The organism is Streptomyces sp. NBC_01384, assembly GCF_045040035.1.
Classification (GTDB): Bacteria; Actinomycetota; Actinomycetes; order Streptomycetales; family Streptomycetaceae; genus Streptomyces.
In genome coordinates this window covers 2,633,300-2,687,947 of the sequence record NZ_CP109559.1, presented here as the reverse complement: position 1 = coordinate 2,687,947, position 54,648 = coordinate 2,633,300, and the positions used below count along the sequence as shown (strand labels likewise).

The following is a 54,648-nucleotide window of genomic DNA, read 5'->3' as shown; positions in this document are numbered from 1 at the left end:
CCGCTCCACGTGCTGGGAGAGCACGAGCACCGGCAGCCCCGGCCGCTCCCGACGGGCCCGGAGCGCGCACTGCAGCCCCTCGTCCGTGTACGAGGGCGGCAGCCGTACGTCGACCACGGCGACGTCCGGCGTCAACTCGGCCAGCGCCCGGCTGAGTTCGGGCCCGCTCTCGACGGCGGCGGCGATCTCGAAGCCGTACGCCTCAAGCATCCGGACCAGTCCGTCGCGCAGCAGGAACAGGTCTTCGGCTAGGACAACGCGCAAGGGATCTCCATGGTCACCATGGTGGGACCGCCCGCGGGGCTGCTGACGGCCAGGACGCCGTCGAATGTACCGAGCCGCCGCTCGACCCCGGCCAGCCCCGAGCCCGCGCCGATCCGCGCGCCGCCCTTCCCGTCGTCGGTGACCGTGATGCGGAGCATTCCGTCCGCGTGCTGGAGGTCGGCCCAGAGGCGCTCGGCACCGGAGTGCTTGACCACGTTGGTCAGCACCTCACTGACGGCGAAGTACGCGGCGGATTCGACGGGCGCGTCGGCACGGCCGTTCATGCTGACGTCCACCTCGCAGGCGAGGGGCAGCCGCAGCGCCAACGCCCTTACGGCGTCGCCGAGTCCCGGGGGTCTGGGGGCGAAGCCCCAGGGCAAGGAGGGGATGGGGCGGGTAGCGGCGGCGGGGGCGAAGGGCCCTGGGCTTCACAGGGCGAGTAGCTTCGCCTCCAGGTCCGGGGGCAGGCCCACCGGGGGGCGGCCAGGTCGTTGGGGAGCCACCCCGCCGATGCTCCGGAGCCAGGCCCAGGTGTCCGCGACCGTTTCGGAGACGGGGCGGCAGAGCAGGCCGGCGGCGACCGCACGCGAGACATCGGCACCGTGCAGTGCGTCATGCATGTCACTCCCGGCCGGCACCCACACCGGCAACTGCGTCCACGGCTGAATCCCGGCGCCGAGAATCACGGAGGGCTCGGTCCAGCGGAGCTCCGCCCGAGCCCCCGTGACCTGGACACACGCATCGAGCAGCTCGCCCATCGTCGTATGCCCCTGGGGACTCATCAGGTTGTACGCCCCGCTCGCCTGCCGTTCCGCCGCCCCGAGGATCCAGTCCGCGAGGTCACGGACATCGACGTACTGGAGCGGCAGAGACCGGGGTCCGGGCGCCGGCACGGGACCGCCCCGCGCGAGACGGGTCAGCCACCACGGCAGCCGCCCGATGTTCTCGTACGGCCCGAGGATCAGCCCGGACCGTACGAGAACCGACCGCTCCGCGCCGAAGGCGGAGACGGCGGCCAGCTCGCCGCCCAGTTTGTCGCGCGCGTAGTCGGTCTGTTCGGCGTCCTCGGACGCCCCTGCCACGAGGGGCGCGTCCTCGGCGTACCCGGCGGGCGGGGCCCAGGCGTAGACCGAGCAGCTCGACACATACACATACCGCCCGGCCCGGCCGGCCAGCAGCCGCGCCGTGTCGCGGACGGCCCGCGGCGCCGCCGACCAGGTGTCGACGACGACATCCCACTCACCCTCGGTGGAGGCGTCGGCGAGCGCCGCGAGCCCGTCGGGAGCGGTGCGGTCACCCAGCAACGACCGCACCCCGGCGGGAGGTTCGCGGCGCCCCCGGTGGAAGATGGTCACCTCCCAGCCACGGCCGACCGCCGCCTCCACCACGGCGCGCCCCGCGAAGTCCGTACCGCCCAGCATCAGCAGTTTCAAAGGCGTCATGTTCAAAGACTTCATACGGACGACTCTGCCCGGACGGCCCGCCGGACGGAACGGGAATCTGCTGACAGAAGATCCGCGGATCCTGTTCAGCGGTGCAGGTCAACGACCCGTCGGGGGCGCGTACTTGTACCCGACCCGCCGTACCGTCTGGATCGCCTGCCGGTGCTGCGCGCCGAGCTTGCGCCGCAGTCGCGCGACGTGGACGTCGACGGTCCGCCCGTCGCCCACGTGCCCATAGCCCCACACCGTGCTGACCAACTGGTCGCGGGTGTGCACCCGGTGCGGATGCGCGACGAGGTGCGCGAGCAGCTCGAACTCCAGGTAGGTGAGGTCGAGCGGCCGTCCGTCGACCTCGGCGGTGCGCTGTACGGAGTCGATGCGGACGAGCGGGTCGCCTCCGGCGGCGGACTCCGCCTCCGCGTCCGGCGCCGACGGCCGGTCCTGGACGGCGACCGGCAGCGGCAGCAGGGGCTGCTGGTCGGCCGGTACGAGGAGCAGGTAGCCGATCATCGGCGGCCGGCCCGGCAGTACGGGCAGGGTGTGCGCGGGCGCGGGCAGCCAGGTGGCGCCCGGCGGCAGGAAGTCCGTGACGTCGACGATCTCGTCCCGGTCGACGGCACGCAGTCGGTGGCGCCCGGAGCCGGTTGCGGGCGTCGTCGGGGTGGGGGAGGCCGCGGCGGAGGAGAAGGTACGGGTGTTCGCCATGAGAGGTCAGCTCTTTCGCGCGAGAGGTTCGTCGGGAAGGTCGACGACCGCGAGTTCGTGGTCGGGGCCGTCGAGGACGTACGTCGTGCGCGCTGGCCGAAGGCCGGGGTGTACGGCTTTAGAGGGCCGGCGCGTTCATCGCGCGGCAACACACCCGGTCGAAGTCGTGATGCTGACGGGAAGGCCAGAAGGGCTCCAGGTCGGGACGACCCGTCGCGGTGTACTTCTGGAAGCTGGCCATACCCCCATTGAAGCAGAAGCCGGCGCCGGGCAGGAGTCTCCTCTCACAGGTCGGACGCGTCCTTGGCGGGAACTTGACGTGGTGTACGGCAACGCGAAGGGGCGCCCACCGAAAAGGTGGACGCCCCTCGCAGGAGTTTCCCAGGCGTCCCGCGGGAGTGCGGGACGGTGCGGTCCCGTGCGGGACGGTCGGATCAGACCTGGCCGGTCTTCTCCAGGGCGGTGCAGCAGGTGTCGACGATCAGGCGCGTCACGACGTACGGGTCGACGTTCGCGTTCGGACGGCGGTCCTCGATGTAGCCCTTGCCGTCCTTCTCGACCTGCCACGGGATACGGACCGAGGCGCCGCGGTTGGAGACGCCGTAGGAGTACTCGTTCCACGGGGCGGTCTCGTGCAGTCCGGTCAGGCGGTCGTCGATGCCGGCGCCGTAGTTCTTGACGTGGTCGAGCGGCTTCGAGCCCTCGCCCAGCGACTCGCACGCGGTGATGATCGCGTCGTAGCCCTCGCGCATCGCCTTGGTGGAGAAGTTGGTGTGCGCGCCGGCGCCGTTCCAGTCGCCCTTGACCGGCTTGGGGTCGAGGGTGGCGGAGATGTTGAAGTCCTCGGCGGTGCGGTAGAGCAGCCAGCGGGCCACCCACAGCTGGTCGGAGACCTCGAGCGGAGACAGCGGGCCGACCTGGAACTCCCACTGGCCGGGCATGACCTCGGCGTTGATGCCGGAGATGCCCAGACCCGCCTTGAGGCAGTTCTCCAGGTGCGCCTCGACGACGTCACGGCCGAAGATCTCGTCCGCGCCGACACCGCAGTAGTAGCCGCCCTGCGGGGCCGGGAAGCCGCCGACGGGGAAGCCGAGCGGGCGCTCCCCGTCGAAGAAGGTGTACTCCTGCTCGATGCCGAAGATCGACTCCTGCGCGGCGAACTTCTCCGCGACCTCGGCCAGCGCGGCACGGGTGTTGGACTCGTGCGGCGTCATGTCGATGTTCAGGACCTCGCACATGACGAGGACGTGGTCGCCGCCGCGGATCGGGTCCGGGAAGGTGGCAACGGGCTTGAGTACGCGGTCGGAGGCGTGCCCCTCGGCCTGGTTCGTGGAAGACCCGTCGAAGCCCCAGATCGGCAGCTCGGCACCCTTGGCGTCGTCGCTCAGTATCTTCGTCTTGGAACGGAGCTTGGCCGTCGGCTCGGTGCCGTCGATCCAGATGTACTCAGCCTTGAAGGTCACGGGCCACATCCTTCGGGGGTGGGTCTCTAGGCGCACTGCGGGTGCTGCGGCGCTGCGACACTGGGGCGCTGCGGTGATGCCCGGCAGCCTGTCAACAGGCGATTTCCCGAACATTGCTCGAATGTGAACCCCGTGTTACCTGGTGCCTCTGTGCTGCGACTCACTCGCTGAGAGCGATTCGCGACCGCTATCAGCGGCCCGCTCCCGCGATCCGTGAGCACCGGCGTCCGCCCACCGTGATCCTCCCGGCCCGGGGGCGGCGGCTCGTATGCGATGGGTTTGCGGGCGCGCACCGGGTTCCGTCGAAGGGCCGCTGGGCAGTCGCGTGACGCCTTGGGACGGCTCATGACGCCTTAGGACGGCTCGGGACGGCTCAGCGTGGCCATGGAGGGCGGCCATGGATGGCTATGGGGTGCCGGACGCCGCGTCCCGCACGCCCGCGAGGAAGCCGCGCACTGCTGCCAGCTCCCGCTCGTCGTACCCCCGCAGCAGCTCCACGCTCCGGCCGATCAGCGGGCCGAAGTGGGACCACCCCAGCTCGACCGCCGACTCGTCGACCTCGATGAGCACCCGCCGCCGGTCACGCTCGTCCCTGACGCGCCGTACGTGCCCGAGCCGTTCCAGACGGTCGACCAGGGCCGTGGTCCCGGCCGAGTTGAGGTTGAGCAGGGTGCCGAGGCGCCCCGCCGTCATCTCCGTACCGGATCTGGACGCGTCCATGAGGAGGATCAGCGCGCGTACGTCCGTGGGGTGCATCCCGTTCTGGTGTGCGAACCGGGCGCTGTGCAGCCCGAGTTCGACGACCGCCGCGCGCAGCAGATGGACGATCTCCATCTCGGGCCCCTGGTCTTCCCTGTCCATCTCTGCCGCCTCTGTGTCCGTTGTCTCGCTCGGCTATTATCTCGCCCAACGAGATATTACGACGGAAGGGAAGACGGCATGCCCATCCAGGTGAGTGATTCCCCGAGTGATTCTTCGGGCGACTTCTTCGCGGCGTACGACAAGGTCATGGCCAAGTGGCCCGCCGACACCGAACCGCGCACGGTGCCCACCCCCTTCGGTGCCACCCACGTCCACACCTGCGGCCCCGAGGACCGCCCCCCGCTCGTCCTCCTCCCGGGCGGCGGCGCGAGCTCGGCCTCCTGGTTCGCCGACGCGGCCGTCCTCGCCCGCACCCACCGGGTCCACGCCGTCGACCTGATCGGCGACCCCGGCCGCAGCGCCCCGGACCCCGGCCGCCCGATCCGGACCGTCACCGACGTGACAGGCTGGCTGGACGCGCTGCTCGACGGCCTCGGCATCGATTTGACGGCCCTGGCCGGTCATTCGTACGGCGGCTGGATCGCCCTCCAGTACGCCCTGCACGCACCTCACCGGGTGCGGGGTCTCGCCCTCCTCGACCCGACCGGCTGCTTCGCCGGATACCGGGCCGGATACCTCCTCCGTGCCCTCCCGATGCTGCTGCGCCCGGCCGCGCACCGGACCCGCGCCTTCCTGAAGTGGGAGACGGGCGGTGTCCCGCTCGATGCCGACTGGCTCCGGCTCCAAGAGGCGGCGGCCGGCTTCCGCACGGTCAAGCCGGTCACGGGCCCGCGCCCGGACGCCGGGGTGCTGCGCGCGCTCGACGTGCCGGTCGTGCTGCTCGTGGCCGCGAACAGCAGGACGCACGACCCCCGCCGGGTGGCGGCCCGGGCGGCTGCGCTGCTGCCACGCGTGGAGACGGCCGTACTCCCGGACGTCTCCCATCACGCGCTGCCGCACGCGGCCCCGGCCGGAACCACCGCCCGGCTGGCGGAGTTCCTCAGTCGTCAGTCGTCGCCTCTTACCCCACCTTCTCGATCCGAGCCCTGCGGATCAGGAACTTGCCCGGCTCCCGGACCTGCTCGAACGCCGCGTTGTTCAGCAGGACACAGCTGCCGGAGACCGACGTGACCTGCACGGTCGTGGACTTGTTGTTGTCCAGGTTCGTGACCTTGAGCTTCGTCCCGGCCGGGAACTGGTTGCTGGACGCGGCCGGGGCGCCGGCCTCACCGGAGAGGGTGACGGTCGAGCCGGTGCAGACCTGCTGGCCGGTGGCGGCGCCACCACCACCCGTCCCCTGCGCGGGTGCGGTGGTCTGCTTCTGTGCGGGCGCGGTCGTCCCCGACTTGGCGGGTTGCGTGGTCTGGGAGCCCTGAGCCGACTCCCCAACCGCACACCCGGACGCCTTCTGCTGCACCTTGATCTGCGCGATGACCGCCTCGCGGTTGGCGATCCGCGCCGCCGACTGCGCGTCGGGATTGGCCCGTTGGCCGTCGATGAACTTCTGGTTGTTGCCGAGGGCGGTGGTGAGCCCCTGGCAGACCGTCGAGTTAGCGGCGGACAGGGTCTGGGCGTTCTGGTTCTGTGCGGCGTTCGATGTGCTCGACATGGCGAAGGCCCCGCCTCCCACCACCGCCGCGGCGCTGACCAGCAGCGCGAGCTTCTTCTTGGGACTGAGAGTTCCCTTACGCGACATGCGCGCCTCCTGTCCCCGGCCACCTCCGTCGGCGGCCGGATGTGATCCGTATGCCGCTATGTACGAGATGCCGAACGGGGTTACTCAATGGTTCACACGAGTCATCGAAGTGGCGTGGGTCACATGGGGAGTTGGTCGGGGGTGCGGGGGAGTTCGCGAGGGCCGCCCGGGAACTGGTGGCTACCGGGACAAGGCGTCCCGTACCGCCTCATCGGTGCGTGCCACGACGGCCGTTCCGTCGTCCGCGGTGATGATCGGCCGCTGGATGAGCTTCGGATGCTCGGCCAGCGCCTCGATCCACCGCCCGCGCGAGCCGTCGTCCCGCGCCCACGACTTCACCCCGAGCTCCTTGGCGACGGCTTCCTGGGTCCGCGTGATGTCCCACGGTTCGAGCCCCAGCCGGTCCAGTACGTCGCGGATCTCGTCCTCGGTCGGTACGTCCTCCAGATAGCGGCGGACGGTGTAGTCCGCGCCCTCCGCGTCGAGCAGACCGAGGGCGCTGCGGCACTTCGAACAGGCCGGATTGATCCAGATCTCCATGCCGCACACGTTACGGGAGACACCTTCCTTCGCGGCTGTCCCGCCACTCCCAAAGGCCTTGTGGCCAGGGACTTTTGTCAGTGCCCGGCGGTAGAATAGAAGCAGTGTTCGAGGGTGTCGCCGGGCGGTCCGGACGGCGCCCTGACCGCGACAGGAGGATGCCTGTGCCCGCTGCCGCACTGAAGCCGCTGCCCACCCAGTCCACGTCCAAGAGGGCGGTCCTGATGGACCTGCCGTACGAGCCCGTGGCGAAGCGTCCGCTGCCGCCGGGGCGGCCCCGCGAGTGGTATGTCACGCACAACCGCCGGCTCAAGGCGATGCGCCTCGCGATCGCTCTGCTCGACTCCGGTGTCTATGTCCCCAACCAGGCCCGCAACGAGAAGATCCGCAGCACCGCGGAACTCATCGGTGTCCATCCGCCGTCGGACACCACGTGCCACATGGTGCGGGCCCTGATGCGCTACGCACGCTGAGCGCCGGGGGAGGTGGGGGGGCGGGTCTCCTCGCCCCCCCACCTCCCCTACGCCGAAGACGCGTGCAGCGCCCCAACAACACACCCGGGGTCTGGGGCGGCGGAGCAAACCCGTTCCGGCCACTGCGATGTGCCGCCGCTCCTCGCCCACACCGCCTCCACCTCGTAGCTGCCGTCTCCCTCCGCATCCTCTCGCGCCTCACCCGATCGGCGCCCCCGGCATGCGTAAGCCCTGCTCACGGCCTTGACTGAAACGGGAATCCGCAGCGGAGCGTCGGGAGACGAGATGGCGAGGAACGGGATACGACGGTCGGGCGTACGAGGGACGGTCCCGGGGACGGCGGTCGTCGTCCTCCTTCTGGCCGCCGCGTCCCTCACCCTGGCCGCCGCGTCCCTCACCGGCTGCTCCAACAACAACACCAGCCCCTCCGACATCGCCTCCGCCGCCTCCTCCCTCGCCTCCGAGGCCGGCGGCGCCCTGGCCTCCGCGACCGCCGAGGCCGGCCGGAGGTTCGACGAGTTCAAGAGCGGCCTGAACGCCAAGGGCGAAGTGAAGCTCGGTGACCAGGTGACCACCGACTCCGACGGGCGGTCCACGGTCAAGGTCACCGCCACCAACCCGACCCCCTCCTCGAAGACGTACGCCGTCCAGGTCGACTTCCGCGACAACGGCGGCAACCTCCTCGACACGGTCGTCGTCACGCTGAACGACGTCCCGGCGGGCGCCGCCAAGGACGCCACGGCCCGCAGCACCCACACCCTCTCCGGCGATGTCACCGCCGACGTCGCCAGAGCAGTAAGGACCTGACGGCCATGGACCGCAGTGGCGGTACGAACCTGACGGCCATGGACCGCAGGGGCAGTACGGCCACCCCCGCCGACCGGGCCGCCCGCGGCAAGGCCGCCCGCAAACGCGCCTCCCGCACCGCGCACGCCCTCTGGATACCCGCCGTCGACCGGCCCGACCCCGTCGCCGCCCTGGAACGGCAGGGCAAGGACCGGCTGCAGGAACTGCTGCCGATCCGCTACGGGCGGATGACCGCCTCGCCGTTCGCGTTCCTGCGCGGCGCCGCCGCCGTCATGGCCGCCGACCTCGCCACCCAGCCGCACACCGGCCTCACCGTCCAGCTGTGCGGGGACGCCCACCTCCTCAACTTCGGCCTCTTCGCCTCCCCGGAACGCGCCGCCCTGCACTTCGACCTCAACGACTTCGACGAGACCTATCCGGGCCCCTTCGAGTGGGACGTCAAACGGCTCGCGGCCAGCGTCGCCGTGGCCGCCCGCGAGAACGGGCACAGCGACATACGGGTGCGCCGCGCCGCGCAGGCCGCGGCGGCCGAGTACCGCAAGGGTGTACGACGGCTCGCGCGCCAGGGCGAACTGGCCGTCTGGTACGAGGCCATAGACGCCGACCGGCTGCTCCCGCTCGTCCGCTCCGCCCACCGGCGCAGGCGCGTCGACTCCAGCCTCAGCCACGCCCGCCGCCGCACCAGCCTGCACGCGCTCGGCAAACTCACCGAGACCGTCGACGGGCGGCGGCGCCTCGTGCACGACCCGCCGCTGCTGGAGCCGGCCGGAGTCTCCGACATGGCGGCCCTGCGCAAGATCTTCTTCGACTACCGCTCCACGCTCACCGAGGAGCGCCGCCTCCTCCTCGACCGCTACCGCTTCGCGGACGCCGCCCGCAAGGTCGTCGGCGTCGGTAGCGTCGGCACCCGCTGCTTCGTCGTGCTGCTCACCGGCCGCGACGCGGACGACCCGCTGTTCCTGCAGATCAAGGAGGCGACGAAGTCCGTACTCGAGGACCACCTGCCAGGCGGCCCGTACATCCACCCCGGCCACCGGGTCGTGGTGGGGCAGCGGCTGATGCAGGCGGCCAGTGACATCTTCCTCGGCTGGATGACCGGGCCGCAGGGGCGTGCCTTCTACTGGCGGCAGCTGCGCGAGACGAAGGGCTCCGCGGACGTCGCCGGCATGAGCCCGGACGAGCTGCTGGAGTACGCCCGTCTGTGCGGCACCGCGCTGGCCCGCGCGCACGCACGCTCCGGCGACCGCGTCGCCATCGCCGCGTACCTGGGCGGCGCCGACACCTTCGAACGCGCCGTCGCCGACTTCGCCCTGCACTACGCGGCCCAGAACGCCAAGGACCACGCGACGCTGAGCACGGCGGTGGCGGCGGGTGTCGTCGCGGCGGCCCCGGACGTCTGAGGCCCCCCGGAGGCCGGTGTCCGGGGTCTGGTGTCCGGTGTTCGGGGGCTGGCGTTCGGTGTCCTCGGCCGTACAGTTTCGGCAGCCCGGCCCCCGGTACGCCGTCAGCCGTACAGCTCGAACAGCCCCGTCACATAAGCCGTCAGCCGTTCGCCCAGCACCTCGGGGGTCAGATCCGTGCGCCCCAGGTCCCGCCACGGCACCGCGAGCTTCTCGGCGTCGGGGGAGTAGGCCAGCGCGTCCAGCAGCCGCCAGTACAAGTGGTCCTCGCCGTCGGCCAGTCGACGTCCACCGTGAGCCTCGTACCGCGCGCGGAACCCCAGCCCGTACGCCTCCCCGTGCAGCAGTGCCAGGGCCGTGGAGCAGTGGGCGACGTCCAGGTCGGCGGGCCCCCACGAGGTCTCCACCCAGTCGACCACCCCGCTGACCCGCAGGGTGTCGCCCGCGCCGCTGAACAGCACGTTCCCGGGGTGGAAGTCCCGGTGCAGAAAGCCCCCTTCGTACGCGGGCGGTTCGCGGCGGATCACGTCCACGGCCCGTTCCCACAGCGCACCGGCGGGCGCGTGGACCCGCTCGGGCGAGGTCCACGCCTGGTAGGGGCGCGGACGGTCCTCCGGAACCACCATGTGAATGCGGACGAGTTGACGTGCCAGCAGGTCGACCCGCCGCTCCAGATCCTCCTCCTCGACCCGCACCGAGCCCGGCAGCAACGACATCAGCAGCGAGGGGTGGTCGCAGTGTTCGGCGCCGGCGTCGACGGCGTACAGCTCGGGCGCGGGCACGTCGTCGTACGGGGCGAGCAGGGTGAGGACGGACGCCTCGCGGGCCAGCAGCCCCGGAGCATGCCGCCGGAAGAAGGGCTTCACGAACGACCGCAGCACCAGACCCGTACGGTCGTCGAGGGTGAGCCGGCGCATCTGGGAGCTCCAGCCGCCGCGCAGGGCCGTGGACTCCCGTACGCTCCTGCCGTCCGGAAGCTGTTTGGCCACCCAGCCCCGGGTCGCGGTCCAGCCCCGCTCGCCCAGCCCCACGAGCACGGCGTCCACGAACCGTTCCCGGTCGGCGGCATGCTCGCGCAGCCACAGGCCCAGCATGTGGTCGGCATCGGGGAGTTCGAGCCGGGTGAACTGCGCACGGGTGGCGAGCGCGTCCGTCACGGCCTCGGTGACGGCGGGCGGGATCACGGCGTCCGTACCGGGTACGGCGAGGACCGCACGGCCGTCGTACGCGCGCAGCACATCGAGCGCGGGCGCCTGCCGCCAGCTGTCCGGCGTACGGATGATCCGGCTGAAGCGTCCTCCCCCACCTTCGCCGAACGGAAGCGGCCATGCCGCGGCGCCGTACACCGCGGGCGCGCACAGCCCCAGCGCCACCACGCGCTGCCCGTAGTGCCCCGCGAGATCGGCCACCGTCTGGCCGCTCATACTGAACCCGACGAGGATCAGCGACCCGTCCGCCGGGACCGTCGCGTCGATCACGGCGACGGCCTGCTCGAAACGTCGGCGCAGGCTCAACTCCCGCAGTTCGCCCGAGCTTTCGCCGTGCCCGGAGAAGTCGAGGGCGAGACCTCGGCAGCCGCGCGCGATGAACTCCTCGAGCAGCGGGAGCAGTCGCTCCTTGCTGCCGTTGCCCGCGCCGTGCAGCAGGACGACGGTGGCCGCGCGGCCCTCACCGCCACCGCTGACACAGCTCAGTCGTTCACCGTCGTGATCGTGCGTGAAGGAGGAGAGCATCCCCCCATTTACGCACGCTCGTCAGGCCGTTCAAGGCGCGGGCGTGCCGTTCTCGGCCTTCGTCTCATGAGGGTCTCCAACGCTGGAGGCCCGCCGCCAGGAACGCCGCACGTAGCCGTCCGACACGTACGTCAGAGACCCGGGGCGCCCCAGATGGGGAACCACCGGCTGAGGTCCTGCTCGATCCGCAGATCGTCCGCGAGCGCGGCCTTGATCTGAAGCTCCAGCGCGTTGTCGCGCCGCTGGCCCTCGCCGGCCAGCGGCGCGAAGGGGTAGAAGGTCCCTCGCTTGTAGAGGTAGACGAGCCCGAGCCGTCGCTGTCCGTCGTCCTGGAAGCCGGCCACGGAACAGAGCAGCTGCGGTCCGAAGCCGCTGCCCTCCAGTGCGCTGTTGACCGCGTGCAGATCACCGACCAGCGCGGGCAGATCGTCCGGCGCACGCCGCGAGATCAGCCACGAGTACCCGTACTCGTCCCGGCTGATCTCCACCGGCGGACCCGTGCGTTCGGCATCCGCGTCGAGCAGCTCCTGCACCTCCCGGTGTGCCTGGGCGAAGGCCCCGCCCTCGACGCTCGCGAAGCACACCGCGCCCGTCCCGGTCGGAGTGAACCCGGCGGCGGCCTCTAGGGTCACGGCCGCCGACGGCAGCCCGAAGAGCTGGTCGAGATCGGGCGCGACGGCCTTGGTGCGCCCGAGCAGGATGTCCAGGAACCCCATGCAGGTGGCTGCCTTTCCGGAAGGGAGCTTGCTCAGGTGGTGCTGTCGGGAGTCGCCGCCTCACCCAGCTCGGCCGAGATGCGCCCCAGCTGTTCGAGCCGCTGCTCCAGGCTCGGATGGGTGGAGAACAGTTTCGCGATACCCGGCTCGGCACCGAAGGCGGGCGTGAAGTAGAACGCGTTGAACGCCTGCGCCGTCCGCAGGTCCTTGGTCGGTATCCGGGCGATGTCCCCGGAGACCTTGGTCAGCGCGGACGCCAGCGCCGAGGGCCGGCCGGTGAGCAGGGCCGCGGCGCGGTCGGCGGCCAGCTCGCGGTACCGGGACAGAGCCCGGATGAGCACGAAACTGATCGCGTACACGGCCGCGGAGACGGCCATCACCGCCATGAAGATCGCCACGGTGTTCTGGTCCTTGCGCCCACGCCCGCCGAAGAGCTGCGAGTAGAACGCGAACCGCACGATCAGCCCGGCGATCACCCCGAGGAACGAGGCCACGGTGATCACGGCGACGTCCTTGTGCGCCACGTGCGACAGCTCGTGGGCGAGCACGCCCTCCAGTTCGTCGGGCTCCAGCCGGCGCAGCAGTCCGGTCGTCACGCACAGCACCGCGTGATCGGCGTTCCGCCCGGTCGCGAACGCGTTCGGCATGTCCACATCGGAGACGGCGACGAGCGGCTTCGGCATGTCGGCGACGGCACACAGCCGGTCGACGACCCCGTGCAACTGCGGATACTCCTCCCGCTCCACGATCCGGCCGTGCATCGCGTAGAGCGCGATCCGGTCCGAGAACCAGTACTGGGCGCCGAGCACCGCGGCCGCGACGACCACGACCAGCACCCAGGACTTCAGCAGCACGATCAACGCGGCGACGAAGGCCACGTACAGCAACCCGAGCAGGAACAGCGTGACCGTCATACGCGCGGTCAACTGCGGATCGCTCCGGAACCGGCTCTTCATCTGCATCACCCCCGCACTAAGGCACTCGTCCCGATGTCCAGTGTGCACCTGCGGACGCCCATGAAGCGGTTCCGAACAGCCCTAGGAGGTGCAAAGGCAACCTGTGGGACTTCCAAGATGCTGAGTGGTCGAGTCGCGATTAGCCTTTTAGTCGCGACCAGCTCTTATTGAAGAGAGCCGCGATCGGGGTACGCCCGCCGCACGCTTCGGCGGTTCGAACGTACTCCTTGTACTCGGGCGAGCACCGCGCCGGACCAATCCGCTGCGGTCGTGGCCATCTGCCATCTGTCTCGTGCCTCGGAAAGGCCGCACGAGAGGGTGGAAGGAGGATTCATCCATGAAGGCACAACGCGCCAGGCGCTTCCTCGCGGTATCCGCCATCGGCGTTCTGATGGCCGGCGGCGCCGCGATCGGCGCAGCAGGTACAGCCTCGGCAGCTGCCCCGGCCCAAGCCCCGACCCAAGTGTCCACCAACGGCTGCGGGAACTTCGGTGGCCGTGGCTTCGGGAACAACTGCGGTTTCGGTTTCAACAACGGCTTCAACCGTGGCGGTTTCGGCTTCAACAACGGCTTCAACCGTGGCGGTTTCGGTTTCAACAACGGCTTCAACCGTGGCGGTTTCGGCTTCAACAACGGCTTCAACCGTGGCGGCTTCGGTTTCAACAACGGCTTCAACAACGGCTTCGGCTTCGGTGGTGGAGTCGTAGTCGTTGTGGTGCCCTAGGGACCACGGCCGAGGGCCGCCACCTGTGCTCACAGGTGGCGGCCCTCAGTGGTGCGTCGGAGTTCTCGAACGTCGTGATCTCCAGACGTCGTGATCTTTAGACGTCGTAGTAATGCGCACCGAGCACTCTGACCTGCGCTTTCTGGCTTTCCCGGAGATCATCTTGCACAGACGTTGCACACCGGGTCAGGCGGGACTGCTCGTAGATGTTCCGCAGGGCGGCGCCCAGCTTGGCGCCGGCGTTGGGTACCCGGTGTACGTACTTACGCAGAGTGAAGGCCGGGTCGGAGTGGCCGAGGCGGTCGGCAAGCGTGCAGATGTCCACGCCGTGGCCGAGCGCCATCGAGGCGAACAGGTGGCGAAGCGCGTTTGGGAACATCCCCGCGGGCGCGGGGAGCAAGACCAGCCGTCCATCGACAGCAGCGGCATCCCGGGAACATTCCCGCGCGTACGGGGTGCAGACCGACGGCAACTTCGTCCTCTACAACAACACCGCCACCCCGATCTGGGCCTCCGGCACCTGGGACCACTCCGGCTCGACCGCCACGTTCCAGACCGACGGCAACCTCGTCGTCTACGCGCCGGAAGGCGGCCCGGCGCTGTGGGCCTCGGGCACCTGGGGTAACCCGGGCTCGACCTTCGCGTTCCAGCAGGACGGCAACCTCGTCATCTACAGCTCCGGCCACCAGGTGCTGTGGGCCAGTGGCACGAACGGCCGCTGAGCCTGGAGCATGACCGGCAGCTGAGCCGACCTCGGGCTCCGCGCCGCTGCTCAGCGGCGGTGCGGCCACGGCCGGTCGCGCAGGCGGCGCGGGCCGGAGGCGAGCCCGAGGACGCCTCCGCCTGGTCGCCGTCCTCAGCCTGCTACTCAAGGGCAACCTGATGACGCCCGTCATCGAGAAGGCCCTGAAGGATCTTGGACTTCACTGAAGATCCACCATCTTGAAGTCGCTGGTCATGGGGGCTGGTGTGAGTCGTTGGTCGTGTCCTCGTGCTGGTCGCGGATGGTTGTCCGGCATGAGGATCGTCCGTCAGCGGGTGACTTCGAGGTTCGTCAGGACGAGCAGGGCGCGCAGGAGCGTGGTGGCGTGGCGCACGTCCAGGCGGAGTTTGGTGAGAACGCGCCAGACACCTCACGTTGCCAACGCGTCAAGCGGCGGTGGCGAGTTCGGTGGGGAAAGCGGTGCGTTCGTCGAACAACTCGCGCCGCTGACGACAGTGATAGAGCTGTCCAAGCATTCGATTGAACAGGTTCCGCAGGGCGGCCGCGCGCCGGTCTCCGTGTTCGTCGCGGCGCCGACGGTAGTGGGCCTTGGCCCCGGGTGATCCGTTCGGAGCGGCGAAGGCCCAGAGGTATCCGGCGTGGTTGAGTCGGTCGTTCTTCACCCACCGCCGCGTGGTGCTCGACTTCTTGCCGGTGGTGCGGGTGATGGGCGAGGAGCCCGCGTAGGCCTTCAGTCCCCGGGCGTCGGCGAAGCGGGCGCGGTCGTCACCGATCTCGGCCGGGATCCGGGCGGCGAGCTGGATGCCGAGCCCGGGGAAGCTCAGCAGGATCTCAGCGTCCGGATGCTGAGGGAACGCGTCCTCCACCGCCTCGGCGAGCTGGTGGGCGGCGGTGCAGGCGGCGTCGAGCTGCATGAGGAGGGCGAGCAACTGTTTGCCGAGGGCGTCCTCGACAAGCGACGGCTGGTGGGCCCACTCGGCGCGGAAGATGTCGCGGATTCGGTCGGCTTCGGCTGCGATGCTGCGCTTGCGGCCAGCCCGCTTGAGGGCGGCCTGGAGCTGGGTGCGGGTCAGGCGTGCCGCCCGCGGCGGGGTCGGGGCGGTCTTGAGGAGTTCACGTGCCTCGGGCCGGCACAGGCCGTTGGTCCAGGCGGCGAAGGCGTCCAGAGCGGCCGGGTAGTACTCGCGCAGCAGGGAGCGGAGCTGGTTCGGGTGTGAGTGGTTGGAGTACAGGAAATCCCGGTGAGATTGATCTTGGTCGACTGGGCGTGTACCGGAAGTAGGTCTTGGACATGACGTGATGATCGTGGCGCGTGGGGACCTCGCGGATAGACAGTGGGCGAGGCGCCGCCCGTCGGCTCCCGCACCCGGCACTGCTATGTCGAGCGAACTTCCAGGCACTCCCACCTGAGGGGCGGTGGCCAGCGCATGCCTAGAGAGGGCAGCGACTCCGACCGCTTCGGCATCAACGACTATGATGCGCGGGCTTACATCTGGACGGCAGGGGGACGATGCAGCAGACACTGACGCTGAGGTACGTCCCCGAGATCGACGACCTCCTCGAGTTGCTGGCCGGCTCCCCCGAACGGCGGCGTCTGCGGAACCAGGCGGTACGCAACGCGGTCGCCATTCTCTTGTTGCTGTGCCTCGTGGTGTGGGTGGGCACCGTCGAACCGACGTCGGACACATTGCTGCCTGCGCTGTTCCTCGCGGTATTGTTCGGGAACTACGCGTTGAGAGCGGTTGCCTTCTCCTCCCGCTGGGGTCTTCGCCGTAAGGCACGCGCGATCTGGCAGCGCTCGCCGAAGCTGCAGCAGGGACACGAGGAAGAGATCGGACCGGAAGCTTTGACACTCCGCACGGAGGGGCTGTCGTGCACCCACGCATGGTCGCAGTTCGGCGAGTTCCGGGAGTCCAGCCGGCAGTTCGTCCTCCTGGACCGCTCGGGCAAACCCTCCGTCGTCGTGCCCAAGCGGGGCCTGTCCGACACGGCACTCGTCCCGGTCTGCCGCACCCTACTCACCGAGTACCTCGCAGGCGCTTCACCCTCCGGCTCTGCCACCGCGCCCACCGACGGCCCACCCGCGTCCGTAAGCGAACCCGGGTCGCAACGGGGCAGGAGTACCTGAACAGCGCCCGGTAGGCAGTGAGCCGAGCTCGCTCGCCTAGGGCTGGCTCGAATGGTGCTGGTCACAGCCACTCGTTGATGGCGGCGATGAGAACGGTCGCCTCGTAGCGGACCGCGAGCTTGTCATACCTTGTGGCCACGGCGCGGTGCCTTTTGAGGCGATTGATGCCGCACTCGACCGCGTGTCGAGCCTTGTAGTCCTCCGGGTCGAACTTGGGCGGCCTGCCGCCCCCGGGATGGTGCAGCGGATCCCGCGCCGACGCAGGTAGGCGCGGTTCTTGCGGGAGGCGTACGTACGAGAAAACTCACCATTTGCCGGTCGGTCTTAGTCAAACGCATCTGATCAACGTACCGACACGCGCGGAGCGATATCCATGCTGTGACCCGCGGCTACCGTCACTTCGTCAGTCCACGCAACTCACGGTGATCAACGGTGGCCGCCCCCAACCCCGCACCGCGACCACCAGCAGGATCACGATCTGCAGCTGGAGTATGAGGGCGAGCGTGCCCCTACCGTGGCGGGCAGGCTGGCGGGCGGCTTCGATGGGTGAGACCCGGGGCGGCCGTCACTGCTGGGGGGGCGCTCGCCATGCGGCAAGGGCATCAGGGGGAACGTCCCGTCGTTCTCAGCTGAAGGTGACGGTCCGGTTGGCGGCATCCGGTGCAAGGAAGGCGAGAAGTGGCTCGGTCTCGTCCAGCACCGCCGCGGTGTCTGCCTGCGACAGTGGCCGGAACGGGGTGATGAGAAGTGTGGAGCCCGTCATCGACCATGTGCCGCGTACGAATCCGTCAACCAGGAAGGTGGGCCGCACCATCGCCTGACCCGGCATCACCTGCTTGCGGTCCGCCTCGCTGATCACTCGGGTGCGGTCCGCGTGCCCGAGGAGGAGGTTGTCGAAGGCGGGGAGAAAACGCACCGGGACAGGTCGGTCCGGGTCGGCGAGCGGCGCGTCGGGCAGGTCGAAGAGCTCCGTGCCCCGCTCGTCGCGGAAGACGCGTAGCTGCGGTCGCAGCTCGTCGAGAGTCTCGCGCAGGCGGGTCAGCCCCGACCATGCCTGGATGTCCTTCACACCGGCCGGGCCGAACGCCGCCAGGTAGCGGCGGATCAGCCTCTCGACCTGCGGCGCCGCCATCGGTCGGCCGATCCACTGCTCCGCGAGGGTGATGGCGATGCCGGCACGGGTGCCCCAGGCTCCCCACGTGCCGGTGGCCGGGGCGTGCACCATCGGTACCCGCAGTTCTACCGCCCCCGCGAGTACGCGGCCGTCGCGGCCGGGGAAGCACTCGGCGAGCGACGAGGCGAGTTCGTGCCGCTGCAGGGTCCGACCAGCCATCAACTCCATCCCGGTGACAGCGATTTTGTCGAGGTCCAGCCCAACGGTCTGCGTGGCGAAGTACTGCGCCCGCGTGGTGCGGTCCAGGACGGGCTGGAGGACCGGCCGCAGCCAGCGGAAGTCGTCGCTGCTGGTCAGGTGCTGGGTGCTGCGCAGGACTGCGGAGCGCACCACGCGCCGGTCGCGGAGCAGTGCCGTCAGTTCGTCGTGCCGGAAGTCGGCCTGCCGCGTCCACAGGCCCACATAGGGCCAGTTGGGCTCCTGTCCCTGCAGAGCGACCAGGTGTTCGACGACGTCGAGCGCTGGGCGGGAGGTTCGGGCTGCCAGGAACTGACGCTGGAGCAGTGTCCGGTTCAGGGTGCGGGTGGAGAGCACGGGGACGTCGGTCATGTGGTGCCGGATCTCCTTGGATGTGGTGGGGACGCCGCAGGGAGCAAGCCGCCCGTCAGCCTGTGACAGGCGGCTCGCGTCGAGCCTCAGCCGGCGACCTTCACGGAGACGTTGCCCTTGTAGTTGCCCTGCAGCAGGGAGACGAGCGCCTCAGGAGCGGCCGTGACGCCGCCTTCCACGATCGTGTGGGGGAAAACGAAGCGGTCTTCGCCCAACCAGGTGCTGAAGTGCTCGGTCCACGCCGCGACCTGCTCGGGCGTGTGGTAGGTGGAGAACGGCAGGACCTCGATCTTCTTGGCGGTCGCCGCGGTGAGGTCCGGCTCGGGGAACCGGTTCTCGTGGTCGCCGATCTGGGTGGCCAGCGCACCGCAGAGCGCGAACCGGGCACCGGGCGCAGCCGCCTCGACGGCCGCCTCGAACTGTTCTCCGCCGACGTTGTCGAAGTAGACGGTGATGCCCTCGGGCGCCAGTTCCCGCAGATGATCGAGGACGGGGCCGTCGTGGTAGTTGAACGCGGCGTCGAAGCCGAGCTCGTTGACGAGGTAGTCGATCTTCGCTTGGCTTCCCGCGCTGCCGATCACCTTCGCGGCGCCCCGGCACCTGGCGATCTGCCCGGCCAGCGACCCGACGCCGCCCGCCGCACCGGAGACGAAGACAACATCGTCGGCTCCGACCTTGGCGATCTCGGCCATCCCGTAGTACGCGGTGGGCCCCTGGCTGAGGTAGTGCACCGGGCTCGGGAACAACTCCGGGTCCAGTTTGGGGTACTGGTCGGCAGGCCCGGCCGAGTACTCGCACCAGCCGGCCATGGTGCGGACCAGGTCGCCGACGGCCAGGTCCGCGCTGTTGGAGCGCACGACCGTGCCCAGGGCGCCGCCGCCGATGCGCTGGCCGACCTGCCACGGCGGGATCGGCAGATGGGAGTCGGCGCGCATCATCTCCAGATAGGCGACCGACAGGCCCAGGTAGTCCGTGCGGACCAGGACCTCTCCGGTGCCCGGCTCGGGCGTCTGCACCTGCACGAGGTCGAAGTTGTCGAGCCCGAGGTCTCCCTTCAGGTGCTTGGCCAGCCGCACTTCCCACGCCGTGTGGGTGATCGTCGACATCGTGCTGTCGGTCATCGGTCTCCTTGTTTTGATCAGTCGGCGCACCCGGCCCCGGGCCTGTGCCGTCCTCGTGAAACCCACGCTACGAGCTATAGCGGTCACTTTCTGACCTCAATTGCCGTCATCCTGAGGACATGGCGAACACAAGCTCTCGGACTCTGCGGCTGCTGTCCCTGCTCCAGACCCACCGGCACTGGCCGGGCGGCGAGCTGGCCGACAGGCTCGGAGTTTCTGCGCGTACCCTGCGGCGCGACGTCGACCGGCTGCGCGAGTTGGGCTACCCGGTCGAGGCCAGTCGCGGCGTCGAAGGCGGCTACCAGCTCACGGCAGGCGCTGCCCTGCCGCCGTTGGTACTCGACGACGAGGAGGCGGTCGCGCTCGCCATCGGGTTGCGTGCAGCTGCCCAGGGCGCGGTCACCGGAATTGAGGAGTCCTCGATCCGCGCGTTCACCAAGGTCGTGCAGGTCATGCCGGCGCGACTGCGCCGACGAGTCGACGCCCTGCGGGTGGTAACCGTGCCCTCGGTCGAGGGTGGTGGGGGGAGTGTCGAGGCCGGCGTGCTGACCGCCATCGCGCAGGCCTGCCGGGACGAGGAACGGCTTCGCTTCTCCTACACCGCCCGCGGTGGCGCTCGCAGCGCCCGCCATGTCGAGCCGCACGGGCTGGTCTCGCTCGGGTACCGCTGGTACCTGGTCGCCTACGACCTGACCCGGCAGGACTGGCGCAGCTTCCGCCTCGACCGCCTCGACGATCCGAGCAGCACCGGAGAGCGGTTTCGCCCGCGCGAGCTACCCGCCGACGACGCCGCGGCGTTCGTCCGTTCACGGGGCGCCGGTGTCCCCGCGCTGCATAGCGTCGAAGTGCTCGTGTACGCCCCCGCGGCGGTGGTCCGCACGCGCGTCGGCCCGTGGGCGACGGTCGAGGAGGTCGACGAACAGCGGTGCCGAGTACGGATGACCTCGCAGACGCTGGACTGGCCGACTCAGGCACTGGGCAATGTGGGTGCGGAGTTCAAGGTGCTCGGCCCTCCCGAGTTCATCGACTTCATCCGCGAGTGGGCCGCCCGCTTCACCCGTGCCACCGGCTCGTGATGTCCCGCTGCGGAAGTTCACCGCTCGCAGGCCCAGTGATCGAGATCTTCAGTAAGCCATCGTTAATCGGAGATCGCCGGGCAGGCCATCAGAAGGTCCTCAGAGCCTTCTATAACTCCTTCAACAACCTAGGCCGAGCACCACTACGGCCAGGGCATCGACGTCGAACAGCGCTACGGCCTGGCGTCGCTCTGCCGCCGCGGATGCCGGGCTTCTTGCGGTTGCGGATCTGGTCGGTCCTCTCCGGGATGGTGCAGCGGATACTGTGTCTGCGCAGGTAGGCGCGGTTCGCCCGGGAGCCGTAGGCCTTGTCTGCTCGGACCTGCGGGGCTTGGTGCGGGGGCGTCGCGGACCATTGCGCGGGACGCTGACGAGGTCGAGGACAGTCTGGAACTGCGGGCTGTCATGGCGGTTGCGGCGGCGATGGCCAGGGACAACGGCTTCTGCCCCTGCTCGACCGTGAGGTGGAGTTTCGTCGTCAAGCCGCCCCGGGAGCGTCCGAGTCCATGGTCGGCCAGCTCGATGTCGACACCGCCGGGTGGTTCTCGCTGGAGATCCCCTCTTTGCGGGCGCCGGCGGCGTGCTGGTGAGCGCGGGAGATGGTGGAGTCGACGCCGACGTCCCAGGTGATCAGCCCGTCGGCGTCGGCCTGGGCCTGGAGCTGCTTGAGGATTCGCTTCCAGGTCCCATCGCGCTGCCGGCGCCGGCCCGTGGACGGTCTCCCACTCGCCGTACCCGAGCGGTACGTCACGCCACGGCGCGCCGGTCCGTGTCCGCCAGCGTATGCCGTCTGTCAGCTGCCGCTTGGACCAGACCGGAGGTCGTGCCGGCTTCTTGCCCACCGGCAGCGACGGCTCCAGCCTGGCCCACTGTGCGCTCGTCAGATCCCCACGTCCCACGTGGGGATCACGCAGAGCTTGATCGACTTCTGACACGCACCCTAGTTTCGGTTCCACATGCTGGTGAGGGAGGCCAGGCAACTGTTCGTGTTCGGGCCGGCGACCCCGTCGACGCCCTGGCTGCATGCGTGGTCGTGTTGGAACGTCAGGACCCAGTTGTAGGTGTGGGGCCCGAAGTCCCCGTCGACGGCGAGCGGGGTGTTGGAGTTGGGGTTGCCGTAGAGCTGGTCGATGGCGTACTGGAGGTTGGCCACGCAGTAGTCGCCGTAGTCGCCCTGGGCGAGGGTGTGGTCCGGGACCTTCTGGATCTCGCTGACCATCGAGTTGGAGTACAGCTGGGTGGTGCACTCGTTCATCGAGAGTGCCTGGGCGGTCGGTGCGGTAGCGATGGCGCCGCCGAGGAGGGCGGTGGTGGCTAGAGCGAGAGAGAGGCGCCTGCGTCCCTTGATGGCGGTGGTCCTTTCGACTTGATAGACGATCCGGGGAGCGCGGTCGCCCGGACCGCGCGCATGGAGGAGCGCTGAGCCATGTGCTTCGGCGAGTGGCTGGACGGTTCCCCGCGCCCGGAGACGGCGATGGGGATGAGCGTCGCCGGTTGCACCGTGCATCGTCCGGGCCGCGAACGCCGTTGTTTGGGTTTGCACGGCGGTTTGTGCTGTGGGGGGCCTTTCGGGGCCCTTGATGGTGGGGTCCCGGGAGGCCTCGAAGGGTGTTAGACGCCCTGGTGGTTGCCGGTGGCCCAGTCGAGGCAGCTGAAGGTGTTGGGCCCGACGATGCCGTCGACGCCACCGGCGCAGTGGAAGTCGCCCTGGAACCGGTTGACCCAGTTCAGAGTCTGCCGACCAAAGTAGCCGTCCGTCGCGAGGCCTGCCCCGTAGGCCTGGTTCAACTCCTGCTGCAGGACGATGACGCAGTCGTCCTCGTTGCTGGGGTCGTAGGAGAGGTTATGGTTGGGGACCCAGTAGGTGTGAGGGGCGAGGTCCGAGTTGGCGTACCAGTAGCCGAAGCAGTTGTTGGCCGCTGAGGCGTTCGTGGCGGTGGCTACGGTGGTGAGGCCCGCGAGCATGGCTGCAGTGACGGCAGCGCCGGCGATCTTCTTGAGGTCCATCCTGGGGTCCTTTTCGTGTTCGTTGCGTGCGCGCGGGTGGCCTGGGGGGATACCCCCGGACTGTTGATCGGTGGGCCAGGGCCGTCCGGCTGCGCCGGATGGAGGAAATCGGGCGTCTCAAGACGGGGTGAGACCCTGGAGGTTGTTCCAGGCCGTACCAATCGCCCAATTCCCGGGCTCGGCCTCCATGGGAGCGTATGCAACAACTGCTGTGCAGTTGTGTGCAGGCCATGCAGTCTTCCTCGACGTTGCGTGCAGCAGTCGTCCTCCTTCGAAGATCGAGCCAGGTACTTCGCCCGTCTCAGACACTTCTGCCTGGGTATGTCTCAAAGTGCCTGTCAGGGCCGTGAGACGGGGTTCCGTGAGGCGGGAGCCATTCCCTGGTGGCGCCGGTATCGCGCGTTGCAACAGACTGATGATCTCGGCAGGTGCCATGGCGCCTGCTGGACCGAGAAGCACGACACGGGGGATTTCTGACGATGTGGCAGGGTGGTTCCGCGACGGCGGTGGCGGCGTCGGAGAGGTTCGACTGGTTCACCGATGTGGTCGCCAACGCGCTGATGCCGACGGCGCTTCGAGCTGACGACACGGCCGGGTTCCATGCCGAGGGCTCTGTGCTGGCCCTTGGAAATGTCCAGGTGTCGAGGTTCTCGTACTCCCCGCTGCGGTCACGGCGCACACCGAAGCTGATCCGGAGGGGCGACCCGGAGCAATACCAACTGGGCCTGGTGACCAAGGGCTCGATGTGGATCTCGCAGCGTGGTGGTGAGTCGGGGCTGCTTTCAGGCGACATGGTGCTGTGGGACACCTCTCGTCCCTCCGAAGCGGGCTCGGGAGTCGAGGGCCGAATGGTCGAGGCATTCGTCCTGCAGATACCCAAATCCGAGGTATCGCTCCGTGCCAACCAGGTCGATCAGCTCCTTGCCCGGCGCATCCCAGCGGGTACCGGCATGGGGGCGATCCTGGCCCAGTTCCTGACCGCGCTCCCAGGCAACGGACCCGACTGCCGACCGCAGGATCTGAGCCGGCTCGGGGCCACGGCCGTGGATCTCGCCGTGGCCTGCCTGGCGCACCATCTCGGTGCGCCGCAGCACGTGCCGACCGAGGCCCGCGTTCACGCCATGTTCCGTCGGATCGACGACTTCATCGACTGCAACCTGGACGACCCGGAGCTGACTCCCTCCGTGATCGCCGACCGTCATCACATCTCACTGCGCAGCCTGTATGCGCTGTTCGAGGGCCGGCCAGAGAGCGTCGCCGCGTCGATTCGGCAGCGCCGACTCGAACGATGCCGTGCCGACCTCGCCGACCCCGAACTGCGCAAAGAGTCCGTTCAAGCCGTCGCCGCCCGCTGGGGCTTCACCAGCGCCACCGTGTTCAGCCGTACGTTCCGCGCTGCCTACGGAACCACCCCGACCCAATACCGGCACGAGTTCCTGGACTGTCTCTGACGGATGAAGCTGTCGCTATGGCTCTAATAAGGAGGGCACGGGACCATCCCTGCGGGTGCAGGGAGAAGCTGCCGCCACCGTTCTTCACGTGCAGGAAGATGGGGCCATCCCCGCAGGGCGGGGAGCAGATCGTTCCGGTGGATCCGCAGCGCAAGGACCCGGGACCGTCCCCGCGGGTGCGGGGGAGCAGCAGGTCAGGGCGACCGGCGGCGACCTGGGCGAGGGACCAACCCCGCGCGTGCGGGGAGCAGGATGTCGGTGACGTGTAGAAGTGGATGCCGAAGGGACCATCCCCGCGCCCGCGGGAATGTTCCCACGGCGACCAGCGCGAGGAGTATCGCCGCGGTCTGCTCCCGGTCCCCGACGTTCGCGGCGGTCACTGCGACGACCAGCAGCAGACCGAGGCAGTCGGTCACGATGTGCCGCTTGCGGCCGCCTGGCTTTTTCCCGCCGTCGTAGCCGCGCGAGACGGACGGCGCCGAGGCCGCGGCCTTCACCGAGTGCGCATCGATGCGACAGGCACCGTCAATATGTGTCGATCCGCTACAGCGAACGGCTGACGGACGTGGGCGCCGCAGCCTCGGTCGGCTCCGTCGCGGACTCGTATGACGCCATGACCGAGGCCCTGAACGGCTCTTTCGAGGCCGAGCTCATCCAAGCACCACGGGCCCTGGCGGGACGCTGACCAGGTCGAACGCGCCGTCGTTCAGTGGGTCGGCTGGTACAACAGCGAGCGGCTCAACTTAGCCCTCGGCTACTTGCCACCCGAGGAGTTCGAGGCCGAGCACCACCGTTTCCAGGCCGTACCGACCGCTGCCTGAAAACACACAAACCGGCCGCTACGAAACCCGGGGCAGCACACTTCGACCGGGTGACGTGGTTCGACGCCGACGAGCGGAAGATTGCCGGGGATCGCTACACGTGCGGCTTCGGCCAGACCAAGGACCACTGGACCCAGTTCGAGGTCTACCGGAAGGACCCCGAGACCGCCCCCGTCCCCGGCGGCTACACCGCCCCCTTCTACAAGGCCGACCGCCAGCGCGAAATGCGTGAAGCCCACTCCTGCTGATGACGTTAACCGCGAGCCTGCCGCAGGCGGTCTTCTGATACTTGACGCCTATGCCAGAGTGGGTTCGCGTCAGAACGATCGGGTGCGGGGCAGCGTTCTCTCGCTATCGGCCCAACGGATCCGTCATCACCGTATGTGACGGCTGCGCGAGATCCAGCATGACTGACGCTATGTCAGACTTTCAAGATCATCTTGCACCTGCGTTGCACAAGACGCCGAAAACCATCGATGGTCGGGGGTGGATGGTGAAGCGACGAATCCGCAGGTCACAGCGGATTTTAGGCGGTGTGCCCCCTGAGAGCAGGGGGCACACCGTCCGTGCGGATCACACGTCGTAGTACAGCTCGAACTCGTGCGGGTGCGGACGCAGCTGCAGCGGCGCGATCTCGTTCGTGCGCTTGTAGTCGATCCACGTCTCGATCAGGTCGGACGTGAAGACGTCGCCCGCGAGCAGGAACTCGTGGTCGGCCTCGAGGCGGTCGAGAACGGCCGGGAGAGAGGTCGGGACCTGGGCGACGCCCGCGTGCTCCTCGGGGGCGAGCTCGTAGAGGTCCTTGTCGATCGGCTCGGCCGGCTCGACCTTGTTCTTGATGCCGTCGAGGCCCGCGAGCAGCAGCGCCGAGAAGGCGAGGTACGGGTTGCCGGAGGAGTCGGGCGCACGGAACTCGACGCGCTTGGCCTTCGGGTTCGAACCGGTGATCGGGATACGCATGGCCGCGGAGCGGTTGCGCTGCGAGTACACCAGGTTGACCGGGGCCTCGAAGCCGGGGACCAGACGGTGGTACGAGTTCACCGTCGGGTTAGTGAAGGCGAGCAGCGACGGGGCGTGCTTGAGGATGCCGCCGATGTAGTAGCGGGCGGTGTCCGAGAGGCCCGCGTAACCGGCCTCGTCGTAGAACAGCGGGTCGCCGTTGCTCCACAGCGACTGGTGGACGTGCATGCCCGAGCCGTTGTCGCCGAAGATCGGCTTCGGCATGAAGGTCGCGGTCTTGCCGTTGCGCCAGGCGACGTTCTTCACGATGTACTTGAAGAGCTGGAGGTCGTCGGCCGCGGCGAGCAGCGTGTTGAACTTGTAGTTGATCTCGGCCTGGCCGGCGGTGCCCACCTCGTGGTGCTGGCGCTCGACCTGGAGGCCGGAAGCGGCCAGCTCCAGGGAGATCTCCGCACGCAGGTCGGCGAAGTGGTCGACCGGCGGGGTCGGGAAGTAACCGCCCTTGTAGCGGACCTTGTAACCACGGTTGTCCTCGAGGGCACCGGTGTTCCAGGCGCCGGCCTCGGAGTCGATGTGGTAGAAGGCCTCGTTCGACTTGGTGTCGAAGCGCACGCTGTCGAAGACGTAGAACTCGGCCTCGGGGCCGAAGTACGCGGTGTCGGCGATGCCGGTCGACGCGAGGTAGGCCTCGGCCTTCTTCGCCACGTTGCGCGGGTCACGGGAGTACTGCTCGCCCGTGATCGGGTCGTGGATGAAGAAGTTGATGTTGACCGTCTTGTCGCGGCGGAAGGGGTCGACGCGCGCGGTGGACAGGTCGGCGCGGAGCGCCATGTCGGACTCGTGGATGGCCTGGAAGCCGCGGATCGAGGAGCCGTCGAAGGCCAGTTCCTCGTCCGGGTCGAAGGCCGCCGCCGGCAGCGTGAAGTGCTGCATCACACCCGGCAGATCGCAGAAGCGGACGTCGACGAACTTGACGTCCTCGTCCGCGATGAACTTCTTGGCCTCGTCGGCGTTCTGGAACATCCAGCTCCTCCTACTCCCGCCCACAGTGGACCGGGGTGGTAGTTCGTTCGTGCGGCCAGTGCGGTGGCACACGCTGCAGCCGACCATAGGGACGGGGGATTTCTCCAGCGTGACCCATTTGTTTCGCCCAAGTTAACCGACTTGGACCGGGCGAGCCCCTCCTGTCCGCATGTAAAAACGGGCGCAGTACCGTGGACGGGTGGACAACAGGCAAGCAATCGGATCGTGGCTCTCCGGACCCCGCGCGGCCATGGAGGACGCGGGCGCCGACCTCGGATACCGGGGCGAGCAGCTCGGTCTGCCGGAGCACGGCCCCGGCTCCATCGCCCGTCCGGGCCGGCGTCTCGGCGCCCTCGCCGTCGACTGGGCCCTGTGCCTGTTGATCGCATACGGACTGCTCACTCACGGCTACAAGCCTGGGGCGACGGGCAACTGGGCCCTGCTCGTCTTCTTCGTCCTGGGCGTCCTGACCGTCGGCACGGTCGGCTTCACCCCGGGCAAGCGCCTCTTCGGCCTGCGGATCGTCCCCGAGGGCGGCGGCCGCCTCAACCCGCTGCGCGCCCTGCTGCGCACCGCCCTGCTGTGTGTCGCCGTCCCCGCCCTGATCTGGGACCGCGACGGCCGGGGCCTGCACGACCGCCTGGCCCGCACGATCGAGGTCCGGGTCTAGGGGTCCAGGGCCACTGGAGCTTGGTGGGCACTTGGTTTCGGCAGCATGATCTGGCCGTACCGGTCCTCACGGACGATGCCTGGCTCGCCCTCGCGCCCAAGGCGACGGTTCGCGGCGCGGTGTCGGCGCGCACGATCCTGGAAGCACTGCTGCACAAGGCAGCGACGGGAATGTCCTGGTCCGCACTGGACGAGCGGTTCGGTGGGTCCTTCCACCAGTACTGGAAGCGCTGGAATCGCAACGGACTGTGGCGGGAACTGGTGGACGGACTCGCAGGATGCGTCACGGTTCCGGTTCATCAAACAGAGATGCTCCCCGTCATGCGGATGACGGGGAGCATCGGAACAAGAAATTTCAGCGCGTCTTGCCTCGCGGCATCCGCATCCCCTTGGGCATCGGGCCCTTTGGCAGGGGGAGGTTCGACATGATGTCGCCCATCGCCCGCAGCCGGTCGTTGGTGGCGGTCACCTGCGGACCGGTCAGGACGCGGGGGTACTTCAGCATCGTGGTGCGGAGCTTCTTCAGCCCCACCTGCCCCTCGCCGGTGCCCACCAGCACGTCGTGCACGGGCACATCCGCGACGATCCGCGCCATCTTCTTCTTCTCGGCGGCCAGCAGGCTCTTCACCCGGTTCGGGTTGCCCTCGGCCACCAGCACGATGCCGGCCTTGCCGACCGCGCGGTGCACCACGTCCTGGCTGCGGTTCATCGCCACCGCTGGAGTCGTGGTCCAGCCCCGGCCGATGTTGTCCAGCACGGCCGCGGCTGCGCCCGGCTGGCCCTCCATCTGCCCGAAGGCGGCTCGCTCGGCCCTGCGCCCGAAGACGATCGCCGTCGCGAGGAAGGCGAGCAGAAGGCCGAAAATGCCGAGATAGACCGGGTGGCCGATCAAGAAGCCGATCGCGAGGAAGACACCGAGGGTGACGATTCCGACAGCCGCGAGTACAAGACCGATCTTGGAGTCGGCCTTGCGAGTCATCTTGTAGGTCAGGGCGATCTGCTTGAGTCGCCCGGGGTTCGCAGCGTCCGCTGCAGTTTCCTTCCTCGCCATGCCACGAAGTCTACGTGGCCCGACAAGCGCCGACGACGCCAGTGTCCGGGTGGGCGGATGCAGCCGCCCGCACGGGAGCGCGCGAGCGCTACGAACGCGTCGCCACGGACTCCAGTACGCGCTGCGCCTCGACCCTGTCCTTGGCGCGGCGGCGGTCCTCCAGGACGGAGGTCCAGGCATTGCGACGGGCGGTGCGCTGACCGCTGCTCATGAGCAGCGACTCGACGGCACGGAGTGCATCGGTGAACGACGGGATGGCGGTGGCGCGTACGGGCGCGGCCTGCATGATGGAGGTCCCCCCTAGGGATGGCGGCTCTGGATGGGGTTGTACGTGGCGTAAGACCAGGGTCACTGATTGGTGTTACCAGGGCGTGACCGACCGGTCAAACACCAATGAAACCTTGATGCATCGGGCCTTTGTTCCGACGCCGTCCTGACGCGGGTCCCCATCTGCGCGGACGGGTGTCACCGCGTCGAACAAGCCACTGTTGAGGGGGAGTTGCTTGTGCGCCGATTCACACGTGAGCGGTGGCACTCAGTGCCACCGCTCGGGTCGTACGGCGTTCCGCACAAGTTTTGCGCGACTGCTCCGTACGGGTGTTCAGACGGCCTGCGAGGCGATGTAGGCGCCCCGCTTCTCGATGGCCATCTGGTACAGACGGCCGGCCCGGTACGAGGAGCGGACCAGCGGGCCCGACATGACGCCGGAGAAGCCGATCTGCTCGGCCTCCTCCTTGAGCTCCACGAACTCGTGCGGCTTGACCCAGCGCTCCACGGGGTGGTGGCGCACGGAAGGACGCAGGTACTGCGTGATGGTCACCAGCTCGCAGCCCGCCTCGTGCAGCTGCCGGAGGGCCTCGCTGACCTCCTCGCGGGTCTCGCCCATGCCGAGGATGAGGTTCGACTTCGTGACCAGACCGTAGTCACGGGCCTCGGTGATGACCTTCAGCGAGCGCTCGTAGCGGAAGCCCGGGCGGATGCGCTTGAAGATCCGGGGGACCGTCTCGACGTTGTGCGCGAAGACCTCGGGGCGGGAGGAGAAGACCTCGGCGAGCTGGGCGGGCTCGGCGTTGAAGTCGGGGGCGAGGAGCTCGACCTTGGTGCGGCCGGCCGCACGGTCGGCGGTCTGCTGGTGAATCTGCCGGACCGTCTCGGCGTACAGCCACGCCCCGCCGTCCTCCAGGTCGTCGCGTGCGACGCCGGTGATGGTGGCGTAGTTCAGGTCCATGGTGACCACGGACTCGCCCACGCGACGGGGCTCGTCGCGGTCGAGCGCCTCCGGCTTGCCCGTGTCGATCTGGCAGAAGTCGCAGCGCCGGGTGCACTGGTCGCCACCGATCAGGAACGTGGCCTCGCGGTCCTCCCAGCATTCGTAGATGTTGGGACAGCCCGCCTCCTGGCAGACCGTGTGCAGACCCTCGCTCTTCACGAGGTTCTGCATCTTCGTGTACTCGGGACCCATTTTCGCCCGGGTCTTGATCCACTCGGGCTTGCGCTCGATGGGGGTCTGGGCGTTCCGGACCTCCAGGCGCAGCATCTTGCGTCCGTCGGGTGCGACTGCGGACACATCGGCTCCCTGTAGCTTCGATTCTTCGGCGTACACCAGGGTACGCCCGTGCGGTACTCGGTCCCCGGGGTGGGCAACCTTGCGGACCGTGGGTGCATTCCCGGGCGTTTCCTCGCCTCCGCCGCCCCGCGGGGGCTGCCGCCCATGCCCCCCGCCTCGGCCTGAACGGCCTCGTCCTCGAACGCCGGACGGGCTGAACGATGCGGGCCCGCGCCCCGCCTCGGGGGCTCGGGGCTGTGACAGGGTGCGGCTCCGCCGCGTGGGCGGGCCCAGCCCCCACGGGCCGGCAGCCAAGCGATTCGGGGCGGGCGGGGGATCGGGGCGCCGCCCCGCCCTCGGAGCGCGGGGCTGCGACATCGTGCGGCTCCGCCGCGTGGGCGCGAGCGGCCCCACCGGTCCGCAGCCGACGAACACACCCGGGGTCTGGGGCGGAGCCCCAGGGGCGGGATGGCGGGGTCCCCCGCTGACCCGCTACGCCGACGTCCGTTCCACCTCGCGCGGCCTCAGGTCGGCGTTCTCCAGGACGTCACGGAGATGCCTCTCGGCGACCGGCAGCACCTCCGCGATGGTGACCTCGCGACCGAGCTCGTACGCCAGCGACGTCACCCCCGCGTCCCGGATCCCGCACGGGATGATCTTGTCGAACGATGACGTGTCCGGATTCACGTTCAGGGCGAAGCCGTGCATCGTGACGCCCTTGGCGACCCGGATGCCCATCGCGCAGATCTTGCGGTCCTCGCGCCGCTGCCCGGCGTTGGAGGGCGCGTACTCGGGCCCGTTCAGACGGGGGTCGAACTCCTCGTCCGTCAGCCGCGGGTCGAAGTCGAGGGAGAGGCCGCCGAGGGAGGGGCGCGATGCGACCGGGTCACCCAGGACCCAGACACCCGCCCGGCCCTCCACCCGGCTCGTCCGGACGCCGAACTCCGCGCAGACCCGGATCATGGCCTCTTCGAGGCGACGCAGGTGGGCCACCACGTCCACCGGGCGCGGGAGCTTCTGGATCGGGTAGCCCACGAGCTGTCCGGGCCCGTGCCAGGTGATCTTGCCGCCGCGGTCCACGTCCACGACGGGCGTCCCGTCGAGGGGGCGCTCGCTGTCCGCCGTACGCCGGCCCGCCGTGTACACCGGCGGGTGCTCCAGGAGCAGACAGGTGTCGGGGACCTCGTCCAGGAAGCGGGCGGCATGCACACGGCGCTGCTCGTCCCAGGCCTCCTGGTACTCCACGGCCTCGGCACCGAATCCCTTGCGGACGAACCGCAACTCACTCACGGCAAGTGCCTCCCTAGAAGCCTTGAAATCTTGGTACGGCAACCGATGGGCCCGTTGTCCGGTACGCGAAAGAACCTTTCGTCAGGTACGTAACGCGCCCACGCCACTGTACGTCCGGGCCGCCCTCGTCAGCCCAGCGGTCAATCCTCACACGATCGGATGAATCGGTGCCGAAGACTGCGACGACGCGCTCACTCTCCGCTACATTCGCGCCGTTCATGAGGCCATAAGGGCTGCTCACAGGCAATCCGGGCACCCAGTGATGTTCGGAAGGCAGGAGACCGCACCGCAGATGACGGAACGACCCGCGCAGCGCACTCCCAACCGCCAGCTCGCCGCGCTCATCGCAGAAGCGGGGTTCTCCAACGCAGGTCTCGCCCGTCGGGTGGACCAGCTCGGCCTCGAACACGGACTCGATCTGAGATATGACAAGACATCGGTCACCCGGTGGCTGCGCGGGCAGCAGCCCAGGGGCACCACTCCGGCCCTCATCGCCGAGGTGTTCACCCGCCGCCTCGGCCGTCGGCTCACCGCGCAGGACCTCGGGCTCGACGCCTGCGCACCCGTCTACGCGGGCCTCGAGTTCGCCGCGAGCCCCGAGGAGGCCGTCGACATCGTCAGTGGGCTCTGGCGCAAGGACTCCGGCAGCCATGCCGAGCTCCGCAAGATCGCCTTCACCCCGGCGGGACTCGTCGTCCCCAGCCGGGACTGGCTGATCGGCCGGGCCGACGACCGGGTGAGCCGCGGCGAACCGGCCGCCACGCGCATCCCCGCCCAAGGGCGGCCCGCCTCCCCCACGTTCCCGGCTCCGCTCGAACAGGGGGCACCCCCGTCCCGTCGGCGCAGCCAGACCGAGCGCGGCCCCGGCCAGAAGGTCACCGGCGGTGACATCGCCGCCCTGCGCTCGGTCGGCGAACTGTTCCGCGCCCTCGACCACGCCTACGGCGGCGGCCACGCCCGCCAGGCCCTGGTCCGCTACCTGGAACACGAGGCCGAGCCGATGCTGCGCGGCACGTACGGCGAGCAGACCGGACGGCGCCTGTTCGCGGCCGCCGCCGACCTCACCCGGCTGGCCGGCTGGACCTCGTACGACATCGCCGCGCACGGACTCGCGCAGCGCTACTTCGTGCAGGCGCTGCGGCTGTCACAGGCGGCCGGGGACCGGGCGTACGGCAGTTACGTCCTGGTCACCATGAGCCGGCAGGCGGTCTACCTCAGCCACGGGCGCGAGGCCGTGCAGTTGGCCCGAGTCGCCCAGCAGGGCGTCGGCTCGTCCGCGCCACCCGTCGTCCAGGCGCTGCTGCACTCCGCCGAGGCGCGCGGGCACGGCGTGCTGGGGGAGGTGCGGGCCTGCACGGCATCGCTGGTGCGCGCCGAACGCGCCCTGGAATCCGCCCGTCCCGGCGACGAGGCCCCGTACTGGGCGCGGTTCTTCGACGAGGCACAGCTCGCCGACGAGTTCGGGCACTGCCACCGGGATCTGCAGCAGTTCCGGGCCGCGGCACAGCACGCCGAGCGCTCGCTGCAGTTGCGGGCGCCCGGGTTCGCGCGCAGCCGGCTGTTCTGCCGGGTGGTGCTCGCCTCAGCACGGCTCGGGCTCGGGGAACTCGACCAGGCCTGCCAGCTGGGTGCGGAGGCCGCGGGGCAGGCGGCCGAGATGCGGTCGGTCCGGGCCGTCGAGTACGTACGGGACTTCGAGCGGCGGCTCGAGCCGTACCGGGACGCGGCGCCCGTACGGGGCTACCGGGACCGGGTGGCGGCCCTGGGCTGACCGAGCTGAGCCGACCCGACCGATCCGACCGACCCGACTCAGGCCGCCGCCTCCAGGTGGTCGTCCAGCGCGGCCGGACGGGCGCCCAGGTCCATCAGCAGGGCGTGGGCGGCCCGGCGGCCCGAATGGAGGGCGCCCTGGACCGTGCTGGTGTCCCGGTGGTCCCCGCAGACGTACAGGCCCGCCAGGAGGCGTACCGGGCGGCGCAGGTCGTGCGGCGGGGGCATCGCGGGGACCGCGTCGCGGGTGTGGTGGACCGCGAGGAGTTCCCAGCGGGCCGTCGACGTGCCGTAGAGGCGGGCCAGCTGGGCGCGGACCGCCGTGTCCAGGTGGCCGGCGGCCGGGGGAGTGCCCAGCACGGTCGAGGAGACGAGGGCCCGGCCGGCCGGGGCGCGGGACGGGTCGACCTGGCTGATGACCGCCGTGTGCGCCACCGGGCCGCTCCGGTCGGCGTCCAGCAGCAGGGCCGGGTCGGTGAGCGGGGGCTCGTCCGTGGTGTGGTGCAGGACCGTCATCGGGTGGAAGGCCGGGACATGCAGACCGGGCAGCAGCCGGGCGGCGGCGCGGGCTCCGGTGGCGAGCAGGATGGCCCGGCAGGTGAGTTCGCCGTGTTCCTTCGTCGTCACGGTGGTCGTGGCGACCGAGGTGACCTCGACGCCTGTGTGGACGGTGCCCGGGGGGAGGGAGGCCGCGAGGAGCTCCGGCAGGGTGTCCGCGCCGCCCTCCGGCAGACACAGCCGGCCCGACGCGAACGAATGCAGGGCCAGGTCCGCGGCGCGGCTGGAGGTGGTGAGGTCCGGGTCGCACAGCAGCGCGGCGAGCAGGGGGCGCAGAAAGCCTTCGGCCGGGCGGGGCGGCAGGCCGCGGAGGGTCAGCGCCCGGGTGGTGGGGAGGTCCGGGCGGGTCAGGAGACGTGCGGGTGGGGTGGCGGCGAGGCGGGCGAGGGCGGTGGCCAGGCGGGTCTGGTCGAGGTGGCCGCCGAGGGGGCCGGGGCGGGAGGCCTGGCTCCGGGGGAGACGGGGGGCGCTTGCGAGGGCGCGTGCGGCGGTGAGTGCGCCCCTTGCGCTCCGGGGGATGGCGGGGGCGGCGGCGCGGTGGTGACGGCCGTCGCTGTGCAGCAGCACGCCCGGGGAGAAGGGGCGCAGGGCCAGGGTGTTCAGGCCCGGGGTGCGCTGCAGTTCGGGGTACGAGGTGGACAGGAGCCGGCCGATGCGGTCGAGCCGGAAGCCGTCCACCTTCTCCGTCGTCATGCGGCCGCCCACGGTGGGGGCGGCCTCCAGAACCTTCGTCGTGAGGCCCGCCCTGGTCAGGTGCTGGGCGGCCGCGAGTCCCGCGGCTCCGGCCCCGACGATGACGACGTCCACGTCCGCCTTGCTTACGGGCTCTAGCACGTGCCCCTCCTCGAGGTTGCGCGGCCGGTGGGGAGGTCATGCCCCCGACGGGCCCTGGGAATACCCGAGTTCGGGTCGAGGGTAGGTGCGTGGGTGAGCGGGTGCAGTCGCGCGTCGGGCGTGCACAGTCGCATGGGGGCGCAATCTTTTGACGCGGGGTCAGTGCAAGGCCGCCCTCAACGCTCCCTCGATCGACGGGAAGGCGAACGTGAAGCCGGAGTCCAGGAGGCGGGTGGGGAGGACGCGTTGGCTGCCCAGGATGTCGCCGGACATCTCGCCGAGGGCGAGGCGCAGGAGCGGGGCCGGGGTGGCGAAGACGGTGGGCCGGTGCAGGACGCGGCCCATCGCCTCGGTGATCTCACGGTTGGTGAGGGGGGCCGGGGCGGTGAGGTTCACCGGCCCGGACAGCGACTCCGTGTCGATGAGGTGCCGGATCGCGGCCACCTCGTCATGCACGGAGATGAAACTCCAGTACTGGCGGCCGTCCCCCATGCGCCCACCGAGCCCCGCCTTGAAGAGAGGGAACAGTTTCCCCCAGGCCCCGCCCTCACGGGCCACCACCAGCCCCGTACGGGCGAACACGGTACGGATCCCCGCCTCTTGGGCCGCGGCCGTCGCCCCCTCCCACGCCACACACACTGACGGCAGGAAACCCTCCCCGGCCGGCGCCGACTCGTCCACCGCCCGGTCGCCCGTCTCGCCGTAGAACCCGATGGCACTGCCGTTGACGAAGACCCGCGGCCGCTCGTCGAGCGACGCCACCGCCTCGGCCAGCGTGGCCGTCCCCCGCACTCGGCTGTCGCGAATCGTCCGCTTGTACGCGTCCGTCCAGCGCCGCGAAGCCACCCCCGCCCCCGCGAGGTTGACCACCGCCGCGCACCCGGCGAGCCCCCCGGCGTCGATCCGCTGCCCGTCCGGGTCCCACCGCAGCTCGTCCTTCCCGCGGGGTGCCTGGCGGACGAGGCGGACCACCTCGTACCCGTCGGCGGTCAGGGAGCGCGTCAGCGCCGAACCGATCAGGCCGGACGCACCGGCGATCGCGATGCGGGACCTACGGGAATCCGGTGCAAGCGGTGAGTCGTTCATGTGTCCATCCTGCCGCGTGACCCGGGGAAAGACGGGACGGGGCCCGGTACGGCCGCCGTACAGTGACCCTCATGCCGGTACCGCACATACGCCTCGCGACCCTTGACGACGAGGACGCGCTCGGCCGTCTCGACCGCGCCACCTGGTCCACGCTGCACGCCGTCCAGCCGCGCCCCCAGCCGCCGTACGAGCCCTTCTATGACGAGCGGTTCGGGCCGCGGGACCATCTCGTCGCCGACCTCGACGGCACCCTCGTCGGCTACATCCGGCTGGGCTATCCGACGTCCCTCGCCTGCAACTCCCATGTCCGGCAGATCCAGGGACTCGTCGTCGCCGAGGAGGCACGCGGCGCCGGCCTCGGGCGGGCGCTGCTGCGGGCCGCACAGGACGAGGCCCGGCGCCACGGCGCCCGGCGGATCTCGCTGCGCGTCCTCGGGCACAACACCCCGGCGCGGAAGCTGTACGAGTCCGAGGGGTTCGTGGTGGAGGGCGTTCTGCCCGAGGAGTTCCTGCTCGCCGGCGAGTACGTCGACGACGTACTCATGGGCCGTTGTCTCTGACCGGCTCAGCCCGGAGGCCGACAGCCCGGAGGCCGGCGGTCATGAGGGCGGCGGTTACGAGGTGACCAGGTCGCCCGTGTCCACCGGTGCCGTCGCGGTGGCCGCGCGCCGGCCGTCGCCCGTGACCTCGTCCGCCGTCAGGACGTACCCCGTCTCGTTGTCCGAGGTGGAGCGGGCGAAGACGACGCCGTACACCCGGCCGTCGGTGGTGAGGAGGGGGCCGCCGGAGTTGCCGGGACGGACGGTGGAGCGGATCGAGTAGATCTCCCGGGTGACCATGCTCGTGTTGTAGATGTTCTGGCCCCGCGCGTTGATCCGGTTCGCGACCGTGGCCGCCTGGAGGTCGAGGCCGCCGTCCTGCGGATAGCCCGCGACGACCGCGGAGTCGCCGCGCTTGGCGCTGTCGTCGAAGCGCAGGAGGGGAACCCGCAGGTCCGGTACGTACAGCACCGCGACGTCCTTTTGCGGGTCGAAGAGCACCACCCGCGCCGCGTACACCCGGCCCACGCCGCCCACCCGCACGGTCGGGCTGTCGATGCCCGCCACCACATGGGCGTTGGTCATCACATGCTGCGCCGCGTACGCGAACCCGCTGCCCTCCCGGCCCTGGTTGCCCGCGGCGCCCTCGATCTTCACCGTGCTCAGCTTGGCGGCGTTCGTCGCGGACTCGGTCACGCTGTCCCCGGAGGGCTTCGCCACGCCCGCCGTCGGCTCGTTCTCGAACGGGTTGAAGACCTGTGGGAAGCCCGCCTCGGTGAGCGCCGAGGTCGCCCGCGAGAACCAGGTCGGCGTGGTGTCCGGCATCGCGTTCTGCACGGTGCCCAGCAGCGCCGAGTTGCGGATCGACTGGGTGATGAGGGTGGAGGAGGAGGCGCCCAGGACGCTCGCGGCCACCCAGGCCACCAGCAGCACGGCGACCGTGTTGGCCGCGGCACCGCCGACCCCGTCGGCCACCCGCAGCGGCCCCTGGTCCAGTTCGCGGCGCAGCTTCAGCGCCAGCCGGCCCGCCAGCTCGTGGCCCACCACGGCGGGCACCAGCACCGTCAGCACCGCCGTCAGCGTCGCCGCCGACGTTCCCGCCGTCACCAGGTCCATCATCCACGGCAGCACCCATACGCCGATGACGGCACCGCCCACGAAACCGGCCAGCGAGACACAGCCGGCGACCAGCCCGCGCCGGTAGCCGGACGCCGCGTAAGCCAGGATCACCAGCAACAGGAGGATGTCGAGCAGGTCCACGGAGCCGCCTTTCTCTTGGGCCCCCTAGTACGTGCGGGGCGGGCCCAGTGATCAGGCACGCGCGCGTGGCCCCGGGAAACGGGCACGCGTGCGTGGATCTGTAAAAACGTCCCGGACCAGGAAGATGGTTCCACCGGGTGGCACAGCACACATCGCGAAGGGCACGGAACCGGGTCAGGGTGGCTCCATGCGTGTCTTCCGAATGGTGCGGGGAGCATGGACGCGGCCCGCCTGGGAGGCGCGGGCGAGGCGTTCCGTCCGGATCGTGCTCGCGTGCGTGCCCGGTCTGGTCGCCGTGCTCGCGCTGTCGCTGTGCGCGGTCGGTGTGAACCGTACGGCGGTGCGCCCCGAGCGGGGTCCGGTCGCCGCCCGGCCCGCCGTCACGCACGCCGCGGTCCGGCCGGTCATCGTGCCGCGGTCGCGCTGGCTGGACGCCAAGAGCGCGCACTCCCAGCCGCCCGCCCGCTACGACGACCGGGTCGTCGCGGTCTTCGTCCACCACACCGACTCGCCGAACGGCTACGACTGCGCCGACGTGCCCCGCATCATCCGCTACCTCTACGCCGGTCAGATCGGCGTCCGGCAGTGGGACGACATCGGCTACAACTTTCTCGTCGACCGTTGCGGAACGATCTACGAGGGGCGCGCGGGCGGGGTCGACCGGCCCGTCACCGGTGCGCACACCCAGGGGTTCAACCATCGCACCGCCGGGATCGCCGCCATCGGCACGTTCACGGCGGGGACGCCGGTGCCGCGGGCCATGACCGAGGCGATCGCCGCGATCGCCGCGTGGAAGCTGGGCCTCGCGGACGTCGACCCCCGCGCGGACGTCCGCCTCGTCTCCAGCAACAACCTCAGCCGTTTCCGTGTCGGGACCACGGCGGTCCTTCCCACCCTGTCCGGTCACGACGCCGGCTTCATGACCAGCTGCCCCGGCGCCGCGCTGACGGCCCGCCTGCCGGAAATCCGGGAACAGGCCGCCCGCCTGCAGGGCCGCTGACCACGGGGCGGAACACCACCCACAGATGGACCACAGGCGAGTCAAGGGTCCCTCAGATCACCGCCTCCTAGCCTCTTTCTCGTAACGCCGACTGGAGGTGGGGAAGATGAACAGCAGTCGCACCAGGAACGTGAACGCAACGGGCCGTTGGACCAAGGCGCTGAGGAACTCGTGGACCGTGGCCGGTGCCATGGTGACCGTCCTCGTGGGCCCGGCCGCGGCCACGGCGTCGGCGCTCGACCGCGCCAACGCCGCACCCCCGTACCACGCCCACGAGACACACCCCCCGTACGCGACTCCGTACGCCACCCTCCCTCAGCCCCTGAAGCGCTCCCACAACTTGGGATAGCGCTCGGCGAGGACGGACTCGTTCTCGAAGTCGAGCGGCGTGCCCTCGGGCTCGGGCGACGCCGGCGGAATGCCCAGGTCGGGCGCGACGACACCGGTGAGCTGCTCGTACGCCTCGTCCGCGGCGTAGCCGAGCGCTTCGCCGTCGCCGTCGAGGTCCTCGTCGAAGTCGTCCAGGACGTCGGCGAGCGAGTCGGGGTCGTGCACCGCGCCCTCGAACACCTCCCGGCCCTGGCCGATCAGCCAGCACCGGAAGAAGTCGAAGGCGTCGTCGCTCGCCCCGTCGAGCAGAACCCACGCCGCGCCCCACAGATCCCAGCGGTAGGCGCGGTTGTAGCGGGCCTCGAAGTGACGGGCGAAGTCCAGTACGTCGTCCGGGTCCAGCTGGACGAGCCGTTCGACGAGCAGGTCGGCGTGGTCCTCGGGGTCGCCCTCGACGGCCTCGCGGGTCGTGTCCACCAACTCCCAGAACTCCGTCTCGTCCATCACGGGTCAAGCATCGGGCCTGAAGGGAAGTGACGCACGCGGAGTGCCGCAGATTGTTATGTGTGCACATGCCGACGGTAAAACCGGCAGGTACGGGGGATGTCCGGCGTCAGCGGTAGAGCGCCGCCAGCCGCGCCGTGTCCCGGGCGAAACGTTCGCGCAGCGCCGCCGGAGACAGCACCTCCACCTCCGGCCCGAGCCCCGTCAGCTGCGTGTGGGCGACCTCCTCGGACTCGACGGGGAGCGTGACGGTCACCCGGCCCCGCCCGTCGGGGGCGCCCGCTCCTCCCAGCGCCTCTCGCGCGGACGCGGGGCCGACGACGTACGGAAGTCTCCGGGCGCCCTCCGCGGAGAGCCGGACGACGGCCTCGGCCCGCAGCAGGGACCGCGCGAACTGCTCGGCCCGCCCCACCGACAGCGAAGGGGCCCGGCAGTCGCCGCGCCCCTTCGTCCGATACCGGCCTTACAGCCCGTAGCGCTCCCGCGCTTCCTTCACCGCCGAGGCTTTGACCTCGCCCCGTCGCGCCAGCTGCGCCAGCGCCGCGACGACGATCGACTGCGCGTCGACGCCGAAGTGGCGACGCGCCGCCTCACGGGTGTCGGAGAGGCCGAAGCCGTCGGCACCGAGCGAGGAGTAGTCCTGCTCGACCCACTGCGCGATCTGGTCCGGGACCTGGCGCATGTAGTCGGAGACCGCGAGGACCGGGCCCTCGGCGCCCTGCAGCGCCTGGCGGACGAACGGCACCCGCTCCTCGCCGCGCAGCAGGGCCGCGTCGGCCTCCAGCGCGTCGCGCCGCAGCTCCGTCCAGGACGTCGCGGACCACACGTCCGCCGCCACACCCCACTCCTCGGCGAGCAGCCGCTGCGCCTGGAGGGTCCAGTGGATCGCCGTGCCGGAGCCGAGCAGCTGGATGCGCGGAGCGTTCGCCGCGGCCACGTTCAGACCCGCCGACTCGGCCGTGTTGAAGCGGTACAGGCCCTTGACGATGCCCTCGTCGATACCGAGGCCGGCCGGCTTGGCGGGCTGCGGCATCGGCTCGTTGTAGACCGTCAGGTAGTAGAAGACGTTCGGGTCCTCGCCCGGGGCCGCCTCGCCGTACATCCGGCGCAGACCGTCCTTGACGATCGTCGCGATCTCGTACGCGAACGCCGGGTCGTAGGACAGGGCGGCCGGGTTGGTCGCCGCGATGACCGGGGAGTGGCCGTCGGCGTGCTGGAGGCCCTCGCCCGTCAGCGTCGTACGGCCGGCCGTGGCGCCGACCAGGAAGCCGCGGCCGAGCTGGTCGCCGAGCTGCCACATCTGGTCGGCCGTGCGCTGCCAGCCGAACATCGAGTAGAAGATGTAGAAGGGGATCATCGCTTCGCCGTGGGTGGCGTACGCGGTGGACGCGGCGATGAAGTCCGCCATGGAGCCGGCCTCGGTGATCCCCTCGTTGAGGATCTGGCCGTCCTTGGCCTCCTTGTAGTACATCAGCTGGTCGCGGTCGACCGGCTCGTACGTCTGGCCCTTGGGCGAGTAGATGCCGAGGGACGGGAAGAGGCTCTCCATGCCGAAGGTGCGCGCCTCGTCGGGGACGATCGGCACCCAGCGCCTGCCGGTCTGCTTGTCGCGGACCAGGTCCTTGACCAGGCGGACGAAGGCCATCGTCGTCGCCACATTCTGCGAGCCGGAGCCCTTGTCGAAGGACGCGAACGCCTTGTCGGCGGGGGCGGGCAGCGGGGCGAGGGCGTGCGTACGGCGGGCCGGGGCCGGGCCGCCGAGGGCCGCGCGGCGCTCCTGGAGGTAACGGACCTCGGGGGAGTCGGCGCCCGGGTGGCCGTAGGGAACCTGGCCGTCGACGAACTGGCTGTCGGAGATGGGCAGTTCGAGCAGGTCACGCATCTGCTTGAACTCGTCCGTCGACAGCTTCTTCATCTGGTGGTTGGCGTTCTTGGACGCGAAGCCCGTGCCGAGCGTGAAGCCCTTGACCGTCTGGGCCAGGATCACCGTCGGCGCGCCCTTGTGGGCCAGGGCGGCGCGGTAGGCCGCGTACACCTTGCGCGACTCGTGGCCACCGCGGGAGAGGTGGAAGCACTCGGTGATCTTGTCGTCGCTGAGCAGCTTCGCCATCTCGACGAGCGCCGGGTCGGCGCCGAAGAAGTCCTGGCGGATGTAGGCGGCGTCGCGGGTCTGGTACGTCTGCACCTGCGCGTCGGGTACCTGGCGCAGGCGGCGTACGAGCGCGCCCGTGGTGTCGAGCTGGAACAGCTCGTCCCAGGCCGAGCCCCACAGCGACTTCACGACGTTCCAGCCGGCGCCGCGGAACTGGGCCTCCAGCTCCTGCACGATCTTGAAGTTGGCGCGGACCGGGCCGTCGAGACGCTGCAGGTTGCAGTTGATGACGAAGGTCAGGTTGTCCAGGCCCTCGCGGGAGGCGAGTGCGAGTGCGGCCGTCGACTCCGGCTCGTCCATCTCGCCGTCGCCGAGGAACGCCCACACGTGGGACTGCGAGACGTCCTTGATGCCGCGGCTGGTCAGATAGCGGTTGAAACGCGCCTGGTAGATCGCCGACAGCGGGCCGAGGCCCATCGAGACGGTCGGGAACTCCCAGAGCCAGGGCAGCCGGCGCGGGTGCGGGTAGGACGGCAGACCGTTGCCACCCGCCTCCTGGCGGAAGTTGTCGAGGTGCTGCTCGGTCAGCCGGCCGTCGAGGAAGGCGCGGGCGTAGATGCCGGGGGAGGCGTGGCCCTGGATGTAGAGCTGGTCGCCGGAGCCGGGAGCCTCCTGGGACTCCTTGCCCTTGAAGAAGTGGTTGAAGCCCGTCTCGTAGAGCCAGGCCGCGGAGGCGAAGGTGGCGATGTGGCCGCCGACGCCGTGCTTCGCGCCCCGGGTCACCATCGCGGCCGCGTTCCAGCGGTTCCACGCGGTGATCCGGGCCTCCATCGCCTCGTCGCCGTCCACGACGGGCTCGGCGGCGGTGGGGATGGTGTTGACGTAGTCGGTCTCAAGCAGCTTGGGCAGCGCGAGACCGTTGCCCTCGGCGCGTTCCAGTGTGCGGCGCATCAGGTACGCGGCACGGTGCGGCCCGGCCGCCTGGGTGACGGCGTCCAGGGAGGCCTGCCATTCGGCGGTCTCCTCGGGGTCGCGGTCCGGGAGCTGGTCGAGCTCGCTCGGCTGGATTGCGGTGGGGTCGGTCATTGCGCCGCCTTCCGGATGCGGAGGGGGGTTCCCTCATCGGCAAGGGGTTTTCGGGGGTGCCCTTTGTCTTTGGCAGGACAGGGCGGCGGGCTCTGGTGGAAGCCCGTCGGTGACTGTAACCCCCTGATCGATGATCGATCAAAGAGGGGAAGGGTAAAACCTCTCCAGATCGAGAAAGTCGGCACGGGGTGCCTTCATGGCAGGCACCGGGTGCCTTGGATTCCCAGGGTTTTCCCAGGTGAGCAAGGGTGTGCTCGGCTGTGTCAAGGGCGCGGCGCGCAGCCCAGTACGTGTGCCTTCACCAGGTCGGCGATCAGTGGATCCCGGCGCCGGAATGCGTCCACGAGCGCCTCGTGCTCCTCGGCGTACGACTGCTGGACCGTGCCCAGCCAGCGGATCGACAGGGCGGTGAAGACCTCGATGCCCAGGCCCTCCCAGGTGTGCAGGAGGACGGAGTTGTCCGCGGCGCGCACGAGTTCGCGGTGGAAGGCGACGGTGTGACGGACCTGGCCGGTGCCGTCCGCCAGCCGGTCGGCCTCGTACAGCGCCGCGACGTGCGGCTCCAGGGCCGAGCAGTCCTGGGCGAGCCGCTCGGCCGCCAGCTCGGCCGCGATGGCCTCCAGACCGGCCCGTACGGGGTAGCTCTCCTCCAGGTCGGCGGCGGTCAGGTTCCGCACGCGGACGCCCTTGTTGGGCGCCGACTCGATCAGCCGCAGCGACTCCAGCTCGCGCAGCGCCTCCCGCACCGGCGTCTGGCTGACCTCCAGCTCGGTCGCGATCCGCCGCTCCACGATCCGCTCGCCCGGCTTCCAGCGCCCGCTGACGATCCCCTCCACGATGTGCTCGCGGATCTGTTCGCGCAGCGAGTGGACGACGGGCGCGGTCATGAAGGCTCCTTCGGGAGGGGCTTTGAATTAAGTGCTTCGGCCCGGAGGGCCTCGTTGAGGGGTGGTGGTCGGGCGACGGGCGGGACCTGAGGGCGTTTGACGTTTAGACAATAAGGCCGCATCCCTCTCGGAGAGAGGCGCACGGGGGCGCTTTTATGCAGGTGAGACGAGACTTACACGCCCCCAGGGGGGCCGCCTTTGTAAAGACCCGTACCGGGTGGGGCCCGGAGGCGTCACGTCCGTGTCACCCGCGAAACCCGCGGGCCCCGCACGGTGTGTGGGTCGGCACAAGGGTTTCGGCGCAGGGGTTCCCGCAGGGTTCCCACGGGGCGCTCCCATGAAGGCCAGGGGGATGGCATGGGGGATGGCATGGGCGGATGGGGACGGAAGCGGGGAATCCGCTGGGGGATCGCGGTCGCGGCGGCCGGGATGGTGGTGGGCCTGACGGGATGCCGGCCCACGGACACGGAGGCGGCCGCGCAGCCGAGCGTGACGCGGTCGCACGGCACCTCGGGCGCATCCGCCGGGCAGCCGGCCGGTCCCGGCGGGGCCTGTGTCTTCGTCAAGCCGGACGGCGCGCAGAAGTTCGGGCACACCGGCTGGGGCTTCCGGATCACGGGCACGGACCGCTGGGTGTACGGCGCGGTGGAGAACCCGACGAACGCGCTCTACATCGCGCCCGGCCACGACATCGGCGCCTGGCACGCCGAGGGCACCTACGCCCGGATGCTCGGCGACATGTCCCGGGACGCGCACTTCCCTGGCAGGTCCACCCATCCGTACAGCCGCTACCGCTGCACGTCCTCGTCGACGAGTGACGTGACCGCCGCCCGCGCCATGATCCGTACGGTCGAGGGGCGCGGCTTCCTCGTCGGCGTCGACCCGGAGACGGGTGACCTCGGCTCGCGCGACTGCCTGGACGCCACGTACGACGTCCTCAGGGCGTACCGGACGCGGCACCTGACACCCGCGTACCAGACGGAGATCCCGAACATGTGGGTGGAGACGCTGGTGCTGTGGTCGGACCACACCCTCACGCCGCGGTGATTCACGCCGCGGTCACTCACTGGGGGATGAAACGCGAAGCCCCCGTCCGGAACGTTCCGGACGGGGGCAGCGCACAAGCGGGACTCGCGGCGATTACAGGCCGAGCTCGACCTCGAACTCGCCCGCCTCCAGGATCGCCTTGACCGCGGTCAGGTAACGGGCGGCGTCGGCGCCGTCCACCAGACGGTGGTCGTAGGACAGCGTCAGGTAGGTCATGTCGCGGACGCCGATGACCGTACCCTCCTCCGTCTCGATGACGGCCGGACGCTTGACCGTGGCACCGATGCCCAGGATCGCGACCTGGTTCGGCGGCACGATGATCGTGTCGAAGAGCGCGCCGCGCGAGCCGGTGTTGGAGATGGTGAAGGTCGCGCCGGACAGCTCGTCCGGGGTGATCTTGTTGGCCCGGACCTTGCCCGCCAGTTCGGCGGTGGCCTTGGCGATGCCGGCGATGTTGAGGTCGCCCGCGTGCTTGATGACCGGGGTCATCAGGCCCTTCTCCGAGTCCACCGCGATACCGATGTTCTCGGTGTCGAAGTAGGTGATCGTGCCGTCGGCCTCGTTGATCCGGGCGTTGACGACCGGGTGGGCCTTCAGAGCCTGGGCCGCCGCCTTCACGAAGAACGGCATCGGGGAGAGCTTGACGCCCTCGCGGGCCGCGAAGGAGTCCTTCGCCTGCGCGCGGAGCTTCATCAGACGGGTGATGTCGACCTCGACGACCGAGGACAGCTGGGCCTGCTCGTGCAGGGCCTTCACCATGTTGTCGCCGATGACCTTGCGGATGCGGGTCATCTTGACGGTCTGGCCGCGGAGGGGGGAGACCTCCAGGACCGGAGCCTTCTTGGCGGCCGGAGCTGCTGCGGCGGCCGGAGCCGGGGCAGCGGCGGCGGCCTTCGCGGCCTCGGCGGCGGCGATGACGTCCTGCTTGCGGATACGGCCGCCGACGCCGGTGCCCTTGACGGCGGCCAGGTCGACGCCGTTCTCGGCGGCGAGCTTGCGCACCAGCGGGGTGACGTAGGCGCCCTCGTCGGTGGCCTGTGCGGCGGCGGGTACCGGGGCCGGGGTGACGGGGGCGGGCGCGGCGACCGGCGCCGGGGCCGGAGCGGGCGCGGCGGGTGCGACCGGGGCAGCGGCCTGGACCGGAGCCGGGGGCGCCACCGGGGCGGCCGGAGCAGCGGGGGCCGGAGCCGGAGCGGGCACCGGAGCCGCGGGGGCGGCCGGGGCCGGGGCGGCAGCGGCGGGGGCCGGAGCGGCGGCCGGAACCGCGCCCGGGGCGCCGATGACGGCGAGCTTCGCGCCGACCTCGGCGGTCTCGTCCTCGCCGACCACGATCTCCAGCAGCACACCGGCGACCGGCGCGGGGATCTCGGTGTCGACCTTGTCCGTGGAGACCTCGAGCAGCGGCTCGTCCTCCGCGACCTCCTCGCCGACCTCCTTCAGCCAGCGGGTGACGGTGCCCTCAGTGACCGACTCGCCCAGGGCGGGCAGCACGACGTCGGTACCGGTGGCGCCGCCGACTGCAGGGGCAGCAGGCGCGGCAGGGGCGGCGGGAGCGGCCGGGGCCGGGGCCGCGGGGGCCTCGGCGACGGGGGCCGGAGCGGCCGGAGCAGCCGGAGCGGCCACGGGCTCGGCGGCGGGGGCCGGGGCGGCGGCGGGCGCGCCCGTGCCGTCGTCGATGACGGCCAGCTCGGCGCCGACCTCGACCGTCTCGTCCTCGGCGACCTTGATGGAGGAGAGCACACCGGAGACGGGGGAGGGGATCTCGGTGTCGACCTTGTCCGTCGACACCTCCAGCAGCGGCTCGTCGGCCTCGACGCGCTCGCCCTCGGCCTTCAGCCAGCGAGTGACAGTGCCCTCGGTGACGCTCTCACCGAGCGCCGGAAGGGTTACGGAAACCGCCATGGTTTCTGTTGCTCCTTACGAATGGTGCGGAAGTCTGTGGTCGTCGTCGCGCCCAGGGGCGACGCGGTGACTGGGTACGGCCGGTGGCTGAGGGGTCAGCCGGTGGCTGATCAGTCGTGCGCGTGCAGCGGCTTGCCCGCGAGGGCCAGGTGGGCCTCGCCGAGCGCCTCGTTCTGCGTCGGGTGGGCGTGGATGAGCTGGGCGACCTCGGCGGGCAGCGCCTCCCAGTTGTAGATCAGCTGGGCCTCGCCGACCTGCTCGCCCATGCGGTCGCCGACCATGTGGACGCCGACCACGGCACCGTCCTTCACCTGGACGAGCTTGATCTCGCCCGCGGTGTTCAGGATCTTGCTCTTGCCGTTGCCCGCGAGGTTGTACTTCAGTGCGACGACCTTGTCCGCGCCGTAGATCTCCTTGGCCTTGGCCTCGGTGATGCCCACGGAGGCGACCTCGGGGTGGCAGTACGTCACCCGGGGCACGCCGTCGTAGTCGATCGGAACGGCCTTCAGACCGGCCAGACGCTCCGCCACCAGGATGCCCTCGGCGAAGCCGACGTGCGCGAGCTGGAGCGTGGGGACCAGGTCACCGACGGCGGAGATGGTCGGGACGTTCGTCCGCATGTACTCGTCGACCAGGACATAGCCGCGGTCCATGGCGACACCCTGCTCCTCGTAACCGAGACCGGCCGAGACCGGGCCGCGGCCGACGGCGACGAGCAGAATCTCGGCCTCGAACTCCTTGCCGTCGGCGAGGGTGACCTTGACACCGTTCTGGGTGTACTCGGCCTTCGAGAAGAAGGTGCCCAGGTTGAACTTGATGCCGCGCTTGCGGAACGCGCGCTCAAGAAGCTTGGAGGAGTTCTCGTCCTCGACCGGGACGAGGTGCTTGAGGCCCTCGATGACCGTGACGTCCGAGCCGAAGGACTTCCACGCGGAGGCGAACTCGACGCCGATGACACCGCCGCCCAGGATGATCGCGGACTGCGGCACGCGGTCCAGGACGAGGGCGTGGTCCGAGGAGATGATCCGGTTGCCGTCGATCTCCAGGCCCGGCAGCGACTTCGGCACGGAGCCGGTCGCGAGCAGCACGTGGCGGCCCTGGATGCGCTGGCCGTTCACGTCGACCGAGGTGGGGGAGGACAGTCGGCCCTCACCCTCGATGTACGTCACCTTGCGGGACGCGATGAGACCCTGCAGACCCTTGTACAGGCCCGAGATGACCCCGTCCTTGTACTTGTGGACGGCTGGGACGTCGATGCCCTCGAAGGTGGCCTTGACGCCGAACTGCTCGCTCTCGCGGGCCTGGTCGGCGATCTCGCCCGCGTGCAGCAGGGCCTTGGTGGGGATGCATCCCCGGTGCAGGCAGGTGCCGCCGACCTTGTCCTTCTCGATCAGGGCGACGTCCAGACCCAGCTGCGCCCCGCGGAGCGCCGCGGCGTAACCGCCACTGCCACCGCCGAGGATCACTAGGTCGAAAACGGTGCTGGCGTCGTTCGCCACGTCACGTCCTCCATGCATGTGCGCCACGCCGGTCTCCAGTGACCGGTCGGCGGCTGGTGTCCGGCCGCTCTTCTTCGGCCCTGTGGTGGGGGCCCTGTCCTGCCGAGAACCCATCTTCGCACTTGTCGGGAGCGTTCGAGACGCCGGGCCCGTGTGTGAGGCGTCGCACTGTCCGGTTCTCGGCGGACCAACGGCCCCCGGCGACTTGGTCGGATGCTGTTGGCGCATCCCGTCGACGGGGTGGGCGACGGGCCTTCGTCGGCACCAGGCCTCCTGTATGCGGGCCGCGGGAATGTGACACTCGCCCTGCGAGTGTCACATTCCCGCGGCCGACACCCTGCCCGCGGCGGATTCGCCTACAGCGTCCGACTTGTCACCCCGGCACCCGGGGCCGTGGAGCGTCTCTAGCCGAGATCCCCGACCGCGGTCAGCTCGGCGATACGGACCAAGGTGCGAACGGCCGACCCGGTGCCGCCCTTGGGGGTGTAACCGAACGGCCCGGACTCATTGAACGCGGGCCCGGCGATGTCCAGGTGCGCCCACGTGATGCCCTCGCCCACGAACTCCTTCAGGAACAGACCGGCGACCAGTCCACCACCCATCCGCTCACCCATGTTGGCGATGTCGGCGGTCGGGGAGTCCATCCCCTTGCGCAGGTGCTCGGGCAGCGGCATCGGCCACGACTCCTCGCCGACCTCCTCCGCGGCCTCGACGATCGCCGTACGGAAGGCGTCGTCGTTGGCCATCACACCGAAGGTGCGGTTGCCGAGCGCCAGCACCATCGCACCCGTCAGCGTCGCCACGTCGATGATCGCGTCCGGCTTCTCCTCCGACGCCTTCCACAGCGCGTCGGCGAGGACGAGCCGGCCCTCGGCGTCCGTGTTGAGGACCTCGACGGTCTTGCCGCTGTACATGCGCAGCACGTCACCGGGGCGGGTGGCGGAACCGGAGGGCATGTTCTCCGCCAGCGCCAGCCAGCCGGTGACATTGACCTCCAGGCCGAGGCGCGCCGCGGCGACCACGGCGGCGAAGACCGCCGCCGCGCCGCTCATGTCGCACTTCATCGTCTCGTTGTGCCCGGCGGGCTTGAGGGAGATGCCGCCCGAGTCGTAGGTGATGCCCTTGCCGACGAAGGCGAGGTGCTTCGAGGCCTTCGGGGAGGTGTACGACAGCTTCACCAGGCGGGGAGCGGCGGCGGAGCCCGCGCCGACGCCGAGGATGCCGCCGTAGCCGCCCTTCGCGAGGGCCTTCTCGTCGAGCACCTGCACCTTGATGCCGTGCTCCTTGCCGGCCGCGGTGGCGACGGCGGCGAAGGCCTCGGGGTTGAGGTCGTTCGGCGGGGTGTTGATGAGGTCGCGGGCGCGGTTGAGCTCCTCGGTCACGGCGGTGGCGCGCGCGACGGCCGCCTTGTACGCGGCGTCACGGGGCTTGCCGCCGAGCAGCGTCACCTCGGCGAGGGGGGCCTTGCCGTTCTTCGCGTCCTTGCCGTTCTTGCCGTTCTCCTTGTAGGCGTCGAAGGCGTACGCGCCGAGCGCCGCGCCCTCCGCCAGGGCGCCCGCGTCGGCGACGTCGCTGATGGGGAGGGCGAAGACGGCCTTCTTGGCGCCGGCGAGCGCACGGGCCGCGGCACCGGCCGCGCGGCGCAGCGCCTCGGCGTCGAACGTGTCGTCCTTCTCGGGGACCGCTCCCAGGCCGACGGCCATGACGACGGGTGCCTTGAAGCCGGACGGCGCGGGCAGCTTGGTCACCTCACCCTCGGCGCCGGATGCGCCGAGGGTCTCCAGGATGCGGGCGAGTGCGCCGTCGTACGCCTTGTCCACGGCCTCGGCGCCCGGTGCGACGACCAGGTCCCCGGACTTGGAGCCGGCGCCCTTCGCGACACCGACGACGATCGCGTCGGCGCGCAGGCCGGACGCTGCGGCGGTGCTGAGAGTCAGAGCAGTCACGGTGGTGAAATCTCGCTTCCATTGAGTTGCTGCGGCCGAGGGGGTGGGTCGGCCGGGCCCGTGGCAGACCCCGGGGATCTGCCGTCGGACAGACCCTAGATCGGGGCGGAAACCCAGCCGGGACCGGGCCGGAGGAGTGCCGAGGACGAGCCTACGCGCGCCACCGGGTTTCGCTCATTCCTACGGGTGTTCACCTCTCGGCGGCGTCGTCGCCACTTCACACCCTTCACTCCCGGTGACCGGAGTCACACTCCTGTGGGGTGTGGGCCGCGGCACCGGTCACCCTCGTGAACGTTCAGCCGAGGGAGAGCACCACGAGAGCGGTGGTCGCCGCCGTCTCGGCGAGGCCGCCGAAGACGTCGCCGGTGATGCCGCCGAAGCGGCGCGTGCAGTGGCGCAGGAGCAGTTCGGCGCTCGCGCAGGCGGCGAGGACCGCCAGTGGGGCGCGGACGAGGTCGTACGGGCCCAGGAGCGCGCCCGCGGCCGCCGCCGCGCCGACGACGGCGAGCGCCACCAGCAGGGCGCCACGCACGGGCACTGTGCCCGCGACCACCGCGCCCAGGCCCTCGGGGCGGGCCGGGGGCACCCCGGTGCGCGCGGCCAGGGTGAGGGCGAGACGGGCCGCGGTCGCCGAGACGACGGCCGCGAGCACGCCCCGGGCCCACGAGGCGTCGTACGCCTGGAAGAGCGCGGCGACCTGGGCGAGCAGCGCGAAGAGCAGGGTGATCACGCCGAACGGGCCGATGTCGGACTGCTTCATGATGCGCAGCGCGTCCTCGGCGGGCTTGCCGCTGCCGAGGCCGTCGGCGGTGTCGGCGAGCCCGTCGAGGTGCAGGCCGCGGGTGAGCGCGGCGGGTACGGCGGCGGTGGCGACGGCGGCGAGCAGCGGGCCCGCGCCCATCGCGAGGAGTGCCACGCCCACCAGGGCCGCGCCCGCCCCGACGACCAGCCCGGCCATGGGGGCGCACAGCATTCCGCCGCGCGCCGCCTCGCGGTCCCAGCGGGTCACCGTGACGGGGAGCACGGTCAGGGTGCCGAAGGCGAAGCGGAGGCCGTGGGGGAGAGGGGTCCTGGACACCGGCGCAGGGTACCCGGGGAGGTACGGGGCCGGCGGAGGGCGGGTAGGGCGGTCGTGGACAACGGCCGTGGACAACAGTCGTGGATAAAGTGCGCAATATGGGTCATTGGTTGTACCGGAACATCATTGAGCCGGGAAAGCTGCCGCTCCTGCTGGCGCTCGCCTCCTTCGTGCTGACCTTTGTGATCACCCGTGTCATCGTCCGGCTCATCCGCGCCGGCAAGGGCCCGTTCGGCAACGTCAAGGCGGGCGGTCTGCACATCCACCACGTGGTGCCCGGTGTCGTGCTGACCGTGGTCGGCGGCTTCGGCGCGGTGGGCAGCTCCCGGTACGGCTTCGGCGCGTCCCTGTGCGCCGTGCTGTTCGGGATGGGCGCGGGACTGGTGCTCGACGAGTTCGCGCTGATCCTGCACCTCGACGACGTCTACTGGAGCGAGGAGGGCCGCCAGAGCGTCGAGGTCGTGCTGGTCACGGCGGCCCTCGTCGGGCTGGTCCTCCTCGGTTTCCTGCCGTTCGGGGTCAACGACATGACCCAGCAGGAACTGCAGGACCGCGTCGGTGCCATCCTGACCGTCGCCCTGAACTTCCTCTTCGCCCTGCTCGCCCTGAGCAAGGGCAAGGCCCGTATGGCGATCTTCGGCGTGATCGTCCCGTTCCTCGCCCTCATCGGCGCCGTCCGGCTGGCCCGCCCGGCCTCGCCCTGGGCCAGACGCTTCTACGGCCGCCGACCGCGCGCCCGGGCCAGGTCACAGCTGCGCGCCTACCATCACGACCTCCGCTGGTCCGGCCCGAGCCGCAGGCTTCAGGACTGGATCGGCGGCAAACCCGATCCGGATCCCGTCCGCTCCCTGCCCGGCCGCCGGTGACCATGACGGTGACGCAGCATCGAGATCCCGTAGAGCACGAAGACCGCGGCGAGCGCGGCGATGTGCTCCTTGCCCGCCAGGTTCTCCTTGACGGTCACCTCGACGACCATCGCCGCGATCACCCCCCACGCCGTCCAGTACGCGCGATAGCGCCAGGCGACGAAGACGGCGAGCCCGACCACCGCCGCCGAGGGCCCGGTGTCCACGACGCGTGCGTCCGCCGCGGGCAGCGCCAGCGGGTTGTGCGGGCCGAGCGCGATCGCCATGCGCGCGCAGAGCGTCCCGGCCAGCGAGGCGGCGTACGCGATGACGAGCATCCGCCACCAGCCCAGACAGATCTCGGCGATCCCGAACACGACGAGGATCTGGATCAGCGCGCCCCACACCGGCAGGTCCAGAGCCGGTACGAAGAGGGAGAGCGGGGTACGCAGCAGCGCGAGCCAGAGCGGCTCCTCGGCCCGTACGGAGCCGATGTTCTGGATGAACTGGAAGCCCCAGGACTGGTTCTGCACGAACTGGAAGAGGGCCGTCAGACAGACGGCCCCGAGTGTCACCGGCATCGCCCGCCAACCCCGCTCGGCGACTGCCTCGCGCACGGTGACGTACACCAGTCCCCATTCGGCGCGGGCGAAGCGGGCGAGTGTGTTCATGCAGAGGTCCCCGTCCGTCCTGCCGTCCAATGTCCGCCCCCGCCTGCCTCATCTGTGCGACTCCAGGTGCCTGCGGTGCAGCCACTTCGGCAGTCCCGGTGCCTCCAGGAACCCCTCGGCGCGCGCGGACGCGACTCCGATGCGCAGCAGGTCCGCGCTCTTCTCGAAGAGCAGGAACCGGGGTTCCCAGATCGGCCGGTACTTGGCGTTGGCCCGGTACAGCGACTCGATCTGCCACCAGCGAGAGAAGAAGCTGAGCAGCGAGCGCCACAGCCGCAGGACCGGTCCGGCCCCGAGGCGCGCGCCACGTTCGAAGACGGAACGGAACATGGCGAAGTTGAGTGAGACCTGAGTGATCTCGATCTCCCGGGCGCGACGGAGGAGTTCGATCACCATGAACTCCATCAGCCCGTTCTCGGAGTCGCGGTCGCGCCGCATGAGGTCGAGGGAGAGCCCCTGCGGCCCCCACGGCACGAAGGACAACAGCGCCCGCAACTCACCGTCTTTGTCCGTGCATTCAAGCATCACGCACTGCCCGTCGTCCGGGTCGCCGAGCCGTCCGAGCGCCATGCTGAACCCGCGCTCGGTGGCCCCGTCCCGCCAGTCGTCGGCGCGGCGCAGGAGGTACGCCATCTCGTCGGCCGGGATGTCCTCGTGCCGCCGGATGCGCACCTCGTACCCGGCCCGCTTGACCCGGTTGTAGGCCTGCCGGACCGTACGCATCGCGCGTCCTTCGAGGGTGAACTCGGCGGTCTCGACGATCGCTTCGTCACCGAGTTCGAGGGCGTCGAGCCCGTGCCGGGAGTAGACGGTGCCCGCCTCCTCGCTCGCGCCCATCACCGCCGGGATCCAGCCGTGCGCGCGGGCCTCGGAGAGCCAGGGCTCGATGGCGCCGGGCCATGCCTCCGGATCGCCGATCGGGTCGCCGGAGGCCAGCGAGACCCCGCCGACGACGCGGTACGCGACCGCGGCCTTGCCGGTCGGCGACCAGACCACGCTCTTCTCCCGGCGCAGCGCGAAGTAGCCGAGCGAGTCGCGGTCGCCGTTCTTGTCGAGCAGCATGCGCAGCCGCTTCTCGTCGTCCTCGGTGAGCGGGTCGACGGCGCGGCGGGAGCGGAAGGCCGCGTAGAGCACGGCGAGGACCAGCAGGGTGCTGAGCACGTTGATGGCGACGTTGACCCGGTTGGGGATCTCCAGGCCTTGGAAGCGGGAGTCGTCGGCGGCGACGGAGACCAGCCGCAGGGTGCCGTAGCGCCAGCGGTCCCAGAAGGTCGAACGGTACGCGTCCTGTGCGCTGTTGGTGACCGTCACCAGCAGTGCGGCGAGCAGTGAGGCGACGAGCAGACCGCCGACGCCGACGGCCGCGGCGAGCCTGGGGTTCGACCGGTCGCCCTTCGCGTAGAACTCCCGGCGGCCGATGACGAGCGAGGCGACGAACGCGGCGGTCAGCGCGAGCGAGATCCAGTTCTGCGCGTACTGCCGGATCTCCGGGAATGCCATCGCGACGGCGAACAGCAGCAGGAACAGCCCGCTGAGCACGAAGTTGAGGATCCACGCGGCCCGTTTGCGGCGACGCATGGTGATGGCGAGGAACATCGTGAACACACCCGACGCGAATCCTGCCGTCAGCAGGTACGGGGTGAAGAAGTTCTCGGTGTTGTGCCGGCGCACGTCCTGCCCGAGCGACACCCACACGGCACTGAGGAAGTTGATGAACGTGACCGCCCGCAAGTACCAGACGGTGAAGGCGGCGGCTCTCCGCGAGGCTCCCGTGGACCGGCGGTCCCTTTCCCCCTGGCGGGCCGGGACCCGCTCCTGATCGACGGCAATTCGGGCATCTCCCATAAAGGGCGATGATATGGGGCGGTGTGTGCCGTGCGGGGGAGGGGCGATACGGGTGATGCGGACCGGGGGTTTGTTGCGGGGTGGGTTTCTGCGGAGCCGCACATGTCACAGCCCCGCGCGCCTTGCGGGACGCTTCTGCCGGCCGGGGGTCGGGGCCTTGGCCCGTAACCGTCCGGTCCCGCCCCCGCGCTCATCAGTGGCGGGGGCGGAGCCCGGTTACTTCTCGTCCTGGCCGGAGGCCTCGGGCTCGGGGACCGGTGTTTCAGGGAGTTCGGCGGCCAGGGCGGCGGCGGCCTGGACGAGGGGGAGGGCGAGCAGGGCGCCCGCGCCCTCGCCGACCGTGACCCCGTGGTCGAGGAGGGGTTCCAGGGCCATGCGGTCCAGGGCCTTCGCCTGGGCCGGCTCGCCGCTGTTCTGGCCGGCCAGCCACCAGTCCGGCGCCCGGAACGCGACCCGCTGCCCGACCAGGGCGCTCGCGGCCGAGACGACCCCGTCGAGGATCACCGGCATCTTCCGCACCGCACTCTGCAGGAGGAAGCCCGTCATCGCCGCGAGGTCC

The 54,648-nt window shown here is 70.2% G+C and carries 53 protein-coding genes and 6 pseudogenes (2 of these 59 only partly in view); 19 read left to right on the top strand and 40 right to left on the bottom strand.

The genetic code is table 11. The annotated features are described in order from the left end of the window. From OG747_RS12160 to OG747_RS12135, 6 genes and pseudogenes are all read right to left on the bottom strand, one after another. A protein-coding gene (locus OG747_RS12160) for a LuxR C-terminal-related transcriptional regulator (protein ID WP_405879332.1) crosses the window boundary here: on the bottom strand, positions 1-264 show its beginning. 393 nt of this gene lie to the left of the window's left edge; 264 of the gene's 657 nt are visible here — the first part of the coding sequence; its start codon is at positions 262-264; its stop codon lies beyond the left edge, outside the window. Then, positions 249-614, bottom strand: a pseudogene (locus OG747_RS12155) (sensor histidine kinase); the annotation flags it as partial. The gene OG747_RS12160 and the pseudogene OG747_RS12155, both read right to left, overlap by 16 nt. A gap of 78 nt (positions 615-692) precedes the next feature. Continuing rightward, on the bottom strand, positions 693-1,685 hold the full coding sequence (locus OG747_RS12150) for an NAD-dependent epimerase/dehydratase family protein (protein WP_405885515.1): 993 nt from the start codon (positions 1,683-1,685) through the stop codon (positions 693-695). A gap of 120 nt (positions 1,686-1,805) precedes the next feature. Continuing rightward, complete coding sequence (locus tag OG747_RS12145) at positions 1,806-2,411, bottom strand: winged helix-turn-helix domain-containing protein (protein WP_405879331.1); 606 nt, start codon at positions 2,409-2,411, stop codon at positions 1,806-1,808. Positions 2,412-2,845: 434 nt separating this feature from the next. Further along, on the bottom strand, positions 2,846-3,874 hold the full coding sequence (glnII, locus tag OG747_RS12140) for a glutamine synthetase (protein ID WP_405879330.1): 1,029 nt from the start codon (positions 3,872-3,874) through the stop codon (positions 2,846-2,848). Positions 3,875-4,279: 405 nt separating this feature from the next. Further along, a complete protein-coding gene (locus OG747_RS12135; protein ID WP_405879329.1) occupies positions 4,280-4,735 on the bottom strand; it encodes a MarR family transcriptional regulator in 456 nt (151 codons plus the stop codon). Positions 4,736-4,813: 78 nt separating this feature from the next. Between OG747_RS12135 and OG747_RS12130 the strand changes: the two genes are divergently transcribed. After that, positions 4,814-5,806 carry an alpha/beta fold hydrolase gene (locus OG747_RS12130; RefSeq protein ID WP_405879328.1) on the top strand — a complete coding sequence of 331 codons (993 nt, stop codon included), beginning with the start codon at positions 4,814-4,816 and terminating at the stop codon, positions 5,804-5,806. Here the strand turns inward: OG747_RS12130 and OG747_RS12125 are convergent. Then, positions 5,697-6,371, bottom strand: coding sequence for a hypothetical protein (locus OG747_RS12125; RefSeq protein ID WP_405879327.1), 675 nt, complete (start codon positions 6,369-6,371; stop codon positions 5,697-5,699). The genes OG747_RS12130 and OG747_RS12125 overlap by 110 nt on opposite strands. Positions 6,372-6,551: 180 nt before the next feature. After that, positions 6,552-6,911: an arsenate reductase family protein gene (locus OG747_RS12120; protein ID WP_405879326.1), complete on the bottom strand. Its 360-nt coding sequence runs from the start codon at positions 6,909-6,911 to the stop codon at positions 6,552-6,554. A gap of 164 nt (positions 6,912-7,075) precedes the next feature. Here OG747_RS12120 and OG747_RS12115 point away from each other — a divergent pair, with 164 nt between their 5' ends. From OG747_RS12115 to OG747_RS12105, 3 genes are all read left to right on the top strand, one after another. Continuing rightward, the gene (locus OG747_RS12115; RefSeq protein WP_405879325.1) at positions 7,076-7,384 is read left to right on the top strand and encodes a hypothetical protein; all 309 of its coding nucleotides are present in this window, start codon (positions 7,076-7,078) and stop codon (positions 7,382-7,384) included. Between the two features lie 285 nt (positions 7,385-7,669). Continuing rightward, entirely contained in the window at positions 7,670-8,191 is a 522-nt protein-coding gene (locus OG747_RS12110) for a hypothetical protein (protein ID WP_405879324.1), read from the top strand. A 5-nt stretch (positions 8,192-8,196) separates the two neighbouring features. Then, entirely contained in the window at positions 8,197-9,591 is a 1,395-nt protein-coding gene (locus OG747_RS12105) for a DUF2252 domain-containing protein (RefSeq protein ID WP_405879323.1), read from the top strand. Between the two features lie 104 nt (positions 9,592-9,695). Here OG747_RS12105 and OG747_RS12100 read toward each other — a convergent pair whose 3' ends face one another. The 3 genes from OG747_RS12100 to htpX all read right to left on the bottom strand — a co-directional run bounded on the left by OG747_RS12100 (position 9,696) and on the right by htpX (position 12,996). Further along, positions 9,696-11,324, bottom strand: coding sequence for an alpha/beta fold hydrolase (locus tag OG747_RS12100; protein ID WP_405879322.1), 1,629 nt, complete (start codon positions 11,322-11,324; stop codon positions 9,696-9,698). Positions 11,325-11,455: 131 nt separating this feature from the next. Beyond that, positions 11,456-12,040 (bottom strand): hypothetical protein, encoded by a 585-nt coding sequence (locus OG747_RS12095; RefSeq protein ID WP_405879321.1) that lies wholly within the window; start codon positions 12,038-12,040, stop codon positions 11,456-11,458. A gap of 32 nt (positions 12,041-12,072) precedes the next feature. Further along, positions 12,073-12,996 carry a zinc metalloprotease HtpX gene (gene htpX, locus OG747_RS12090; RefSeq protein WP_405879320.1) on the bottom strand — a complete coding sequence of 308 codons (924 nt, stop codon included), beginning with the start codon at positions 12,994-12,996 and terminating at the stop codon, positions 12,073-12,075. 337 nt (positions 12,997-13,333) lie between these two features. Between htpX and OG747_RS12085 the strand changes: the two genes are divergently transcribed. Next, positions 13,334-13,720, top strand: coding sequence for a hypothetical protein (locus tag OG747_RS12085; RefSeq protein WP_405879319.1), 387 nt, complete (start codon positions 13,334-13,336; stop codon positions 13,718-13,720). A gap of 97 nt (positions 13,721-13,817) precedes the next feature. Here OG747_RS12085 and OG747_RS12080 read toward each other — a convergent pair whose 3' ends face one another. Beyond that, positions 13,818-14,120: a hypothetical protein gene (locus tag OG747_RS12080; RefSeq protein WP_405879318.1), complete on the bottom strand. Its 303-nt coding sequence runs from the start codon at positions 14,118-14,120 to the stop codon at positions 13,818-13,820. 55 nt (positions 14,121-14,175) lie between these two features. On the opposite strand from OG747_RS12080, the gene OG747_RS12075 reads away from it, so the two are divergent. Continuing rightward, a complete protein-coding gene (locus OG747_RS12075; RefSeq protein WP_405879317.1) occupies positions 14,176-14,442 on the top strand; it encodes a hypothetical protein in 267 nt (88 codons plus the stop codon). A gap of 427 nt (positions 14,443-14,869) precedes the next feature. Here the strand turns inward: OG747_RS12075 and OG747_RS12070 are convergent. Beyond that, positions 14,870-15,694 (bottom strand): annotated as a pseudogene (locus OG747_RS12070) (transposase); the annotation flags it as partial. A 260-nt stretch (positions 15,695-15,954) separates the two neighbouring features. Between OG747_RS12070 and OG747_RS12065 the strand changes: the two are divergent. Beyond that, complete coding sequence (locus tag OG747_RS12065; protein WP_405879316.1) at positions 15,955-16,572, top strand: hypothetical protein; 618 nt, start codon at positions 15,955-15,957, stop codon at positions 16,570-16,572. 61 nt (positions 16,573-16,633) lie between these two features. On the opposite strand, the pseudogene OG747_RS12060 reads toward OG747_RS12065, so the two are convergent. The 3 genes and pseudogenes from OG747_RS12060 to OG747_RS12050 form a co-directional block, all read right to left on the bottom strand. Beyond that, positions 16,634-16,869, bottom strand: a pseudogene (locus OG747_RS12060) (transposase); the annotation flags it as partial. 328 nt (positions 16,870-17,197) lie between these two features. Beyond that, positions 17,198-18,295: a winged helix DNA-binding domain-containing protein gene (locus OG747_RS12055; protein ID WP_405879315.1), complete on the bottom strand. Its 1,098-nt coding sequence runs from the start codon at positions 18,293-18,295 to the stop codon at positions 17,198-17,200. 86 nt (positions 18,296-18,381) lie between these two features. Then, positions 18,382-19,416: an MDR family NADP-dependent oxidoreductase gene (locus OG747_RS12050; RefSeq protein WP_405879314.1), complete on the bottom strand. Its 1,035-nt coding sequence runs from the start codon at positions 19,414-19,416 to the stop codon at positions 18,382-18,384. Positions 19,417-19,535: 119 nt separating this feature from the next. On the opposite strand from OG747_RS12050, the gene OG747_RS12045 reads away from it, so the two are divergent. Then, a complete protein-coding gene (locus OG747_RS12045) occupies positions 19,536-20,492 on the top strand; it encodes a helix-turn-helix transcriptional regulator (RefSeq protein ID WP_405879313.1) in 957 nt (318 codons plus the stop codon). A 478-nt stretch (positions 20,493-20,970) separates the two neighbouring features. Here the strand turns inward: OG747_RS12045 and OG747_RS12040 are convergent, their stop codons facing one another. The 4 genes and pseudogenes from OG747_RS12040 to OG747_RS12025 all read right to left on the bottom strand — a co-directional run bounded on the left by OG747_RS12040 (position 20,971) and on the right by OG747_RS12025 (position 22,499). Then, entirely contained in the window at positions 20,971-21,243 is a 273-nt protein-coding gene (locus OG747_RS12040) for a hypothetical protein (protein ID WP_405886089.1), read from the bottom strand. Positions 21,244-21,259: 16 nt separating this feature from the next. Continuing rightward, positions 21,260-21,517 (bottom strand): annotated as a pseudogene (locus OG747_RS12035) (hypothetical protein); the annotation flags it as partial. After that, the gene (locus OG747_RS12030) at positions 21,433-21,747 is read right to left on the bottom strand and encodes a peptidoglycan-binding protein (protein WP_405879312.1); all 315 of its coding nucleotides are present in this window, start codon (positions 21,745-21,747) and stop codon (positions 21,433-21,435) included. The pseudogene OG747_RS12035 and the gene OG747_RS12030, both read right to left, overlap by 85 nt. A 356-nt stretch (positions 21,748-22,103) precedes the next feature. After that, complete coding sequence (locus tag OG747_RS12025; RefSeq protein WP_405879311.1) at positions 22,104-22,499, bottom strand: peptidoglycan-binding domain-containing protein; 396 nt, start codon at positions 22,497-22,499, stop codon at positions 22,104-22,106. Positions 22,500-22,978: 479 nt separating this feature from the next. On the opposite strand from OG747_RS12025, the gene OG747_RS12020 reads away from it, so the two are divergent. Continuing rightward, entirely contained in the window at positions 22,979-23,950 is a 972-nt protein-coding gene (locus OG747_RS12020; RefSeq protein ID WP_405879310.1) for a helix-turn-helix domain-containing protein, read from the top strand. A gap of 194 nt (positions 23,951-24,144) precedes the next feature. Here OG747_RS12020 and OG747_RS12015 read toward each other — a convergent pair whose 3' ends face one another. Next, positions 24,145-24,462: a transposase gene (locus tag OG747_RS12015; RefSeq protein WP_405885514.1), complete on the bottom strand. Its 318-nt coding sequence runs from the start codon at positions 24,460-24,462 to the stop codon at positions 24,145-24,147. 20 nt (positions 24,463-24,482) lie between these two features. On the opposite strand from OG747_RS12015, the gene OG747_RS12010 reads away from it, so the two are divergent. From OG747_RS12010 to OG747_RS12000, 3 genes and pseudogenes are all read left to right on the top strand, one after another. Next, positions 24,483-24,635, top strand: coding sequence for a hypothetical protein (locus OG747_RS12010; RefSeq protein ID WP_405879309.1), 153 nt, complete (start codon positions 24,483-24,485; stop codon positions 24,633-24,635). A 37-nt stretch (positions 24,636-24,672) separates the two neighbouring features. Then, positions 24,673-24,771 (top strand): annotated as a pseudogene (locus OG747_RS12005) (hypothetical protein); the annotation flags it as partial. Positions 24,772-24,821: 50 nt separating this feature from the next. Continuing rightward, positions 24,822-25,019, top strand: coding sequence for a hypothetical protein (locus OG747_RS12000; protein ID WP_405879308.1), 198 nt, complete (start codon positions 24,822-24,824; stop codon positions 25,017-25,019). Between the two features lie 325 nt (positions 25,020-25,344). Here OG747_RS12000 and glnA read toward each other — a convergent pair whose 3' ends face one another. Further along, complete coding sequence (gene glnA / locus OG747_RS11995) at positions 25,345-26,754, bottom strand: type I glutamate--ammonia ligase (protein ID WP_405879307.1); 1,410 nt, start codon at positions 26,752-26,754, stop codon at positions 25,345-25,347. A gap of 199 nt (positions 26,755-26,953) precedes the next feature. On the opposite strand from glnA, the gene OG747_RS11990 reads away from it, so the two are divergent. Further along, complete coding sequence (locus OG747_RS11990) at positions 26,954-27,424, top strand: RDD family protein (protein WP_405879306.1); 471 nt, start codon at positions 26,954-26,956, stop codon at positions 27,422-27,424. A gap of 354 nt (positions 27,425-27,778) precedes the next feature. Here OG747_RS11990 and OG747_RS11985 read toward each other — a convergent pair whose 3' ends face one another. The 4 genes from OG747_RS11985 to lipB form a co-directional block, all read right to left on the bottom strand. Then, complete coding sequence (locus tag OG747_RS11985) at positions 27,779-28,474, bottom strand: DUF4191 domain-containing protein (protein WP_405879305.1); 696 nt, start codon at positions 28,472-28,474, stop codon at positions 27,779-27,781. 88 nt (positions 28,475-28,562) lie between these two features. After that, on the bottom strand, positions 28,563-28,760 hold the full coding sequence (locus OG747_RS11980) for a hypothetical protein (protein ID WP_054229278.1): 198 nt from the start codon (positions 28,758-28,760) through the stop codon (positions 28,563-28,565). 315 nt (positions 28,761-29,075) lie between these two features. Then, positions 29,076-30,041, bottom strand: a complete 966-nt coding sequence (gene lipA, locus OG747_RS11975) for a lipoyl synthase (protein WP_405879304.1) — start codon at positions 30,039-30,041, stop codon at positions 29,076-29,078. A 471-nt stretch (positions 30,042-30,512) separates the two neighbouring features. Next, positions 30,513-31,352, bottom strand: coding sequence for a lipoyl(octanoyl) transferase LipB (gene lipB / locus OG747_RS11970; RefSeq protein ID WP_405879303.1), 840 nt, complete (start codon positions 31,350-31,352; stop codon positions 30,513-30,515). A gap of 250 nt (positions 31,353-31,602) precedes the next feature. Between lipB and OG747_RS11965 the strand changes: the two genes are divergently transcribed. Next, entirely contained in the window at positions 31,603-33,081 is a 1,479-nt protein-coding gene (locus OG747_RS11965) for a regulator (protein ID WP_405879302.1), read from the top strand. 38 nt (positions 33,082-33,119) lie between these two features. Here OG747_RS11965 and OG747_RS11960 read toward each other — a convergent pair whose 3' ends face one another. After that, positions 33,120-34,472, bottom strand: a complete 1,353-nt coding sequence (locus tag OG747_RS11960; protein WP_405879301.1) for an NAD(P)/FAD-dependent oxidoreductase — start codon at positions 34,470-34,472, stop codon at positions 33,120-33,122. Positions 34,473-34,631: 159 nt separating this feature from the next. Beyond that, positions 34,632-35,558, bottom strand: a complete 927-nt coding sequence (locus OG747_RS11955) for a TIGR01777 family oxidoreductase (protein ID WP_405879300.1) — start codon at positions 35,556-35,558, stop codon at positions 34,632-34,634. A 71-nt stretch (positions 35,559-35,629) separates the two neighbouring features. Between OG747_RS11955 and OG747_RS11950 the strand changes: the two genes are divergently transcribed. Further along, the gene (locus tag OG747_RS11950) at positions 35,630-36,118 is read left to right on the top strand and encodes a GNAT family N-acetyltransferase (protein ID WP_405879299.1); all 489 of its coding nucleotides are present in this window, start codon (positions 35,630-35,632) and stop codon (positions 36,116-36,118) included. 54 nt (positions 36,119-36,172) lie between these two features. Here OG747_RS11950 and OG747_RS11945 read toward each other — a convergent pair whose 3' ends face one another. Continuing rightward, on the bottom strand, positions 36,173-37,357 hold the full coding sequence (locus OG747_RS11945) for a MarP family serine protease (protein WP_405879298.1): 1,185 nt from the start codon (positions 37,355-37,357) through the stop codon (positions 36,173-36,175). Between the two features lie 202 nt (positions 37,358-37,559). On the opposite strand from OG747_RS11945, the gene OG747_RS11940 reads away from it, so the two are divergent. After that, the gene (locus OG747_RS11940) at positions 37,560-38,357 is read left to right on the top strand and encodes a peptidoglycan recognition protein (RefSeq protein ID WP_405885513.1); all 798 of its coding nucleotides are present in this window, start codon (positions 37,560-37,562) and stop codon (positions 38,355-38,357) included. Positions 38,358-38,463: 106 nt separating this feature from the next. After that, positions 38,464-38,706, top strand: coding sequence for a hypothetical protein (locus OG747_RS11935; protein WP_405879297.1), 243 nt, complete (start codon positions 38,464-38,466; stop codon positions 38,704-38,706). Here OG747_RS11935 and OG747_RS11930 read toward each other — a convergent pair. The 4 genes and pseudogenes from OG747_RS11930 to OG747_RS11915 form a co-directional block, all read right to left on the bottom strand. Then, on the bottom strand, positions 38,673-39,194 hold the full coding sequence (locus OG747_RS11930; RefSeq protein ID WP_405879296.1) for a DUF4240 domain-containing protein: 522 nt from the start codon (positions 39,192-39,194) through the stop codon (positions 38,673-38,675). The genes OG747_RS11935 and OG747_RS11930 overlap by 34 nt on opposite strands. A gap of 106 nt (positions 39,195-39,300) precedes the next feature. Then, positions 39,301-39,600, bottom strand: a pseudogene (locus OG747_RS11925) (WYL domain-containing protein); the annotation flags it as partial. A gap of 54 nt (positions 39,601-39,654) precedes the next feature. After that, entirely contained in the window at positions 39,655-42,369 is a 2,715-nt protein-coding gene (aceE, locus tag OG747_RS11920) for a pyruvate dehydrogenase (acetyl-transferring), homodimeric type (protein ID WP_405879295.1), read from the bottom strand. Positions 42,370-42,632: 263 nt separating this feature from the next. Further along, positions 42,633-43,256 (bottom strand): GntR family transcriptional regulator, encoded by a 624-nt coding sequence (locus OG747_RS11915; RefSeq protein ID WP_405879294.1) that lies wholly within the window; start codon positions 43,254-43,256, stop codon positions 42,633-42,635. Between the two features lie 357 nt (positions 43,257-43,613). Between OG747_RS11915 and OG747_RS11910 the strand changes: the two genes are divergently transcribed. Further along, positions 43,614-44,303: a hypothetical protein gene (locus OG747_RS11910; protein WP_405879293.1), complete on the top strand. Its 690-nt coding sequence runs from the start codon at positions 43,614-43,616 to the stop codon at positions 44,301-44,303. A gap of 93 nt (positions 44,304-44,396) precedes the next feature. Here OG747_RS11910 and sucB read toward each other — a convergent pair whose 3' ends face one another. The 4 genes from sucB to OG747_RS11890 form a co-directional block, all read right to left on the bottom strand. After that, a complete protein-coding gene (sucB, locus tag OG747_RS11905; protein ID WP_405879292.1) occupies positions 44,397-46,205 on the bottom strand; it encodes a 2-oxoglutarate dehydrogenase, E2 component, dihydrolipoamide succinyltransferase in 1,809 nt (602 codons plus the stop codon). A 110-nt stretch (positions 46,206-46,315) separates the two neighbouring features. Then, complete coding sequence (lpdA, locus tag OG747_RS11900) at positions 46,316-47,704, bottom strand: dihydrolipoyl dehydrogenase (RefSeq protein ID WP_405879291.1); 1,389 nt, start codon at positions 47,702-47,704, stop codon at positions 46,316-46,318. Positions 47,705-48,108: 404 nt separating this feature from the next. Then, the gene (locus OG747_RS11895; RefSeq protein WP_405879290.1) at positions 48,109-49,650 is read right to left on the bottom strand and encodes a leucyl aminopeptidase; all 1,542 of its coding nucleotides are present in this window, start codon (positions 49,648-49,650) and stop codon (positions 48,109-48,111) included. A gap of 295 nt (positions 49,651-49,945) precedes the next feature. Next, a complete protein-coding gene (locus tag OG747_RS11890) occupies positions 49,946-50,728 on the bottom strand; it encodes an adenosylcobinamide-GDP ribazoletransferase (protein WP_405879288.1) in 783 nt (260 codons plus the stop codon). Between the two features lie 98 nt (positions 50,729-50,826). Here OG747_RS11890 and OG747_RS11885 point away from each other — a divergent pair, with 98 nt between their 5' ends. Continuing rightward, positions 50,827-51,594: a hypothetical protein gene (locus OG747_RS11885; RefSeq protein WP_405879287.1), complete on the top strand. Its 768-nt coding sequence runs from the start codon at positions 50,827-50,829 to the stop codon at positions 51,592-51,594. On the opposite strand, the gene OG747_RS11880 is transcribed toward OG747_RS11885, so the two are convergent. The 3 genes from OG747_RS11880 to cobT all read right to left on the bottom strand — a co-directional run. Next, entirely contained in the window at positions 51,531-52,244 is a 714-nt protein-coding gene (locus tag OG747_RS11880; protein ID WP_405879286.1) for a hypothetical protein, read from the bottom strand. The two genes, OG747_RS11885 and OG747_RS11880, sit on opposite strands and share 64 nt — an antisense overlap. A 48-nt stretch (positions 52,245-52,292) precedes the next feature. After that, entirely contained in the window at positions 52,293-54,089 is a 1,797-nt protein-coding gene (locus tag OG747_RS11875) for a phosphatidylglycerol lysyltransferase domain-containing protein (protein WP_405879285.1), read from the bottom strand. A 216-nt stretch (positions 54,090-54,305) separates the two neighbouring features. Next, positions 54,306-54,648, bottom strand: the end of a protein-coding gene (gene cobT, locus OG747_RS11870; RefSeq protein ID WP_405879284.1) for a nicotinate-nucleotide--dimethylbenzimidazole phosphoribosyltransferase. Its footprint extends 740 nt past the window's final position; 343 of the gene's 1,083 nt are visible here — the last part of the coding sequence; its start codon lies beyond the right edge, outside the window; the stop codon is at positions 54,306-54,308.

What these genes read in the sequence shown, in the direction of transcription:
- OG747_RS12150 (WP_405885515.1), bottom strand. Translation starts at nt 1,685, where the DNA reads ATGCTGGGCGGTACGGACTTCGCGGGGCGCGCCGTGGTGGAGGCGGCG.
- OG747_RS12145 (WP_405879331.1), bottom strand. Translation starts at nt 2,411, where the DNA reads ATGGCGAACACCCGTACCTTCTCCTCCGCCGCGGCCTCCCCCACCCCG.
- OG747_RS12135 (WP_405879329.1), bottom strand. Translation starts at nt 4,735, where the DNA reads ATGGACAGGGAAGACCAGGGGCCCGAGATGGAGATCGTCCATCTGCTG.
- OG747_RS12130 (WP_405879328.1), top strand. Translation starts at nt 4,814, where the DNA reads ATGCCCATCCAGGTGAGTGATTCCCCGAGTGATTCTTCGGGCGACTTC.
- OG747_RS12125 (WP_405879327.1), bottom strand. Translation starts at nt 6,371, where the DNA reads ATGTCGCGTAAGGGAACTCTCAGTCCCAAGAAGAAGCTCGCGCTGCTG.
- OG747_RS12120 (WP_405879326.1), bottom strand. Translation starts at nt 6,911, where the DNA reads ATGGAGATCTGGATCAATCCGGCCTGTTCGAAGTGCCGCAGCGCCCTC.
- OG747_RS12110 (WP_405879324.1), top strand. Translation starts at nt 7,670, where the DNA reads ATGGCGAGGAACGGGATACGACGGTCGGGCGTACGAGGGACGGTCCCG.
- OG747_RS12105 (WP_405879323.1), top strand. Translation starts at nt 8,197, where the DNA reads ATGGACCGCAGTGGCGGTACGAACCTGACGGCCATGGACCGCAGGGGC.
- OG747_RS12100 (WP_405879322.1), bottom strand. Translation starts at nt 11,324, where the DNA reads ATGCTCTCCTCCTTCACGCACGATCACGACGGTGAACGACTGAGCTGT.
- OG747_RS12095 (WP_405879321.1), bottom strand. Translation starts at nt 12,040, where the DNA reads ATGGGGTTCCTGGACATCCTGCTCGGGCGCACCAAGGCCGTCGCGCCC.
- htpX (WP_405879320.1), bottom strand. Translation starts at nt 12,996, where the DNA reads ATGAAGAGCCGGTTCCGGAGCGATCCGCAGTTGACCGCGCGTATGACG.
- OG747_RS12085 (WP_405879319.1), top strand. Translation starts at nt 13,334, where the DNA reads ATGAAGGCACAACGCGCCAGGCGCTTCCTCGCGGTATCCGCCATCGGC.
- OG747_RS12065 (WP_405879316.1), top strand. Translation starts at nt 15,955, where the DNA reads ATGCAGCAGACACTGACGCTGAGGTACGTCCCCGAGATCGACGACCTC.
- OG747_RS12055 (WP_405879315.1), bottom strand. Translation starts at nt 18,295, where the DNA reads ATGACCGACGTCCCCGTGCTCTCCACCCGCACCCTGAACCGGACACTG.
- OG747_RS12050 (WP_405879314.1), bottom strand. Translation starts at nt 19,416, where the DNA reads ATGACCGACAGCACGATGTCGACGATCACCCACACGGCGTGGGAAGTG.
- OG747_RS12045 (WP_405879313.1), top strand. Translation starts at nt 19,536, where the DNA reads ATGGCGAACACAAGCTCTCGGACTCTGCGGCTGCTGTCCCTGCTCCAG.
- OG747_RS12030 (WP_405879312.1), bottom strand. Translation starts at nt 21,747, where the DNA reads ATGAACGAGTGCACCACCCAGCTGTACTCCAACTCGATGGTCAGCGAG.
- OG747_RS12025 (WP_405879311.1), bottom strand. Translation starts at nt 22,499, where the DNA reads ATGGACCTCAAGAAGATCGCCGGCGCTGCCGTCACTGCAGCCATGCTC.
- OG747_RS12020 (WP_405879310.1), top strand. Translation starts at nt 22,979, where the DNA reads ATGTGGCAGGGTGGTTCCGCGACGGCGGTGGCGGCGTCGGAGAGGTTC.
- glnA (WP_405879307.1), bottom strand. Translation starts at nt 26,754, where the DNA reads ATGTTCCAGAACGCCGACGAGGCCAAGAAGTTCATCGCGGACGAGGAC.
- OG747_RS11985 (WP_405879305.1), bottom strand. Translation starts at nt 28,474, where the DNA reads ATGGCGAGGAAGGAAACTGCAGCGGACGCTGCGAACCCCGGGCGACTC.
- OG747_RS11980 (WP_054229278.1), bottom strand. Translation starts at nt 28,760, where the DNA reads ATGCAGGCCGCGCCCGTACGCGCCACCGCCATCCCGTCGTTCACCGAT.
- OG747_RS11965 (WP_405879302.1), top strand. Translation starts at nt 31,603, where the DNA reads ATGACGGAACGACCCGCGCAGCGCACTCCCAACCGCCAGCTCGCCGCG.
- OG747_RS11955 (WP_405879300.1), bottom strand. Translation starts at nt 35,558, where the DNA reads ATGAACGACTCACCGCTTGCACCGGATTCCCGTAGGTCCCGCATCGCG.
- OG747_RS11950 (WP_405879299.1), top strand. Translation starts at nt 35,630, where the DNA reads ATGCCGGTACCGCACATACGCCTCGCGACCCTTGACGACGAGGACGCG.
- OG747_RS11940 (WP_405885513.1), top strand. Translation starts at nt 37,560, where the DNA reads ATGGTGCGGGGAGCATGGACGCGGCCCGCCTGGGAGGCGCGGGCGAGG.
- OG747_RS11935 (WP_405879297.1), top strand. Translation starts at nt 38,464, where the DNA reads ATGAACAGCAGTCGCACCAGGAACGTGAACGCAACGGGCCGTTGGACC.
- aceE (WP_405879295.1), bottom strand. Translation starts at nt 42,369, where the DNA reads ATGACCGACCCCACCGCAATCCAGCCGAGCGAGCTCGACCAGCTCCCG.
- OG747_RS11915 (WP_405879294.1), bottom strand. Translation starts at nt 43,256, where the DNA reads ATGACCGCGCCCGTCGTCCACTCGCTGCGCGAACAGATCCGCGAGCAC.
- OG747_RS11910 (WP_405879293.1), top strand. Translation starts at nt 43,614, where the DNA reads ATGGGGGATGGCATGGGCGGATGGGGACGGAAGCGGGGAATCCGCTGG.
- sucB (WP_405879292.1), bottom strand. Translation starts at nt 46,205, where the DNA reads ATGGCGGTTTCCGTAACCCTTCCGGCGCTCGGTGAGAGCGTCACCGAG.
- OG747_RS11885 (WP_405879287.1), top strand. Translation starts at nt 50,827, where the DNA reads ATGGGTCATTGGTTGTACCGGAACATCATTGAGCCGGGAAAGCTGCCG.
- OG747_RS11880 (WP_405879286.1), bottom strand. Translation starts at nt 52,244, where the DNA reads ATGAACACACTCGCCCGCTTCGCCCGCGCCGAATGGGGACTGGTGTAC.
- OG747_RS11875 (WP_405879285.1), bottom strand. Translation starts at nt 54,089, where the DNA reads ATGGGAGATGCCCGAATTGCCGTCGATCAGGAGCGGGTCCCGGCCCGC.